This window comes from Aurantiacibacter suaedae (assembly GCF_005434915.1).
GTDB classification, from domain to species: domain Bacteria; phylum Pseudomonadota; class Alphaproteobacteria; order Sphingomonadales; family Sphingomonadaceae; genus Alteraurantiacibacter; species Alteraurantiacibacter suaedae.
In genome coordinates this window covers 746,228-803,084 of the sequence record NZ_SKCG01000002.1, presented here as the reverse complement: position 1 = coordinate 803,084, position 56,857 = coordinate 746,228, and the positions used below count along the sequence as shown (strand labels likewise).

Sequence of the window (56,857 nt, the reverse complement as noted above, 5' to 3'; positions counted from 1 at the left end):
GCGAAGCCCCCGCCGCTTCCGCCGATGGCCTGATCACACGCCCGTCGCAGCTGCTTGAGGCGGTTCTCGCCTCGGGTCGCAAGGGCCTCGCGATCAGCCGCTACAAGGGTCTTGGCGAGATGAACGCCGAACAGCTGTGGGAGACCACGCTCGACCCGGAAAACCGCGAGCTGCTGCAAGTGAAGGTCGAGGACGCGGACGTGACCGACGAGATCTTCACCCGCCTGATGGGCGACGTGGTCGAGCCGCGCCGCGAGTTCATTCAGGACAATGCGCTGAACGTCGCCAATCTCGACGTTTAAGCCTGGCCTTTGCGATCGACTTGGTTTGCAACGGTGCGGTCAGCCGCCCTGTTGCACCTCGCGGATCGGCGGCAGCGGCATGTGGGCAAACCGATAGGCATCCTCGTGCTCCACGCCGAGGCCGCATAGCGCAAAGCCGGCAATGGTTTCTGGATAGTCTTCCGGCAGATTGTCGCGCATCATGGAGCTCAACGCGGCCAGCGTGGTCCCCAGCAGGATGTCCCGCCCAATTTCGCTCGACGGAAGGGAAAACACACCTTCCTTGATACCCCTGCCAATCGTTCCTTGTGCACGCAGATAGGTCTCGGCGCCGAACATCTGGCCAGAGGCACTCATGTTCAGCATCGACCAGCCCCAACGCGGATCACGGCGTGCACGATGCAAGTAAAACCGCACGCCCGCCGCCGCGCGCTGGCGCGAATCGGGTACCCTGTTTAGGGCTTCGGTCACGGCCTTCAGGAAGTCATGCGTGACCTCTTGCGCCAGCGCCTCACGCAGTTCGACCATGCCGGCAAAATGGTTGTAGAAAGTCGCGCGAGTCACGCCCGCCGCCTCGACGATTTCTTCTATGCTGACAAATAGGCCGTTCTCGTCGCCGAATTTATCGAAGGCGGCAGCAATGATCGCCGCACGTGTTTTCGCGCGTCTCTGTTGGCCGACCTTGGCCCGCCCATCGGCCGTCCCGCTAGCGCTTGTGGTCATGCCGGGCACCTATAGGCCAGCGCCGCGTGTTGCCAAGAGGTCCTGGGCAATTTCACTTGGTATTCTGCCAAAACCACCCGCCCGCATCTCTTATCGGCCACGACTTTCAACCGGACTTTCCGACGTATCGACCGGCGATGTCGCCACGCCGGGCCCGGCTTCTACCGCATAGTCCGAACGGCGATACATCCGGGCAGGATCAAGCTCGTCGAACGGGCTGCTTGGCCCTGACAGGCGATAGACCGCACCCGGAGCGATAGAGAAGTAGCCCACGCTGCCTTTGAGGTCCGCAATCGCGATGCGGCTGGCGTCGAGCCTGCGATATTTGCCCGAACTCGACCCATCCGGGCTGACATATTCGTAGGTACCTGCATCCTTGTCGAGCGTAAGTGTGGAGCGTGAGCCATCAAGATCGATGAACGTATAGGTTCCGGAGAAGTTGACACTGTCAACACCCTCTGCACTGGGAGACGGCATTTGCCCGGGAGCGGGCTGTTTGATGGCCAGTTCGCTCAACCCGGCTTTCTGGGGACGGTCTTGCATCGGCTCTTCGCCGCCGCAGGCGCTGACCAGCGCAAGGGAGGCCACCAAGGCGAGAGCGAATCTGTGCATCTGTGTCTCCTTTCGCTGAAGCAACGGGCATTCGCAGCGCCGGGTTCCGAGCGAAGGCAAAAACCATCCCGGCGTTGCGACCGGTTCCCTGTCATCGCAATCTGGCCAGCGCGACCACGAGGCTATTGTGGTAAACACGCGCTTGGCCTGGCGTCGCGCAAAGTCTAGAACGCCACCCGGAACGACCATGAAACCTGAAACCATGCCGCGCGAAGGCAATAGATCCGCCCCCGACGGCGCCCTCACAAACGATACGACGGACGCGGCGCGTCATGCGGTTCTGTCCAGCTTCTCGCTTGACCGGCTTGACGACGATCCCGAGCTGCAAGCGATCACCCGGTTCGCCGCCAGGTTATGCAAGGTGCCGGTGGCCCTCGTCTCGATCGTCGAGGACAGCCGCCAGCGTTTCCTTGCGCGCGAAGGTCTGGAAGAGCGGGAGACGGCGCGCGATGTCTCCTTCTGCGCGCACGCAATGATGGGCGAGGATGTCATGGTGGTGCCCGACGCCACTTGCGATGCGCGCTTTGTCGACAACGCGCTGGTTACCGGCCCGCACCACGTCCGCTTCTACGCCGGCCAGCCGCTGATCTCGCAGGAGGGCACTCCGCTCGGCGCTTTGTGCGTGATCGATGTCGAGGAACGGCCCGAGGGGCTCAACGATCTCCAGCGCGAGGGGCTGGCGGTGCTCGCGCAGTCGGTGATGCGGCTGCTCGAAGCGCGCCGCGACGATCTGCGCGCCCGGCGCAAGATTGCCGACCGCGAAGATCAGCTGCGACGGATGATCGAGGGCGTGCCGCAAATGGCATGGTCGCTCGATTCGAGCGGGCGCTTCGATTATTTCAATGCCCGCTGGAAGCAGGTCACTGGCGCCCCGCCGCCGCAAGTGCCGGAAGATTGGCGTCCCTTCATTCATCCCGAGGATGCTGACGACGCCTTCGGGAAGTGGAATCGCGCGGTTGTCGGGGACGAACCGTTCGAAGCCGAGTTCCGGCTGCGCCGTGCCGACGGATCATGGGGCTGGGTGCTTGGCCAGGCGGCCCCGGTCACCAGAAAAGAGGGTCAGAACCACCGCTGGTTCGGCAGCATTACCGATATCGACGAGACCCATCAGGCGCTCGAGGCGCGCGATCTGCTGGCGGGCGAGCTGTCGCACCGGATCAAGAATATCTTTGCGGTGGTGATCGGGCTCGCGCGGCTCAAGGCCGCCAATGCGCCCGAGCACAAGGCCTTCGCCGAGGATCTGGCCGACACGCTTTATTCGCTCAGCCGCGCACACGACTTTGTGCGGCCCTCGGGCGCCCCGGGGCAGGAGCATTTGCAGGGTCTACTCGCCGCCCTGTTCGGCCCCTATCGCGACCGGCTCGGCCAACCGCGCGTGGCTATCACCGGCACCGACAGCACAATCGGCGCGCGCGCCGCCACTCCGCTGGCGCTGGTGTTCCACGAACTGGCGACAAATTCGGCCAAGTACGGCGCACTGTCCACCGCGGAGGGCACGGTCGAACTGACGATTACCGACAGCGACGACAACCTGCTGCTCGAATGGCGCGAACGGGGCGGCCCACCGCTCTCCGGAACGCCCAGCGACAGCGGGTTCGGATCCCGCCTGATCGAGATGAGCGTGAGCGGCCAGCTGCAGGGAAACTGGGAACGCCGCTTCGACCCCGACGGGTTGGTGGCCGAGCTAACGGTTTCCAGGGCCGCGATTGCCCCCTAGGCTGCGACCGATGGCAGCCACCCCCTTTCTCGCCTTCGACCAAGTGTCGAAACGCTTCGGTCCGACGCTGGCGGTGGATGACATTTCGCTCGACATCGCGCGCGGGGCATTCGTGGCGCTGGTTGGGGCTTCGGGCTCAGGCAAGTCGACACTGCTCAAGACGGTCAACCGGCTGGTCGAGCCCGATGCCGGGCGTGTGCTGATCGACGGTGCTGACGTTGCTTCGGAGCCCGCCCCCTTGGTCCGCAGGCGGATCGGCTACGTGTTTCAGGGCGTAGGCCTGTTCACCCACCGCACCGTTGGCGAAAACATCGCAATGGTGCCGCGGATCTCGGGCGCGGGGCGAATAGCCGAAGAACGCATCGGCGAACTGCTCGATCTGGTCGAACTGCCACGCGACATTGCCACCCGCTACCCCGAGGCGCTGTCGGGCGGCCAGCGTCAGCGCGTTGGCATCGCGCGAGCGCTGGCGGGTGACAGCCACCTGCTGCTGATGGACGAGCCTTTCGGCGCGCTCGATCCGATCACTCGCGCCAGGCTTGGCGAGCGGGTGCGCGCGCTGCACGAGGAGCTGGGCCTCACCACCGTGATGGTCACGCACGACATGGCAGAGGCGCTGCTGCTGGCAAACCGCGTGCTGGTGATGGAAGCGGGCCGGATCGTCGCCGACGAAACACCTGCCGCGCTGCTGGCGGGCGCGGGCGGCGAAGCGGCGCAGGCGTTGGTGGCCGTGCCTCGCGATCAGGCGCGCAGGCTCGGGGCGGCGGTATGAGCGATCTGCTCGCCGCACTGCTTGGCCTCGGGCCGCAGCTGGCCGATCATATCCTTCTCAGCGCGGCTGCCGTGGCGCTCGGCCTTGGGCTTGCCCTGCCGCTGGCGCTGTGGGCGGCCCGCTCGCGCAATGTGGCGGGCGTAGCTCTGGGCTTTGCCAGCCTCGTGCAGACGATCCCGGCGCTTGCCCTGCTGGCGCTGTTCTTCCCGATCCTGCTGGCGGCGCGGGCCGTCTTCGGGGAAGGCCTGCCGACGCTGGGGTTCCTGCCCGCTTGGCTTGCCTTGGGCCTCTACGCGCTACTGCCGATCCTCCGCAATGCGGTGACGGCGCTCACCCATGTCGATGCCGAAGCGCTTGAAGCGGCAGACGGCATTGGCATGACGCGATGGCAACGCCTGCGCCATGTCGAGGCTCCGCTCGCCGCGCCCTATGTGATGGCGGGCATCCGCACGGCCAGCGTCTGGACCATCGGCGCTGCCACGCTCGCCACCACCATCGGCCAGCGCAGCCTGGGTGACCCTATCTTTGCCGGGTTGCAGACGCAGAACTGGGCGTTGGTGCTGGCGGGCTGCATTGCCTCGGCCAGTCTGGCGCTGGTGGCCGATGGGCTGCTCGGGCTGGTCGAGCGCGGGATCGCCAGCCGCCGCCCCATGCTTGCCTGGATCGGTGCGGTGCTGGCGCTGGCAGGGCTTGGCGCCGCCGCTTTCGCTGTGGCACAACCGGGGAGCGCGGCCAGCCGCGAGGTGGTGAAAATCGGGGCCAAGCCGTTTTCCGAACAGTACATCCTCGCTCATGCCATTGGCATAATGCTTGAAGACGCCGGCTACCGGGTCGAATACCGCGACGGGCTAGGCTCGGCGGTGGTGCATGAGGCGGTGACAAGTTCTGCCATCGACATCAGCGTCGACTATACCGGTACCTTATGGACCAATGAGCTGGGCGAGAGCGGCAATCCCGGCCGGGAGGCCATGTTCGACGAGATCGTCAATTGGGAGCAGCGCACCAGCGGCACGAAGGTGCTGGGAAGGCTGGGGTTCGAAAATGCCTATGGCCTCGCGATGGAACGCGAAAAGGCGACCTTTGGCCTGTTCAACTCGATCGCCGATGTTGCCGAACGCGGCCAAAGCATGACTATCGGCGGCGATCCCGAATGGTTCGAACGCCCCGAATGGCAAGCCGTGCGCGAAGCCTATGGCTTGCGCTTCGCGAACCAGCGCACCTTTGCCCCCACTTTCATGTACAATGCGCTCAAGTCCGGCGAAGCCGATGTGATCAGCGCTTATACGTCAGACGGGCGGATCGCTGCAGACGACCTCGTCTTTCTGGCCGACCCGCTGGAAGCGCTGCCCAGCTACGATGCGATCCTTCTCGTGAGTCCGCGCCTTGCGGACGATCCCGAGCTGGCCGCGGCGCTAAAGCCGCTGATCGGCGCCATCGACGTGCAAACGATGCGCGAGGCCAACCTGATGGTCGACCGAGACGAGGACAAGCGCAGCGTGGACGAAGCGGCGCGCTGGTTGCTGGACGAAATCGGGGCGCAACCAGCCAGTACCCGCTAGAACCCCGCGCCGTCGGGCCAGTCGGGTGCGGTCAGCGCCAGCACCTTGAACAGGCTGCCCATTTCGGATGGCGAAGTAAGCCGGTCGCGCGCGGCCATCAGGGCTTCCCGATGTTGAGGCGCTGTGCTTGCCAAAGTTTCTGCGCGTGCATCGATGCCCAGCGCTTTCAGGAATGCCCCCTGCTCCGAGGTGCCCAGCCAGCGCGCCCCGCGCGACTGCGCCACAGCCGCGCATTGCGCGAAATCGACATGCGCGGAGATGTCGGCCACACCCGGCTCGGCCAGCCAATCGACCTTGCGATGGGCGCGCACCGCCTGCACGCTGGAACCGTTGCGGCTGGTGGCATAGCCATAGTCGATGAACAGCGCCGCGCCGCCCTGCTTCACAAGCCTCCCGGCCACCTCGAACAGCGTCGCCGCCGCGCCGGGGCAGGTCTCGATCACGGTGCCTGGCGGCGCATCGCGGCGCGCTTCGGGCACGGCGGAATCCATCGGCACCTGTCCCGGCACCTCGATGAAGCGGTCTTCCCCATCCAGCCCGATCATCACCTCGCGCCAGCCGTGATCGGTCATCACAAGCTGACGCACTGGCAGCGCATCGAGAAACTCATTCGCCACCAGCAGCACCGGCCCTTCCATCGGCACGCTCGACAGATCGTCATGAAACTGCGCCTCGGGCACCTGCTTGAGCTGTTCGCTCCGCAAGGCGACAGAGCCTTCGACCAGATGCCGGCGCGGTTCGAAGCCATAGCGTTTCATCGCCCGCGTGGCATCGCGTGCCAGCGTGCCGCGGCCCGGCCCCAGCTCGACATAGTGTGCAGGCTCGGTGCGTCCCGCGCGGATCCACATATCGGCCAGCCACAGGCCGATCAGCTCGCCGAACATCTGGCTGATCTCGGGCGCGGTAATGAAATCGCCCGCCTCGCCAAACGGCTCGCGACGTGAATAGTAGTGGGCGTTGGATTCGCCCATGAACTGCATCAGGCTGATCGGCCCGTGCGCCCGGATGAGGCGGCGAAAGCTGTCGGCCAGCGCCGCAGGTGGCTCACCGGACGTGGTCAATCGTGGCGCTCTTCCGGCGGCGTGAGCGGAGCCGGACGGCTAAGCGACCACACAACCAGCCCGATAGCCGCCACGATCAACGGGATCGTCAGCCACTGGCCCATGCTAAGGCCCGTGCGGGCGGCGAATTCAGCGAGCTGCGCGTCGGGTTCACGGAAGAACTCGACCGTGAAGCGCGCCACCGAAATCACCGCCGCGAAGGTGCCCACCATCACGCCGGGGCGATAGCGCGCACGAGTGAGCCAGAACAGGCACAGCATCACCACGATCACCATGAAGCCTTCGCCAAACGCCTGATAGAGCTGGCTCGGATGGCGCGGCTCCGGCCCGGCGCCAGGAAACACCATCGCCCAGGGAATGTCCGACTGGACCGCGCGGCCCCACAGCTCGCCATTGATGAAATTGGCGAGGCGGCCGAACATCATCCCGAAGCCGACGTTGACCGAGATATAGTCGCAGACACGGATGAACGAGAGCCCGTTCTTCCACGAGACCCAAGCAATCGCGATCACCACGCCGATCAGCCCGCCGTGGAAGCTCATCCCGCCGTCCCACAGACGCAGAACACCCCATGAAACAAAGGTGTTCGGCACGAAGGTGGTCCACAGCTCCGGCTGGTAGAACGTGGCATAGCCGAGCCTGCCGCCGAGGATCACGCCGAGGGTGCAGTAGAAGAACAGGTCGTCGGCATGGCGCTGCGCCATCGGCGCGCCGGGCTGGCGGATCATCTTCGACAGGTGCCAGTAGGCCAGCAGAATGCCTGCCAGATAGGCCAGCGAATAGTACTTGATGGTGAAGAAGCCGAGGTCGATGCCCTCGCGCAGCCCAAGGTCTGCCCAGTGGAGCGGCGCATTCGCCGCCGCACCCGCTGCACTTGCCGCAATCTCCAGCATATTCGCCCTTTGTCTTGCCTATGCTGCGGCGCTCCAGCCGCGACCGGACTGCGCTTTGGCACAGGCGGGGTACGCTTGGAAGGCCCAGCGGCTTTGCAATTCGCCGATGCCCACTCTATCTCGGCTAATCGTGAGCCTGCCGACCATCCCCAAACAGCGCGCGGTCATCGACCGGCGCGCCCTCGCCCAGAAGATCTCCCGCGTCGTTGAAGACAAGGGAGCCGAGGCCGGACGCGGCGACGTCGTCGATCTGCTGCGCGCCGCTCTTGCCGCTGGCCGCGAAGAGATGGCCCGCCGCCTGAACGAACGCCCCAGCGCCGGACACGAGATCGCGCACGGGCACGCCTTCCTCGCCGATCAGCTGATCCGCGTAGTCCACGATCATGTGATCGACAATGTCTATCCCTCGCACAACCGCAGCACCGGCGAGCGGCTCGCACTGGTCGCGGTGGGCGGCTATGGCCGCTACGAGATGGCGCCGCATTCGGATATCGACATCGCCTTCCTCACCCCCGGCAAGCCGACCGCCTGGTGCGAACAGGCGATCGAGGCAATGCTTTACTTCCTGTGGGACTTGAACCTCACCGTCGGCCATTCCAGCCGCTCGCTCGACGAGATGGTGCGGATGGCGAAGGAAGACCTGACGATCCGCACCGCTCTGCTGGAAGGGCGGTTCCTGTGGGGCGATCAGGCGCTGTATGATGAGGCCACCGCCCGCTTCTTCGCCGAGGTGGTGAGCGGGAGCGAAAAACGCTTCGTCGCCGAGAAGCTGGCCGAGCGCGAGGCCCGCCACAAGCGGATGGGCGATTCGCGCTATGTGGTCGAGCCCAATGTGAAAGACGGCAAGGGTGCGCTGCGCGATCTGCAGACGCTCTACTGGATCGGCAAATACGTTTACCGTGTCCGCAACGCTGCCGAGCTGGTCGACAAGGGCCTGTTCACGCAGCGCGAATATGGCACCTTCCGCCGGGCGGAATCGTTTCTGCTGGCGGTGCGCGCGCATTTGCACACCATTGCCAAGCGCGGCGAAGACCGGCTGACGTTCGACCTCCAGCGCGAGGTTGCGCGGCGAATGAACTATGCCGACCGCCCGGGCAAAAGCGCGGTCGAGCGGTTCATGCAGTTCTTTTTCCTGCAAGTGCAGCATGTGGGCCACCTCACCGGCGTGTTCCTCGCCCACTTCGAGGAAGAGGCCACTGAGAAAGGCCGGGTGGCGGAGTTCTTCTCCTCGTTCCGCAGCAAGAAGGCGGAGAAAGTCTCGGGTTACCTGCTCGATGCCGGCCGGCTGGCGGCGCCGGGCGACGACTGGTTCGCGGACGATCCGGTCCGCCTGATCGAAATTTTCGCCATCGCCGAAGCTGAGGGCGTGGAGATTCATCCTGCCACCTTGCGGATGCTCCGCCGCGATTCCGGCCTGATAAACCGCGCGCTGCGCCGCGATCCGCGCGCGAACGCGCTCTTTCTAGATGTGCTGTGCGGCCACAAGGACCCCGAAACCGTGCTGCGGGCGATGAACGAGGCCGGGATATTCGGCCGCTTCGTACCCGATTTCGGCAAGGTCGGTGGGCAGATGCAGTTCGACATGTATCACCACTATACGGTCGACGAGCACACGATCCGCGCGATCGGCCTGTTGGCCAAGATCGAGCGCGGCGAGTTCGCTGAAGATCACCCGCTCGCCACCGAAATCCTGCCCAGAATCGCCAACCGCCGTGTGCTCTATGTCGCCACGCTGCTGCACGATATCGCCAAGGGGCGGGGCGGAGACCATTCGCTGCTCGGCGCGGAGGTGGCGCTCAAGCTGTGCCCCAGGCTTGGGCTCGACGAGGATGAAGCCGAGCTGGTCAGCTGGCTGGTCGCCAAGCATCTGTTGATGAGCGCGACCTCGTTCAAGCGCGACCTCACCGACTACAAGACGATCACCGATTTTGCCGGCGAGGTCAGCTCGATGGAGCGGCTGCGGCTGCTGACCGTGCTGACCATCGTCGATATCCGCGCCGTCGGCCCCGGCATCTGGAACAGCTGGAAACGCCAGCTGCTGGCCGAGCTTTACGAGCTGACCGAAGAGCGGCTGCGGCTCGGACACAAGGCGCATGGCCGCGAAGTCCGGGTGGCCGACAAGAAGCGGCGCGTGGCCGATATTCTCGACGCTGAGGCAGAACTGATCGAGCAGCTGGAGGACCGGTTCGATGATTCGTACTGGATTGCCGAGCCCGAGGACATCATCGCCATCAACCTGCCGCACTACGCCGCAGCGAAAGAGCTTGATCACAAGCTGTCGATTCACACCGAATCTTATCCCGCGCTCGGCGCCACACTCGTCACCGTGATCGGCGACGACCACCCTGGCCTGTTTTTCCGCATCGCCGGTGCCATCCATCTGGCGGGCGGCAACATTATCGATGCGCGCATCCACACCAACCGCATCGGCAAGGCGGTCGACAATTTCCTCGTGCAGGATCCGCTGGGCAAGCCGTTCGACGAACCGTCGCAGTTGCAACGGCTGAAAACGGCGATCGAAGATGCGCTGGCTAACCGGATCGACATCGTGCCACGGCTGGAAAAGCGCCCGCTCAAGCGCCGCCGGGCAGAGAACTTCCACGTGAAGCCGCTGATCCTGTTCGACAACGAGGCATCGAACCGCTTCACCGTCATCGAGGTGAACGCGACCGACCGGCCCGCGCTGCTGAACCGGCTGACGCGGGCGATGTTCGAAACAAGCCTGCTGATCAACTCCGCCCACATCACCCAATACGGGGAGCGCGCCGTCGATACCTTCTATGTGACCGACCTTCTGGGCGACAAGATCCATAGCAAGGAACGTCTCGATAAGGTCCGGCTGGCCCTGCTCGAAGCGATTGCCGCTGGCGAACCGGAGTACGAAAGCGAAGACGCCGCAGCGTGACGGCACCGTCGCCCGGTCGGCGGCGAAACTCTCGGAAGAGCGAATCCGCTAGCACGGCAACGAGACCCGGTTTTCTTGCTGTGACCTTAATCCGGTAAAGGCTCTGGTTGACCGTGCAATGCGCGTCCACGCGCTCACGGAAAGAGCGTGACAAAGTCAAATGTTTGTTTTAGCGTGATTTTCCTAAGGCCGTCGTGCGGTTGTGGAGATAGACGGCGATTCTCCAATAAGTATATTTACTTATTACGTAGCTTGTGGAAAATTGTGGGGGATATCTAGATAAGTGATCTCACGTAGTTTGGTGACATGAAGGAAAGCAGTAATGGTCGCTCAAGCGCAGGAAATGACCCCGCTCGATCGTATCTACGTTATCGATTCCGACAGCCGTCGGCGCGCGCAGATCGCCAAGATGAGCTACGAGGTTGGCCTCCATGCGGAGCCCTGTCAGGATCTCGATGAATTTGCCAAGCTGGTGCGACGCGATGGCTATGTCCTATCCGCTGACAATGCAGATACCGCTTCGATCGCCGAAGTGATGCGTTCGACCCAGGCGGTCGAATTCAGCCTTCCTGCGTCGGTCTACTCGGAAGACCCGACGCCTCAGCGGATCGTTTCGGCCATGCTGAACGGCGCGCTGAATTATCATGTCTGGCCGCTTACCAAGGAAGATCTCAAGCGCGCGGTCACCATGACGCCCGAGCAGATCTCGCTGGCCCGGCTGCGCTCGAAGCAGTCCGCCGCCAATGCCGCAATTGCCCAGCTTTCTCCGCGCGAGGTCGATGTGCTGCGACAGATGACGCGCGGCCATTGCAACAAGGTGATTGCGATCAACCTCGGCATCAGCCCGCGCACGGTGGAAATCCATCGCGCCAACCTGCTGAAAAAGCTGCCGATGCAGTCCACCTCGGACGCGATCCGCATCGGCATCTATGCCGGACTCGACGAAGACTAAGAATCCGACACTTTCAGGCCGATCTCGCAAATGCCGCGCACAACTGCGCGCGCGAGCGAGCTGCCCTGTGCCGCCACTTCCACATCGGCTTCGCCCAGACGAAGGGTGACGGCCACGCCTTCGCCGTGCCGATCAACGGTGAGGGCAAGGTCGAACGCCTTGCCGATGAGCGAAAGAGCTGCGGTTCGGCACGATTGCAGCAGCACCTGCTCGAACATGTCTTCCGACAGGCTCGGGGCAAACCACTGCCGCAACGGCTCCGGAGTCAACGCCAACAGGTGATATAGCCGGCGCAGGCAGGCCGAATCGTCGATGTCCCGCACGATCGTCAACGCCGTGACAATGGCGTGAAGACGCCTTCGCCAGAGTTTGGGATGCAGCGGTTCCAGCAAGACAGACTGCCTTCGTCCAAGCGACCACGCGGGTTTTCCAACCCGCTTGAGATGTGTTGCTATGGACGAGGGGCCTTGTGAATAGTGCAACGCAGCACTCAGGGAGCACACATAGCCTGCGCCGCAAATGTGCGAACCTTACCCTTCGCGCGCCCCGAACAGCGCACTGCCGACGCGCAGGTGCGTCGCGCCCAGCTTCGTGGCAGTCGCATAGTCGCCGCTCATGCCCATGCTGCGCCCTGGCAGGTCATGATCGTCCGCCAGCTTGGCCAGCAATGCGAAGAATGGCGCAGGCTCTATATCCGCAGGCGGCACGCACATCAGGCCGATCACCGGCAACTCGGCCCGCCGCGCCTCGTCCAGTAAGCCGGGCAAATCGGCAATCGCGCAGCCGCCCTTCTGCGGCTCCGACCCGATGTTCACCTGAACGAACAGGTCTGGCCGCTTGTCTTGCTTGTCCATCGCCTTGGCCAGCGCCTTCACCAGCGAGGAACGGTCAAGCGAGTGGATGGAATCGAACAGCGCCACTGCATCCTCGGCCTTGTTCGACTGCAACTGGCCCACGAGGTGAAGCGCGATGTCGCCATGGCGCTCGATCAGGTCGGGCCACTTGACTTGCGCCTCCTGCACCCGGTTTTCACCGAACACACGTTGCCCAGCTTCGATCAGCGAGGTGATCGCGTCTGCCGGATGCGTCTTGCTGATCGCGATCAGGGTGACGTCTTCCGGCTTGCGGCGGGCAATTTTGCAGGCCGTGGTTATCTCGGCGCGGATGTCGGCCAAACGGGAACTCGCATTCTCGGTCATGGCGACGCTATAGCGAGGCCATGCACCAGCGCCAGCCCTTGCCGACCCTGTGGCTCCTTTCGGATGCACGCAACGACGACGTTCTCGAAGCGGCTCTCAAGCGTCTGCCGCGCGGCAGCGGCTTCGTTTACCGGCACTATCACCTGCCCCCGCGAGAGCGCATCGCCCGCTGGTGGACCTTGCGCGACCTATGCCTGGCACGCGGTCATCTGCTGGTGCTCGCCGATAGCGCGCTGACCGCCCGCGAATGGGGCGCTGCGGGAACCTATGGCGCGCCGCTTGCACTCTATCCGCAGCGCAGCGGACTGGTGCAGATCGCCACCGCGCACTCGATGCGCGAGATCGCGCAGGCCAACCGCAAGTGCGCCGACGCCGTGATGCTCTCGCCCGCCTTCGCCACCCGCTCGCATCCGGGCGCGCCACACCTGGGGCCGGTGCGCTGGCGCCTGCTCGCCGCCCATGCACAGATGCCGGTCATCGCGCTGGGCGGAATGACCGCGCAGACGGCGCGCAGGCTCGGCGCTCAGCTTTGGGCGGCGATTGACGGTCTCAGCGCCCTGTAGGGGCAAACCTCCAGCAAGCTTGACCCCGGTCCCCCCGTCTGCGATTCTCGCAGCGGGACGCTTACAAGGAACAGGACATGGCAAGCCGCTCGGCCCCATCGACGGGGACCAGTGACAGCGCGGACTGGCGCGCCGTCTTCCGCTATTCGCTCACCCGCAGCCTGCAGCTGACCGGGGGCGCGCTGCTGTTCGCCTTCACTCTGTTCCTCGCCTTCGCGCTGCTCAGCTACACCCAGACCGATGCCTCGCTCTCCACCGCGGCGGGCGCCACCATCGCAAATTGGATGGGCGCGCCCGGTGCCGTGGTGGCCGATCTTGCCCTGGGCACCTTCGGCTTCGTTTCCGCGCTGCTGCTCCCGCTCACCTTCGTCTTCGGCCGTAAGCTGTGGCGCGACGCCGACGAGGACGAGCATTGGGATGGCCGCTGGTGGCGCACGGTTGGCCAGTTGCTGGTGGCCATGGCGCTGCTGGCGAGCGTGCTGTCGCTGGTCTCGACCCCGCGCGACTGGAGCCTGCCCGCTTCGACCGGCGGCCTCGTCGGCCTGCTGGGCGAGCGGCTGATTACCGCGCTCGCCTCTCTTTTGCCCGCCGGAGTCCAGCCCTGGGCGATTGGTGCTGCGGGCGTTGCCTGCCTTGTCGGCGGGGCCATTCTGGCCGGTCGCGTATTCGCGCTCGACTGGAGCCGTTTCCTCACCCTGCCCGAACTGCTGCGCAATCCGCCCCGCCTCTCGCCGCCCGCCAATCCCTTCCGGGAGGAGGCACGTCAGCGCCAACGCAAAGCCGACACGCAGCCGCAGAGTGATCGCGACGACAACGAGGCGGTGGGCGAGCCTGCCGCCGCCGCCGCCGCCGCGCGCCGCCAGACCACGATTGTCGATCCCGCCGCCGCCCCGCGCCGGGCGACCCCATCGAAGGCGAAGGACCAGACCGATCTTTTCGCCGACTACCAGCTCCCCGCCCTCGACATCCTCGCCGATCCGCCGGAAAATTCGGCTCCCAAGCTCGACAAGCTGGCGCTCGAACGCAATGCGCGCCTGCTCGAAACCGTGCTCGACGATTTCAATGTGAAGGGCGAGATCACCGCGGTGCGCACCGGCCCGGTGGTCACGATGTACGAGCTGGAGCCCGCTCCCGGCATCAAGGCCAGCCGCGTGATCGGCCTTGCCGAAGACATCGCCCGCAACATGAGCGCGATCTCCGCGCGCGTGGCCCCGATCCCCGGCAAGACCGTGATGGGCATCGAACTGCCCAATGCCCAGCGCCAAATGGTCAACTTCAAGGAGATGGTCGCATCGGCTGCCTTTGCCGATCACTCCGGATCACTGCCGATCATCCTCGGCAAGGATATCGCCGGCGAGCCGATCGTGGCCGACCTTGCCGCCATGCCCCACCTGCTGGTGGCGGGCACCACCGGCTCGGGTAAGTCGGTCGGGCTCAACACCATCCTGCTGTCACTGCTTTACCGCTTCGGGCCGGACCAGTGCCGGATGATCCTGATCGATCCCAAAGTGCTCGAACTCAAGAGCTACGAGCATATCCCGCACCTGCTGGCCGAAGTCGTGACCGAGCCGCCCAAGGCCGTGCGCGCACTGAAGTGGGCGGTGGAGGAGATGGAGCGGCGCTACCGGATGATGAGCGATGTCGGCGCGCGCAACCTGGCCGGGTTCAACGAGCGCGTCCGCGCCGCCGCTGCCAAGGGCAAGCCGCTTCAGCGCACGGTGCAGACCGGGTTCGACCCCGAGACCGGCGAACCGCTGATCGAGGAAGAGCTGCTCGAATATTCGGTGATGCCGCAGATCGTGGTCATCGTCGACGAGCTGGCTGACCTCATGCTGGTGGTTGGCAAGGAGATCGAGGGCCTGATCCAGCGCCTGTGCCAGAAGAGCCGCGCGGCAGGCATCCACGTAATCACCGCCACCCAGCGCCCCTCGGTCGACGTTATCACCGGCGTCATCAAGGCCAACCTGCCGACCCGCATCAGCTTTGCCGTCTCCAGCCGCATCGACAGCCGCACGATCATCGGCGAACAGGGCGCGGAGCAGCTGCTGGGCAAGGGCGACATGCTTTATAAACCGCTCTCGGGGGCGATCATGCGCGTGCACGGGCCGTTCGTCTCCGACGAAGAGGTCGAGCGCGTGGCAGAGCACTGGCGCAAGCAGGGCACGCCGCAATATGTCGATTCGGTCACCGAGGAGCCAGCGGATGGCGGGTTCGATTTCGAGGACGAGTTCACCGCCTCCGACAACCCGGACGAACGCAAGTACCGTCAGGCCTGCCAGATCGTGATCGAGAACCAGAAGGCGTCGGGCTCCTGGCTCCAGCGACAGATGGGCGTGGGCTACAACACCGCCGCCAAGTGGATCGAGCGGATGGAGGAAGATGGCCTTGTCGGCCCGGCCAACCATGTCGGCCGCCGCGACATTTATCGCGACAAGGACGGCAATCCGCTCTAACGGGCGCGCCGCCATGCCCAAACGCGCTCCCGCCAAACCTGCCCCTGCTGCCACGAAGGTCGGCTGGCTTGAGCATGTCGATCTGCCCGAACTGGGGCTGTTCGCCGAAAAGGCCAAAATCGACACCGGCGCGCGCACTTCTTCGCTCCATGTCGACCGCATCGCGCCCTATGTCGACGAGAACGGACAGCACCGCGCCAAGATCACCAAATATGTCCGCCACGCCGGCGAACCTCGCAAGACCGTACATTGGGACGTGGAAATCCGCGATTTCCGTAGCGTAAAAAGCAGCAACGGCGCGGTCGAGGAGCGGGTGGTAATCGCGACCATGCTCAAGCTCGGAACCGTTGCCCGCAAGCGCGAGTTTACGCTGACGAATCGCAAGGAAATGCGCTATCAGATTCTCGTCGGTCGCAAGGGGCTGGGTAAGCTGTTCCTTGTCGACCCTTCTGCCAAATTCCTGCTCGACGAACTGCCTGCGAAGGCCAAGGACCCTACCGCATGAAACTGGCGATGCTCGCCCGCAATCCGAACCTTTACACCCACCGCCGGCTGGTTGAGGCGGCGGAGGAACGCGGCCATTCGATCGAAATCCTGAACACACTGCGCTGCTTCATGGACATCACCTCGCACCGGCCCACGGTGCATTATGATGGCCGCGTGATCGGCCCCCAGGATTTCGACGCAGTGATCCCGCGCATCGGGGCCTCGATCACGTTCTACGGCACCGCCGTGCTGCGCCAGTTCGAAATGATGGACGTCTATCCGCTGAACGAGAGCGTCTCGATCGGGCGTAGCCGCGACAAGTTGCGCTCGATGCAGCTGCTGGCGCGGCGCGGGATCGGGCTGCCGGTCACCGCCTTTGCCCACTCCGCCAAGCAGGCCGAACAGGTGCTTGCCATCGCAGGCGGCGCGCCGGTGGTGATCAAGCTGCTCGAAGGCACGCAGGGGATCGGCGTGGTGCTGGCCGACACCCCGCGCTCGGCCAAGTCGGTGTTCGAGGCCTTTCGCAGCGCCAACGTGCATATCCTCGCGCAGGAGTTCATCAAGGAAGCGAACGGCACCGATATCCGCGCGCTGGTGGTGGGCGGCAAAGTGGTCGCCGCGATGCAGCGCACCGGGGCGGCAGACGACTTCCGCAGCAACATTCACCGCGGCGGCCATGCGGAGAAAATCCGCATCACGGCGGAGGAGCGCAGCACCGCCGTGCGCTCGGCCAAGATCATGGGGCTCAACGTGTGCGGCGTGGATATGCTGCGAAGCAACCACGGGCCGGTGGTTATGGAGGTCAATTCCTCGCCCGGCCTCGAAGGGTTGGAAAAGGCCACCAACACCGACGTGGCAGGCAAGATCATCGCCTTCCTCGAAGAGAACGCCGCCAAGGGCCGCACCAAGACGCGCGGCAAAGGCTAGCGCCCTCTCGGCTTACGGCATCCGGCAGGTGTAGCTGCCCGCGCGCAGCGCCTCGCCGCTTTCGTAGTGCGCATAGGAGGGGTGCGGGCACAGCTTCATGCTTTCCGGCCCGCCGTCCGCGCGCAAGGCTTCGACCGCGCCCGGCGCCTCGCCCTGCTCCACCCAGTCGACCATCGGCCCGAGAAGATCGAACTGGTCGAAGCTGTCTCCTCCTGAACAGTGCATCATGCCCGGCACCATGTAGAAACGCGCGGCATTGTCCCATGTCTCGGAGCCGTTGGCCTCGCGCGCGCGCTGGAAATAATCCCAGGTGTCAAAAGCCGAGAACCACGGGTCGGATACACCGTGGAAGTACATCAGCTTCGATCCGCGCCCGAGATAGGTCGAAAGGTTGGTCCAGTAGGGGGTGTCGGTGAGGCGGCCCGCCGCATCCCAGCGCACCGCGTGCAGCCGCGCGTCGACATCCAGCTCGCGCGCGGTGTTGGCCGGGCCGAACACACCGGGCTGGCCCATCGGCACGAAGCCGGGCAGGCCCTGCCCGTCGAACGCAATCCCCGTATCCCACGGATAGGAGATGTAGCTCGGCCGCCCGCTGGCATCGCGCGGGCCTGCAAGCCCGGCGGCCAGCGCATCGGCTTGCGGCTGGCTCAGGCATGTCCCGCTTTCACCCGGTTTGCACACGAGGCCCTGCGGATCGAAGGCACGGCAGGCCTCAACGTTCATCACCATGCCATCGGCCTTGCCATCGAGCGCATCGCACTGGCGCAGGATCTCGCGGCGGATCGATGCGCGCTGTTCGCCGACGATGCCCGCAGGGCCGTCTTCGCCAGCAGCCAAAGTGCGGTTCAGCATCACCTGCGCATATTCGATGCTGAGGTTTGAATGACCGGGGCGCATGGCAGGCGCGCCGATCACGATCCCGTCGAACAGCTCGGGATAGCGCTGGCTCGCCAGCATCCCCTCGCGCCCGCCGGTCGAGCAGCCCGCCATATAGGAGTGGTGCGGCGTCTTGCCGTAATAGAGGGTGGTCAGCGCGCGGGTCGCTTCGGTCACACGCGGCACCGCCGCTTCGGCGAAATCGAGCGCGGCGCGCTGGTCGGCCATGAAGCTCTGGTCGAACACCTCGCCCTTGTGCCCGCTATCGTGGCTGGCGACGGCAAAGCCCCGGCTGAGCGCGTTGACCTGCCCCGCCGCGACCGGGCCGACTGCCGGGCGAACAACGCCGTTCAGACCTCCGCCGCCTTGCAACAGATAGCGTCCGTTCCACTCCAGCGGCAGAGCCAGCTCGAAACCGATCCCATATTCGGCCCCGCCCGCGCCCATGCGGCGGTTGATAACGCCCTCGACAAGGCAATGCGGCGGCTTGGCGATGGCGGGCGAAACGGGCGTGGCCTCGATCGTGGTTGTCTCGGGATGGAAGCTGGCCGAGGTGATTTCGACCCCGTCATCCACCAGGCCTTCGAGCGCTGTGCAAGCGCTGCCGTAATAGTTTGCCGGGCGCTGCTCCGCACTCTGCTGCTGGGCCGGAGCGCCCGCGAGCGGCAGCGCGGTGGCGGCCAGCAGGCTGGCGGTGACGATGGATATGCGCATAGTGGTCTCTCCCGGCCCTGTTTGTCACAATCGTTAGCAAGGCAGCGCCCGCGCGACAATTGCGCCGATTGCCTCTCGCGCGGGCCGAGCTAGTCTGCCCCAAACAGGAGAGGGCAAAGACGATGCGACATACGATGGCAACGGCGGCGCTGGCCGCGATGGTCTTGACCGGCACCGCCCACGCGCAGGAGGGGCTTTGGGTCGGCAGCTGGACCGCCAGCCCCCACGCGCCGCTCGCCAGCGAAGGGCCGTTTGCCGCGCCGAGCTTCGAGGACGTGACCCTCGCGCAGACCATTCGCCTGTCCGAGGGCGGCTCGGCGCTGCGGGTCCGCTTCACCAACCGCTATGGCCCGGCTCCGCTGCACATCAACGAGGCGCGCATCGTACTGCTTGATGGCAATGGCGCCGAAATGCCCGGCACCAGCCGCCCGCTCACCTTCGGCGGTGAGGCGGGGGCGGTGATCCCGCGCGGCGCGCCCTTCGTCAGCGACGTTGTCGAGCTTGCCAGTGAGGACTTCCAGAAGGCCAAGATCGTGATTTACCTGCCCGAGGCGACGGGCGCCTGCACATGTCACCTGACCGGGCTCGACGACCTCTCCGTGTCGGCTCCGGGCAACCACGTGGATGAGGTCTTCCCTCCCGCCACAACCGCGCAATACCGCGCCTTCCTGCAAACGGTCGAGGTGCTTTCGCCCGATGCGCAGGGCACCATCGTGGCCTTTGGCGATTCGATCACCGACGGGGTCGGCTCGACGCCCGGCGCGGACCGGCGCTGGCCCGACGTGCTGGCCGAGCGGCTCGAAGCGGCGGGGATGGAATTTGCCATGGCCAACGCCGCGATCTCAGGCAACCGCGTGCTCAGCCCCGGCATGGGCGAAAGTGCGCTCGCCCGGTTTGACGAGGATGTGCTGGCGCTGCCCAATGTCACGCATATGATCGTGTTTGAAGGGGTGAACGATATCGGCAATCGCTACGGCCCCCAGCAGGGCGGCATCGCCGGGCTCACACTCGACCAGCCGGAAATCGACGTGCCGCAGATGATCGCGGGCTTTCGCCAGCTGATCGCCCGCGCGCATGAGAAAGGCATCAAGGTCATCGGCTCTCCCATCGGTCCGTACAAGGGCGCGGCCTACTGGAGCGAGGAAGGCGAGGCAGCGCGGCAGGCGATAAACGAATGGATTGTCACCTCGGGCGAGTTCGACGGCGTGGTCCGCTTCGACGAAGCCTTTGCCGATTCCGCCGACCCACAGCAGATGCGCGAGGGCTACCATATGGGCGATTACCTCCACGGCACCGACGCTGGCCTGCGCGCAGTTGGCGAGAGCATCGATCTCACCCTGTTCGCTTCAGACTGACCGCGTGGGCGGCAAGCACTGGATAAATGCCCCTCGCGGCCTTTCCGCCCGCAGCCCCATCGCCTAAGTCTGCCGCCGTGCAGGCGCAAATCGAAATAGGTCGGGATTCGGGCGGCGGGGCCGTCCACGTCGATGTCGAGGAATTGCTCGCCACGCGCCTCTTGGTGCAGGGCAACTCGGGCAGCGGCAAGTCGCATCTGCTGCGCAGGCTGCTCGAACAGAGCGCACAATTGGTTCAACAGGTGGTTATCGACCCCGAAGGCGACTTCGTCAGCCTGGCGAAGGAGTTCGGCCATATCGTGATCGAGGGCGGCAGCTACACCAGCCGCGAGATCGAGGCGCTGGCAGGCCGCATTCGCCAGCACCGCGCCTCTGTCGTGCTTAGCCTTGACGATCTGGAGGTCGAACAGCAGATCCGCTGCGCCGCACTGTTTCTCACCGCGCTGTTCGATGCCCCGCGCGAGCACTGGTTTCCCGCGCTGGTGGTGGTCGACGAGGCACAGATGTTCGCGCCTGCCGCCGCTGGCGAAATGGCCGAAGACACCCGCCGGATGACGCTCACCGCCATGACCAACCTGATGTGCCGGGGGCGCAAGCGCGGGCTGGCCGGGATCGTCGCCACCCAGCGGCTGGCCAAGCTCGCCAAGAACGTCGCCGCCGAGGCCTCCAACTTCCTAATGGGCCGCACCTTCCTCGATATCGACATGCAGCGCGCGGCCGACCTGCTCGGCATGGACCGCAAGCAGGCCGAGCGTATCCGCGACCTCGAACGCGGCCACTTTCTCGGCCTCGGCCCGGCGGTGAGTCGCAAACCCGTGGCGGTGAAAATCGGATCGGTGAAGACCGGCGGCAAGAACGCCGCCTCGGGCCTCGTCCCCCTGCCGCAGGTTTCAGGCGAAGGGATGGAGGCGCTTCTTCACGATTCGCTGGCCGAGGAAGCCGCAGCGCCGCAGCCCCAACGCCCCGCCCCGCCGCCAAAGCCGGCGATGGAAGACCTTGCCGAGACGATAGCCCACGCGCAGGATGACGGCGAACCGCCCGCCGCCGGGGACGGCGAAAAGCTCAGCGCCGCTCCTGCCCCGCCGCCGCCGGACGGATCGGTTGAGCAGGTGCTGGCCGAGATGGCGCATGAAGAGGGCGCGACCTACCAGTCGCTCTCCAGCCTGTTCCGCAGCTTCGCGATCCGCTGCCGCGAGCGCCGCGTGCCATCCGCCCATATCGACATGGCGCAATTCCGCCGCCTGTTCGCCCATGCCAGCGCCGGTCTCGAACGGCTCGATCCTGCGCGCCGCGCTGCGGTGGAGCAGCTCGCGCAGAGCGTCGACGACGATGTGCTCGCCCCCTTCCTCACCATTGCCGCAGCCGCCGCCGAAGGCCGCAGCGCGCCTGACGAAGAGGAACTCGCGCGCGTCTATGGCAGCTCGTCACCCGGCCGCATCCGCCGCCTGCTTGACCATCTGGAAAAAACCGGCCTGATCGTGGTGCGTGAGGATTTCGGCGGCGAGCGCACGATCAGCGTGCCGGGACTGGAAGAATACGCGGGCTAGTCGCGCGAAAGATCGCTCCAGCTCACGCGGTCCATATGCAAGGGCGCGGCGTTGCGGACATATTCGCCCGCGCCATAGGTCCGCCCGATCAGCTGCATCGCCGGATTATCGATCCGCAGGCGCCCGTCCTCCTCGCCGAGGAAGCGATCCTCGATATGGGTGACAATCACCTCGGCCAGCACGATCCCGGCATTGGGGCCGGTCTCGATAAACTGCCACAGGCGGCATTCGAACTGCACCGGCGCGCCAACCAGAAGCGGCGCTGCAACGAGGCTGGCCCTGGTGGCCTCCAACCCTGCCAGATCGAACTCGCTCACCTCGGGCGGGGCATCGGTGGCGCTGACATTCATCGCCTCGGCCTGCCCCTCGCTTACCAGCGCCACGGCAAATTCACCCTTGGCGCGGATATTGGCGAGGCTATCCTTCTCCGCCATGCCCTCGCGCTGCCCGTCGGCCGACATCCCTATCGCCACCAGCGGCGGGGTGCCGCCCATCGCGTTGAAGAACGAATAGGGCGCGGCGTTGCGTCGCCCCTCGCCATCCTCGCTCAGCACCCATGCAATCGGGCGCGGGGTAACGGTGTTGACCAGGAGCTTGTAGCGCGTGGCGGGATCGAGTTCATTCATCGTGAATTGCATCTGGTGCAGGTGGGTACAGGCGCGGGCCAATGCAACGTGGCGATTGCAGCGATACGGTTTCACTTGTAACCACCCTCGCCAACCAAGGAGACAGATATGCGCATCGGTAGCCCCCGCGAGATCAAGAACCGCGAATATCGCGTGGGCCTGACGCCCGAAAGCGCAAAGGAGCTGGCCTCGCACGGGCACGAGGTGTGGATCGAGAGCGGCGCCGGCGAAGGCATCGGCGCGCATGATGCCCAATACGAAGCCGCTGGAGCGAAGATCGTTGCCGGGCCGGATCCGATCTTCGCGGACTGCGAGATGGTGGTGAAGGTGAAGGAACCGCAGGCCGAAGAACGCGCCAAGCTGCGCGAGGGCCAGCTGCTTTACACCTACCTTCACCTCGCGCCCGACCCCGAACAGACCGCCGACCTCGTGAAATCGGGCGTCACTGCGATTGCCTACGAAACTGTGACAGGCCCGAACCGCACGCTGCCGCTGCTGAAACCGATGAGCCAGGTGGCCGGGCGCATGTCCATTCAGGCGGGCGCTACCGCGCTGGAGAAGGCGCATGGCGGGCGCGGAGTGCTGCTGGGCGGGGTGCCCGGGGTGATGCCAGGCAAGGTCGTGGTGATCGGCGGCGGCGTGGTCGGCTTCAACGCGGCGCAGATGGCTGCGGGGCTAGGCGCAGACGTGGTGATCATGGACCGCGATCCCGAAGTGCTCGAGCGCGTCGGCACCCATTTCGAGGCGCGGGCCTCCACCCGTTTTTCGAACAAGGCCAATCTGGAAGATGCGGTGAGCGAGGCCGACCTCGTGATCGGCGCGGTGCTGGTGCCCGGAGCCGCCGCGCCCAAGCTGGTGACGCGCGCGATGCTCAAGACGATGAAGCCGGGCGCGGTGCTGGTGGATGTGGCTATCGACCAGGGCGGCTGCTTCGAAACCAGCCACGCGACCACCCATGACGATCCGACCTATGTGGAGGACGGCGTGGTCCACTATTGCGTCGCCAACATGCCCGGCGCGGTGAGCCGCACCTCGACCTATGCGCTGAATAACGTGACCCTGCCCCACGCACTGCGGATTGCGGATATGGGCTGGAAGGAAGCGCTGCGCAGCGATCCGCATCTGGCGCAGGGGCTGAACGTCCACGCAGGCCGGGTGACCTATCCGGCGGTGGCGGAAGAGCTGGGGTATGAGCTGCTGACTGTGGATGAGGTTTTGGTATAAATTTTTTGGACCATCAGGCATTTAAAAGAAGAATGCGAACTAGCAACCAAATGATGCTTGCTCCTTTATCAATTGACGAAAGCGGCTGCATACTTACTTTTCTTCATAAGCAGATAGGATATCGATTAGCTCAATACCCTGCGAACCACCACTCCACGCCTCGAACTCTTTGATCTTTGCAGCCGCCAACAGGATTTTCCAGATCGCCTCGACGTCCGTATGTGCCTTGTCTATAAATGACGGAGTGATAGCCTTTACCCACGCAGGTTCATACTTGCGGAGCACCTTCTTGAACTCACTATCTGTGCCCTCTGCGATCCACTCGCGAGGTTCTGCCTTCTGCGCCTTGGGGTGAGCGAGCATGTTGCGGAGATCGCTCAACTCGGTTGTTGTCGAGTATGGGCGTTTGCTCCAATCAATTTGAATGCCTGTCAGCTTGCGGATTGTCTTGATCTTATCCCGAACGCTGGCCCACTCGAAATTCGCCCATTCGTCTGGTTCGCCATCGAGTAACTTCGCGCCGATGAAATTGACGTAGCCCTCAAGCGAAAACGCGATCATTGTCACACAGGCTATCATGTCGAGGAAGATGCGGTCTGTACGCTCGTCGTTTACGATCGCCTTGTTGACCCGCTCTCGAAACAACCGAGCGGCGTTCGATAAATCGTTGTGCGGGTAGTCAACCCAATTGTTCGTGATTCTAGCGCGAATGCGGGGCTGTTGGACCGTAGGTGGAAGCTTAGTCATCACAACAAATTATGCCAGCCAAGCATCCTTCACCAGCCAAAAGTCGCAATATTCACCTTCACCCCATTTCGGTCATATCCACCGCCGCTCAGCCTGAGCCTGTCGAAGGCTACGTGCACCCCGTGCCTCGCCCTCCTTTCGACTTTACGCATATTCATGTCATCCGTGTAGTTAGTACAGTAGCTCCCATTGCAGCGCGGGATTTTGGCGAAGAAGAGCAGCGCTGCGGGCTATCCTCAGCGCATAGCCTTCGACAGGCTCAGGCTGAGCGAGTGTGATGTGGCAAGGCGTCCGGGTACAAGGCGCGAACGGCTGCTTCCCCGCGTGGTCCCGCTCTAAATCTACCACCCGCTCTCAGGCGCAAACGGCGCAGCCACCTCGGCGGGCACGCGCATCACCCGGAACGTGTCGCGCGCGACCATCGCCCAGCTTGTCTTGGCGCGCACCAGTTCGCGGCCCTCGGTGTCGGTGAAGGTAAAGTAGCGGGTGAAGCGCGCACCCCTCGGCCCCTCGCGGATTTCGGTCAGGCCCGTTACCTCGGCCCCTAGCTGCACGTTGCCGCGATAGTCGATCTCGTGCCGGGTCACGACCCAGGCATAGGCGTCCACATGCTCCGGCAGAGCATCGGCCAGCCAGTGCGCCACCGCCAGCTCCTCCATCCAGCGCACCCACACCGCGTTGTTCACATGCCCGTTGGCATCGATGTGCTGTGGCTGCGCGGTGAAAGTCTGCTGGTAGCGGTTGCTCACTCGGCCACCCCGAGTTGCCACAGGATGAAGGCGACCTCCTCGGCCACTTCCTTCAGCCCCTCGAAGCGCCCGGTCTTGCCCGCGTGGCCTGCGCCCATGTTGGTCTTGAGCAGCAGCGCGTTCTGGTCGGTTTTCAGCTCGCGCAGGCGGGCGACCCACTTGGCGGGCTCCCAGTAAGTGACGCGCGGATCGTTCAGGCCCGCCGTCACCATCAGCGGCGGATAGCCTTGCGTGCGCACCTGATCGTAAGGCGAGTAGCTGGCGATGAGGTCGAAGGCAGCCACGTCCTCGACCGGGTTGCCCCACTCGGGCCACTCGCCCGGCGTCAGCGGCAGACTCTCGTCGAGCATGGTGTTGAGCACGTCGACGAAGGGCACATGCGCCACCACCGCGCCGAACAGCTCGGGCGCCTGGTTGATCACCGCGCCCATCAGCTCGCCGCCAGCCGAGCCGCCGCTCGAACTGATCTTGCCATTCGCGGTGTAGCCCAAATCGATCAACCCGCGTGCCACGTCTTCGAAGTCGTTGAAGGCATTGGTGCGCTGCTCGCGCTTGCCCGCGTTGTACCAGGCGCGACCCAAGTCGTCGCCGCCGCGGATATGGGCGATGGCATAGGCAAAGCCCCGGTCGACGAGGCTCAACCGCGTGGTCGAGAACGAAGGATCGATGGCAATGCCGTATGCGCCGTAGCCATAAAGGTGCAGCGGGCCGCCAGCAGCGCGATCCTTGCGGTAGACCACGCTAACCGGGATTTCGGTCCCGTCGCGCGCGGGGATCATCAGCCGCTCGCTGGTGTAAAGCGAGGCGTCATAGCCGGAGGGGATCTCCTGCACCTTGCGCACCTCCAGCTCGCCGGTGGCGAGGTGATAATCGTAGACCGTGCGCGGCGCGACCATCGAGGAATAGACGAGCCGGATCGTGTCCACGTCCCACTCGGGATTGCCGACAAGGCTCGCCGAATAGGTCGCCTCGGGGAACGCGATCGGCTTGCCTTTAAGCGGCGCGTCGTAGGAATGGATCGCGATCTGGTCGAGCCCGGCCAGCCGTCCCTCGGTGACGAAGAAGCCTTCATAAAGGTCGAAGCCGGTGAGGTAGAACTCGTCCGAACCGGGGATCACCTCTTCCCAGTTAGCCGGATCGCTGAGCGTCGCCTTGGCGAGGCGGAAGTTGATATGGGTGTCGTTAGCCCAGATGTAGATCGTGTCCCCATGCACATCGACGCCGTATTCGACCTCTTCGCGCGCGGGCTTGACGACAATCGCCTCGGCCAGCGGATCGGCCGCGGGCACCAGGCGGACCTCGCTGGTGGCATGGTCGCCGGTGGGCAAGATCAGCCAGTCGCGCTTGCCCGACAGCGCCACGTTCGCGGTAAAGCCGGTGCGGTCCTCGTGGTAAATTTCGGCATCATCTGCCGCATCGGTGCCGAGCCGGTGAACGAGAATCGAATCGACCCGCCACTGCGCATTGGCACGGCCATAGACGAGCATCGTATCGTCCGCCGCCCAGACCAGCGAGGTATTGGTATCGGGAATCTCTTCGTTCAGCATCTCGCCGGTGACGAGGTCGACCACCTTCGCGGTGTAGCGTTCCGAGCCGTTGGTATCGACCGAATAGGCGACCAGGCGCCCGTTCTCGCTCACCGAAACGTCGTTGAGGCTGAAGTAATCGTGGCCCTCGGCCAGCTTCGGCCCGTCGAGGTAGCACTGCGCCTCGCCGCCTTCCGCCGGGCGCCGCCAGTAACGCGGATATTCGCCGCCTTCCTCGTATTCGGTCCAGTAGACCCAGTCGCCATCCTTCTGCGGCACCGAGCTGTCGGCCTCCTTGATCCGCGCGCGCATTTCGGCGAACAGCGCATCGACCAGCGCCTTGCGGCCACCCATCTGCGCCTCGAAGAAAGTGTTCTCGGCCTTCAGATGGTCGAGCACCTGCGGATCGTCGATCTCCGGATATTTCGGATCGCGCAGCCAGGCGTAGGGATCGCTGATCGTGCGGCCATGATGGCTCACCTCGTGCGCCCGCTTCTCGGCGACCGGCGGCAACACTTCGCTATTCATGCTCTCCTTGTTCTCGTTCACTGGCGATCCTTGTTATCTGGCCTTGGTATCTGGCCCGCGAGGTTGCGGGAGGCCTTTCGAGAGCCGCGCTACCGAAATGTCAACATTGCGGCCCTATCGCGCCTCGCGTCATGCACGGCGCAACAGGCAGGGCTGGCTTTGACAAGCTGGGCGAGATAACGCTTCGTCCCGCAGTGCAACACAGCGCGAGGAAAGATCTGACATGAGTGACGGCGAAAAGGTTCCGGTTCTGGTCACTGGTGGCGCGGGATACATCGGCAGCCACGCAGTTCTGGCGCTGAAGCATGCAGGCTGGCCTGTGGCCGTGATCGACAACCTGACCACCGGCTTCCGCTTTGCCGTGCCCGATGGCGTGCCGTTCTACGAAGGCGATATCGAAGACGCCGCCTTGCTGGCCCGCATCTTCGCCGAGCAGGGGACGAAAGCGGTCATGCACTTTGCCGGGTCCATCATCGTGCCCGAATCGGTCGAGAACCCGCTCAAGTATTATCACAACAACACCGCGAAGAGCCGCGTGCTGATCCAGGCGGCGGTGACGGCGGGCGTGCCCCATTTCATCTTTTCGAGCACGGCGGCGACCTATGGCGTGCCGGAAAGATCGCCGGTGCGCGAAGACGATGCGAAAAGCCCGATCAATCCCTACGGATGGTCGAAGCTGATGACCGAGCAGATGCTGGCCGACACCAGCGCGGCCCATCCGATGAACTTCTGCGTGCTGCGCTATTTCAACGTCGCCGGCGCCGATCCGCAAGCGCGGACCGGCCAGTCCACCGCAGGCGCCACCCATCTGATCAAGGTGGCGTGCGAGGCGGCCCTGGGCAAGCGCGATAAGGTCGGCGTGTTCGGCACCGATTACGACACACCCGATGGCACCGGCGTGCGCGACTATATTCATGTCAGCGACCTTGCCGCTGCCCATGTCCATGCGCTCGGGGCACTGGTCGGCGATCCCGCCAGCTCGCTGACCATGAACTGCGGCTACGGCCGCGGATTCTCGGTGCTGGAAGTGCTCGATGCCGTAGACCGGGTGACCGATAGCAAGGTGACCCGCGAGCTGTCGCCGCGCCGCGCGGGCGATCCGGCGGCGCTGGTCTCCGATCCTGCGCGCATAAGAGCGACCTTGCCCTGGGTTCCGCAATACGACGATCTCGACACGATCATCACCCACGCGCTTGCCTGGGAAGAGAAACTGAGCACGATCCGCGCCGAATAGCCGGGCGCACCAGCCGCGCGGTTCGTCATTTCTATGACACGGCGAACCGCGAAGACCTGTCACGGCTTGGGGCAGTTTGACACATGATCTTCCCATTCCCACCCGCGGTCCCTAAGGGTACGCCGCAGTGCACAATTCAACGAGGAATATCCTACGATGCGCGTGACAATGATCGGCTCGGGCTATGTCGGCCTGGTTTCGGGGGCTTGCTTTGCCGACTTTGGCCATGACGTCACTTGCATCGACAAGGACCAGACGAAGATCGACGCGCTGAAGCAGGGCAAGATTCCGATCTACGAGCCTGGCCTTGAGACGCTGGTCGAAAACAACGTGCGCGCGGGCCGCCTGACCTTCACCACCGAGCTGGAAGCGGGCGTGACCGACGCCGATGCCGTGTTCATTGCCGTGGGCACCCCGTCGCGCCGCGGCGACGGCCATGCCGACCTCAGCTATGTCTACGCCGCCGCCGAGGAAATTGCGCGAAACCTCAAGGGCTTCACCGTGATCGTCAACAAGTCGACCGTGCCGGTGGGTACGGGCGATGAGGTGGCCCGGATCATCAAGGAAACCAACCCGGATGCAGAGTTTGCGGTGGTTTCGAACCCCGAATTCCTGCGCGAAGGTGCGGCGATTGACGATTTCAAGCGCCCGGACCGGATCGTGATCGGCGGCGACAATCCGCGCGGCATGGAAGTGATGCGCGAGATTTACCGCCCGCTCTATCTGAACAAGTCGCCCATCGTCGAGATGAGCCGCCGCTCGGCCGAGCTTACCAAGTATGCCGGCAACGCTTTCCTCGCCACCAAGATCTCGTTCATCAACGAAATCGCGGACCTGTGCGAAAAGGTCGGCGGCGATGTGCAGGATGTCGCGCGCGGGATCGGGCTCGACAACCGCATCGGCCCCAAGTTCCTCAACGCCGGCCCCGGCTACGGCGGCAGCTGCTTCCCCAAGGATACGCTGGCCCTGCTCAAGACCAGCCAGGACTACGACGCGCCGCAGCGCATCGTGGAAGCGGTGGTGTCGGTGAACGACAACCGCAAGCGGGCCATGGGTCGCAAGATCATCCAGGCGCTCGACGGCGATGTTCGCGGCAAGACCGTTGCCCTGCTCGGCCTCACCTTCAAGCCCAACACCGACGACATGCGCGACAGCCCCGCAATCGCCATCGTGCAGACGCTGCAGGATGCCGGTGCGAATGTGAAGGTTTACGATCCGCAGGGCGAGGAACAGGCCCGCCTCGTGATTCAGAATGTCGAATATTGCGCCTCGCCCTATGAGGCGATCGAGGGTGCCGATGCGCTGTCGATCGTCACCGAGTGGGACGAGTTCCGCGCGCTCGATCTGCGGCGGGTGCTGACCATGCTGAAGCAGCCGGTGCTGGTCGACCTGCGCAACATCTACGACCGCGATCAGGCCGAAAGCCTGGGCTACACCTATGTGGGGATCGGCCGCTAAGCCTCCCCGCGCCTGATCGATTGCGGCAAACCTGCGGGAAGGGCCTTCTGGCTGCCCGCAGGTTCAGCGCCGCCCGGAAAACCAGACGCGCCTTAGGCAGACCCTTGCCTGGCTTCTTCGTAGTGGCGGCGCATGTCGCCCAGCCGGACCAGGCAGAACTCGCGGGCGAAACGGTATGGCCGCGCGATATCCCCGTCAGTCCACTTCCATAGCAAATGCGATCGCTTGCCGAGCCGCTCTTGCGGCGCTTTCGTATGCAGCAAAGTATCCGCCCAGCGCGACTGGTCATCGCTATTTGGATTCGCTCCCTTCTTTGCGATGAGGAAGGTCGCGTTCGCAAGGCCGGTTGCGAACTGCCACAGGCGCGAAACTCCGATTTCGCGCGCATAGGCGTCGTAGGACGCGCGCTGATCGTCATCCAGCGCCGCCGTGACGACGAGAAGCTCATGCGCATAGTGTAGCCACACCTCACCGCTTCTCAGCGCCTTGCCCAGGCTGCTGGCGGTGAGCATTGCCGCATCCATATCGCTCATCACCGGGATCGCGCGGCCACCGACCTTGGCCATCCTGGCCGAGGCGAGAATCCGCTCGATATCCGTTGGCGCCGGCGTTCCGGGCTGCCTGACCTTGTGATGAAGGTCGACAGTGGTTCCACCGTTCACCGGCAAATGCGGCGATTCGCCAAGATATTCATGCCACCAGGCGTTCTGGGCCGAAATCGGCGAAAAGAATCCGTTAGCCCCAAGCACATCGATGGCAGAGCGGTAGTCGGCACTGCGCACGAGAATATCGGTATCCTGCGCTGGCCGGACATCCCAGCGGCCATAGAGCGCATGCGCCCTGAGCACGCCTTTCATCGACACCACTTTGATGCCGTGCGTGCGCAAGATGCTGCAAATCGTTGCCGTAACCCCCAGGTTGGCCATGCTGCGAAGGAGACAGGCCTCGCGCTTGGCCTTCACCTTGTCCTCGCGACTCGGCGGAATCGCGATTCGCGCCCTGCTCATCCCCTCCGCCACAAGCAGCAGACACTTGTTCTCTTCGGCCAGGTCCAGCACCGCAGTCCAGTCGGTATCACGCTGCCGCCACGGCGCATCCTCGCCCGGATAGACCCATTGGCGCAAGGCCCCGAGCAAGGGCTCCAATATTTTTATACGAGCGTTATCAGTCATTTGTTCCACAAGGCCTCACCTTGTTCACGGTCTTACCGATTCGTAGCCAAGACCGATACGGCCTCATCAGCATAGCAGCCTTATGGCACAATTATGTCCCACTATAGGACCGTTGCTGCAACGCATCAAAATATGGTTGCCAAGCCGTTAACTCTATGTGATCGAGGCCCTCACAAGATTCTGGCAGCTCGCGCTCAGGGCCGGGAGACTCATTTGAGGTCGCAACACACTGGCGCGGTAAGATGAATGTTTTCAATTGCGTAGATAATGGAGGCTAATTATGGCCAAGAAGACTTACGAAGCTCCCAAGTTCGAAAAGCTCGGCTCGTTCGAAGCGATGACCAAGGGTTCATCGACCGGTAACACCCTCGACCAAGCGTTCCCGGTTGGTACACCGGAGGAGAATCTGACCTTCTCGTAAGGGCAGCTCACCAAGAAAAACGGCCGCTTCGGCGGCCGTTTTTTTGGTCGACGCCGCGCAGCCGAGCACTTGTGCCATCCCTGCGTTCGGGATACAGCACAAGTTGATGAATTCAGGGGATTCAAGCGCTATGTATCGTCGCTGCGAGGATCTTGTGGTGTGCGATCTGGATGGCGGAAGCGCATTGCTCGATCTCAATACGAGCACCTATTTTAAGCTGAACAGCACCGCCAGCTTCATCTGGGAAAAACTAGGCGATCGGCCTATGGATGCCGATATGATCGCCGAAGAGATGATCCAGGTCTATGATGTCGACAAGGCCGTGTGCCTGCCTGACATTCAGAACGTTCTTAAAGACTTGGCAATGGCGAAGCTGATCACGGATCAACCCTAGATGAACGTGCGGCGTGCATTCGTCTTGGGCTCCAGACATTTTGGATTGCTTTGCAAGGCACTGGCCGTGGTCGTCACGATGCGGCTTGCCCTGCTGGTGACAAAGCAACGGCGCATCGCGCGGCATATCAAGGTTATGCCCGCTCCTTCTAGCCCGGTTCGTTCTCCATACACGCTTGCTTGGGCGGTTCGGAACACCGCCCGCGTCGTCCCCTATGCCCATTGCCTTACAAAAGCGCTGAGCCTGCAATATCTGCTTGGCCGCAATGGCATGACCTCGACCATCCGCGTCGGCGTACAGATGGGCAGAAACGGCAGGCTGGAGTCGCACGCTTGGCTTCTGCACGATGGTATCGTCTTGTTGGGAGGCAGCGAAGATGAACTTGCCGCCTTCACCAAGATGGTCGACCTGAACCCGTCATAGGATGGCTGGGTTCGCCCTCGCCTGGTCCCGCTCGCAAAGCTCGCTGTCCTTTGCGTGCCTGAACAATAGCGCATCGTGCGGCGAAACGGTCCAAAGCGCGGTCTTCGCCGCCATTGATCGCCCACGACGGCTGGAACTGGCCGGCAGTTGGCGTGCAGATAACGCCGCAGACCTCATTCATGAGCTGGGTCTCACGGCTGCCGCGACGCCTCAGGAAATTCTCGCTGCGGGATGGAGCAAGTGGAACACGCAGCTGGCTGATCGGCTGCGTGGTCCGTTCGCCATCGCAATCCTTCAAATCGGCAGCAACAAACTCTACGTGGCGCGCGATTTCATGGGCGTCGAACCGCTGTTCTTCGCGCGAACGGCCGACGGGCTGGCGATGTCGTCTTCTCCCGGCGTGGCCCGTGCGCTGGCCGATGGTCCCGATACGGTCAGCCTGCCCGCCGTTTCGAGCTTCCTCGATGGCTTTCCCGCCAACAAGACCGGCACCTTCTACAATCACGTTTCCCGGCTGGCCCCCGGCCACTGGATGACGATCTCGCCATCGCAAGAGCGGATCGAACCCTACTGGACAGTTCATGCCATCGAAAATCGGCCCGCGCCCGCCGATACGGCAGAGCGCTTTCGCGACTTGCTTGACCGATCGGTGGCCAACTGCGCCAAGGATGCGGGAAAGATCGGTGTGTTGCTGAGTGGCGGGCTGGATTCCTCCGCCATCGCCGGTTCTCTCATGCAGCGTCCTGTCGATCGGTCTAAGATCCAGTCATTATCGCTCACCTATCGTGGCAACGATGGCTGGGCGGACGGCAAATATATCGACGCGCTGCGCGCCTATTTTCCGATGGATCACCACAGTTTAGCAAGCGAGGAACACGATCCGCTGGCGACGCTGGAGACATACTTCCCTGTGCTGGACGGACCGAGCTTCGGCTATGGCCTGTCGGTTTCCAACCGCCTGCTGCCAATGGCGGCCGACTTGGGGTGCACCTCGTTGTTTCATGGTCACGGCGGCGACGAAGTCGTTAGTTATGGCACCGGGCGGCTGAACGAACTGGCGCTGCGTGGGCAGTGGTGGCAGTTGTGGAGAGAGGCCGAGGGCGCAGCGTGCCTCTGGGCGAGGCCGCGCTGGCGTGTCTTCGACCGCTATCTTTTTCACCGCCGCGAACGGCGCTGGCTGGATCGCAAGATGAAGCGCTTGCACGGTCGCTCGTCAGCGGATGCTGCGGCAGAAACCGAAGTGCGCAGCGACGAGCTGCTCGCCCATCAACCCGCTGACGAACATCCCGTGTCGCAGCTCTCGCACGCCAGCCATACCGAGCGCGATATACAGGAAAGCGCCATTGCCTCGCCGCTCCAGCCGCATGCGCTGGAGACTCTCGAGCTGAGCGGGCGGCATCACGGCCTGCAGATCCGCCTGCCGTTCTTCGACCGCGACCTGCTCGAATTTTCGGTCAGTCTGCCATCGGACTGGAAGCTGCGAGATGGATATACCCGCTACGTGCTGCGCAAGGCGATGGAAGGCCGTGTGCCCGATAGCGTGACCTGGCGCCGCGACAAGAACGACTTCACGAGCGACTTCAAAATCGGGCTGATCGAGCGCAGTCCGAACCTGCGCGAACTCGCGTCAGCGTCCAACAGCGATTTGCAGGGCCTTGTAAACCCGCAATGGTTCGAAAAAATCTGGTCCAAAGTAGCACACGGCGGATCATCGATAACCACTCCCGATGCACGCGCGCTATGGCGCGTTGCAGTGCTGGCGATGTGGCTCGGCAGCGACCGGCGCCCGCAAGCGCCGCCAAAGTTGCAGCCGATTGGAGTTGAGGACAATGTCTGACCAAAGCAGGGGGCTTTACGACGCATTCGGCCTCACGATCGAAAGCGACATCCCCCTCAAGGAACTTCGCCACGCCTCTCCGGGCGCGGTTCCCGATATACGCTTCATCAATCATCCGATCGGGCGCGACCTGCCCGGACGCGAAGATGGCATTGTGATGGACTATGCCGATCCGGCCGGCACGGTGATGGCCTGGCCCGACGTCGCGGCCTTCCGGCTGGTCGACAAGAGCACGGTCTGGGTCGAAAAATACCCCGAGGTGCCCGAATCCTATGTCGCCTTTCCGATTCTCGGCCCGATCATGGCCTGGATGCTGAACTGGCGCGAATTCTTCGTCATCCATGCCAGCGCCATCGACATCAATGGCAAGACCATCGCCCTGATGGGCGACAAGATGGCCGGCAAGTCCACGACGGCGGCCGCTTTCGTTCGGGCAGGCTATCCGCTCATCACCGACGATCTGCTGGCGATCACCTTCGATGAAAGTGGCAAGCCGGTGTGTCACCCGGCCTTCCCCCAGCTCAAGCTGGCCGACGACGCGGCGGCGAGCATTCAGGTCGAAGGCGCCGAGGCTTTGCCGCTCGTCTACGAAGGCTTTTCCAAGCGCCAGCACAAACTGGCCGCCATGCGCACCGAGAAGGCCAGCCTCGACTGCCTGGCAACGCTTGACCGCGGCGGCAGCGAACCGGCGCTGCATACCTTCGACACCCCTGCCGCGATCGCCGCCATCAACCGTTTCAGCTACATGCCCAGGTTCGCCGACGCCCCCTGGACGCCAGCCGACAAGGCGCGACACTTCAAGGCCTGCGCAACGCTGGCCGACAAGGCCAGGGTCGCAAGGCTGCAAATCCCGGACGCCCTTTCCCGTCTGCATGAAACCGTGGAGCTTGTCGCCAAGGCGCTCGATCGGATCGAGGCATGATCGCCAGCCTCAAGCGATTTGTCGCCTTCCTCTGGCGGCTTACCAACGGGCGCATCGGTGTCGCGCTGGCACTTAACGTGCTGGCGAGCTTTACCGAAGGCGTCTCGCTGTTCCTGCTCATCCCGCTGATCGCCACGATTGACGCCGGGCGTTCGGGCCAAACGATCGACGTTCCGATCATCGGCGAACTGATGCAGCGCTTTCAGCCCAGCCTTGGGCTGCTGCTGGTGGGTTTTGTCGTACTCATCTTCATGCAGGGCGCGCTGATCCGGGCGAAGACATTGTATCTCGCCACCGTCATGCATCACGCCATCGACCGGGTGCGGCAGGCCTTCTTCGTGCGCGCGGGCAATGCGCAGTGGGAGGTGCTCCAGCAATCGCGCGTGTCGGACCTGAACAACATGCTCACGGTCGAAACCGGGCGTGTGCAGATCGCGGCATCGAACCTGATGGGCTTGCTTCAAGCGCTGATCCTGCTGGCGACCTATTTGGCGATGGCCTTGCTGGTCTCTTGGCAGATGGCGCTGTTCGCCGTCTTCATCGGCCTTGTGATGTTTGCTGCGCTATATCCGATCCGCCGCCAGGCGACGCGGTTCGGGCAGGATGTCGGCCAGATGTTCCGCGAGCAGAACCGCACCCTGCTCGAATTCCTCACCGGCATACGGGTGGCCAAGTCGTTCCTGATCGAAGACGCCTATGCCAAACGTTTCTGGCAAAGGCTGAGCCTGATCCGCAAGTCCACGCTGCGCTATAACCGCATCAGCACGCTGGGAACATTCAGCTTTCAGGTGATGAGCGCGATTGCGGCCGCGTCTTTCATCTGGGTTGCCGTGGAAGTGGCGCAGCTCGATTTCGGGCGGCTGATCGTTCTGCTGCTGATCTTCCTACGCCTGGCCCCACGCTTCGGGGCGATCCAGGAATCGATCCAGAACCTGCTGTCCAACCTGCCCGCCTTCGACAGCTTCCGCGAACAGACCACGGTATTCGCGCAGGCCGCCGAGCCGAAGGGCAGGCGCAGCGAAGCCGCCCCGCCGTTTACCGACGAAATCCGGCTTGAAGGCCTGTCGCTGAGCTATCCCGGAACAGCAAAGCCGGCCCTTGAGGATGTTAATCTCTCGATCAAGTTCGGCCGCATCACCGCGCTGATCGGGCCATCAGGCAGCGGGAAGAGCACGATTGCTGATCTCGTCATGGGCTTGCTGCGTCCGACCGAGGGCAGAATCTTGGTCGACGGGGTGGAGGTCACCGACAAAAACCGCCGGGCCTGGCGCGGTTCGGTTGCCTTCGTGCCGCAGGAAGCCTTCCTGCTCCACGATACGATCGCCGCCAACCTGCGGATCGCCCTGCCCGATGCCAGCGACGAACTGCTGTGGTCAGTGCTCGATCAGGCCAAGGCACTGCCTTTCGTCGAACAGCTTTCGGACGGCCTGCAAACCGTTGTCGGCGAGCGTGGCACCCGCCTTTCGGGCGGCGAGCGCCAGCGCATCGCCCTCGCCCGTGCTCTGCTGCGCAATCCCAAGCTGCTTATCCTCGACGAGGCCACCAGCGCGCTCGACTGGGAGAACCAGCAGAAAATTGCCGCCGACATTGCGGCCATGCGCGGCAAGGTCACGATCCTGACCGTTGCCCATCGCCCCTCGATGATCCGCTTCGCCGACGACATGATCGCGATCGAAAACGGGCGTTGTGTAGAAAGCGGAACATTTGCCGCGCTGGCCGCCGATCCGCACAGCCGCCTCGCCGCCATGCTGCGCGGCGAAGGCGCGGATATGTAAGCGGGCGCTTACGGCCTTATATCCTCAAAGGCCGAAGATCAGCCGCAGCTCTGCCGGTTTGCAAAATCCTCCGAAAAAGAGATGCAATCGACCGTCATTACCGCGGGCAATGTCGCCGGGTCGAACGGTCCGACCCAGGAGGTCAACTGCTGCGAGCCCCACAGCGATGCCATGATTTTCTGCTTCTTGATCGGCAGCGGCAGCCCTTCGCCAGTGGCCTCATGAGCCAGCTCGCCGTCGACATACCAGCGGATATACCCCGGTTGCCAGTCGAACCCGTAAACATGGTCTTCCGCCGTGGCATCGTAGCCCAGTTGGTGGATGTGCGAGACCTTCTCGCCGTCGCGGAAATAGGTGAACATCACCTCGCGCGGCTTCGATCCAAGGATTTCCACATCGATCTCGTCCCAGGGATCTCCGAACGATGGTCCGGTATATGTGAAGAACCCGGATACCGTGCCGCTGGCAGGAGCGGCGCGCATCTTCACCTCGTAATAGCCATGGCCATACTTGCGCCGGGTCTGCACTTCCCCGCCCGAAAACTCGGCCTTATCCGTTTTCTTGCGGGCAAGTGTCAGCCGCAACTTATCATCGAAGCGCACTTGCGAGCGACGCCAGTCGTTAACGGCCCAGTCTCCGTTCCGCCAGCCGTGGGAAACGAACCACAGTCGTTCGTTCTCACTGTCGAAGCTATCGACAAAAGGAGGGCCGCCCACGAGGCGCTCTTGCGTGGCCGTGTTCGTCGGCCGGGGCACCGCCGGCTGATCGACCGTGCGACCTCCCGCAACAGCAACGAGCGAGACAAGCGCAGCGGCGCCCAGGGCAAAGGTAGCCAGGATCCCGGATGTTTTCATGCCGGAAAGATTGAAGCTTTGCCGGCCGATGTCAAATGGATCGCGCTGTCAAGCGACCGGACGCCCGCGCTTCACGTCCAGACGCGAAGGACGCGGCTTCGACGAAATAAGTCGCCGGGCCACAGCGCCATCCCTGCGCAGACCGACAGCGAACAGCGCGTACATCGTCACGGTCGTGAAATGCATGGGATCGTAACCGATCACCTCGAACGGCATTTTCACCGAGAAATAGAGGCAGAGGGTAAAGGCAAGAATACTCGAAAGTTCGGGTGTTCTGAGCGTCTTGGACAACAGCATGGAAACACCCGCAGCCGCCATGACCGCGGCGACGCCGAGGCCGACGTAGCCCAGGTGGATAACGATCTCCATAACGGTATTATGGAAATTGAAGCCCTGCTGACTCTTGATCCCCATCATGGCCCATAAGTAACGCGCATCAATATTATCATGCAGCCAGAAGGCGTTATATCCCAGGCCCAGCCAGGGGCGTTCGGCAATGAGATTGCTGCCAAACGCCCAAAGGTCTGATCGTCCGGTTAGCCCTGCATCCTTTCCGCTCGCGTTGAGCACGAGGTCGAAGATCGGTCCCAGCCACCATTGCTGGGTGATCAGGGCAAGCACGGCGGCCGAGGTCGCGCCGATAAAAATCCCGCCCCTCACCTGCCGCTCGAAGCGTTCGGAAACGAGCCAGGCGATCAGGCATCCCGATGCCAGGATCGTGGCGATCAGCGCGCCGGTCGCCCGGCTCGATACGAGTAGCCAGCCCAGAATCGGCAACAGCGCGATGCTTGCAAACCCTGCTGCCCGGCGGTTGCTCTTGAACATCGAGCGGATGAAAACGATCGTAACGAGCGTTGCCACCCCTGCCATGTCCCCGGAGGCGTTTTTCGATCCGACCAGGCCCGCATAGGCGTCGCCCGCCCCCTCGCCCCAGCCGACCCATCGTCCGAACAGGATGCTTGCGACCGAGTAGACTGCAAATGCCAGGAAATGCCCATTCACATAGGCAGATCGATGCGTCCCGCCGCCAACGATAATTCCGGCGAAGGCGGTGATACAGTAGAGCAGCCCATACCTCAGCGTGGTAAGCGGCACATCTGACCAAAGCGCCGACAGCATCACCATCGCCGGAAACAAAAGCAGCGGCCAGCATTCCATCACCATGGCGGGAAGCCGCTCCCACCTCAGCACGCAGAAGGCGCCCACGGCGCCGAATACCACAAGAACCGTAAGCGGCCCGATCAACAGGTTGAACAGAATCGACGCGAAGATCCCGGCGACGATCAAAGTGTCGAGCCAGGGGGAGCGGCGGTCCAGTTCGAACTCGGGGCGGCGGGCGCGAGTCCGCCCCGATGGCATCGGATGCGCGGCCATCAAGCTGCCTGGCGCTTTATCGCATCCATTTGCAACCGGCCTTAGAAGTACCGCTCACCCACGCGGATGGTGTCGCCAGGCTGGATGTAAACAGTCCGGCCGGTGTCCAGGTCGTAGGTAAATTCGCGGTCCTCGCCGACGCGGCGGATAAACACCCGGCTGCGGTCGGCGCGATAGGTATAGCCGCCGGCCACGGCAATGGCCTGCGTCACGGTCAGCTCGGGCTTGAACGTGAACTCTCCCGAATTTCCGACCTCGCCAAGGACGTAGAAAGGCCGGTAGTTCAGCACTTCCACGTTGATCCGCGGATCGTTCAGATAGCCGTTCGAAAGCTCGTCCGTGAGCATCTGCGATAGCTCGCTGGCCGACTTGCCCGCGGCGGGAACATCCCCCAGCAGCGGGAAGGAGATGTCACCCGCCGAAGTGACGACATATTCCTTCGTCAGTGCGCTTTCGCCGAATACGGTGATACGGAGCTGGTCTGCCGGCGCAAGGGCGTAAGTCGGCACGGCATAAGGATTGGGCGCTGCGGGCGGAACGCTCGTCGCACAACCACTCAACAGGGCAATTGTGACCAGGCCGGGAAGGGCCACCGCTCTCAGCCAACTCTTCATGGGAACCTCATTATTTCCGGCCGCGCGTCGACCATCCAGCGCGATGGCAATAGGGAACTCTCCCCTTCCGGGCAAGCTGTCTGCGGACCGCAACCGAGATGAGCCACAAGTCGCACCGGACGCAGCATGGACTACGTTCGCGATCCGTCGAAGGCGGTCGAAATGCGTTTGCGCCAACGCACGGCCAGAGCCGACAGCGGCATCGAAAAGTGCCGCGCAGCGGAAGGATTGCGCAGAATCGCTCCTATCGCAGCAACCACGCGCCGCTGTTTCAGCGCCTCTATCGCCTGCGTGAAAGCAACCGCCTCCTCGATCGACCGATACCGCCTGCGATAGGCCGGGGTCAGACGCCCCATGCGCACGATGTCATCGCGCAGATCCCGCTCCGCTGCCAGCATCCGCTGGGCGTTCGCGAGCGAGAGCCGGTGCGAGATCGAATGCGCGTGCTTGCGATATCTGTAGCCCGCGCTTGGCAGCAGTCTGTAATCGGCACCGCCGAGCAGAAGTTGCGCGATCAGCTCGTCATCCTCGCCGATCCGCAAGTCCGGCCGGTAGCGATGTTTTCCGCCCTCAAAAACAGACGCCCGGATTATGGGCTTGAGGAAGCCCAGGCTCGCCTGCTGCCCGAACATCACGGTATGGCGAAAGTAGGTGTCGAGATCGATCACGCCGTCATCGGGCAGACTGGAACCATCAAGAAACCGCGCGGTCGGGATATCTTCGCCGAATATGGTCAGATCGTCGGCCACAAGATCGGCCCGATGGCGTTCGCCAAGCGCGATCATCGCAGCAAACCGGTCGGGCTCGATCACATCGTCGCTGTCCAGCACCGCGTACCAGCGACCGCGCATGTTTTCGATGGCGATATTCCGCGCCCCGCCCGGTCCCTGGTTTTCAGGCGTCTGAAACACGCGAATTCGCGAATCGGAGGCGGCGCGTTCCCTTGCATAGGCAAGGCTCTTGTCGGAGCCGTGATCGTCGACAATGAGGACTTCGATCGTGACCCCGCGCTGCTGCAAGGCGCTGTCGATCGCCTCGGGCAGATAGGGCATGGCGTTAAAGCAGGCGATGGCAACAGATACGTCTGGCTGCGCTGCGTTTTGGCGGATAGGGGTCACGAGCTGCGTATCTGCCAGAAAGATGCTACAATTTTGGCCTGACAACCCCTCGTCGAACCGACATACGGGCGCCCATGACCATGCTCAACCCGTTCCGCACAAGGCTGCCGCGCACCGCCGAGGGCGAGCGGATCTATGCCGTTGGCGACGTTCATGGGCGTGTCGACCTCCTCGTCAAGCTGTTGAACCTTATCGTAGACCATTACCCGGCCATGCAGCCGGCCCCGCGCAGCGTCACACTCGTGTTCCTGGGCGATATCATCGATCGCGGGCCGAGCAGCGCCGCTTGCGTGCGTGCCGTCCATAATCTGTGCAAGGGCCCCGGCGCAACAATGCTTCTGGGCAATCACGAGGACATGATGCTCGCCTCGATCGATGGCAATCCGGAAGCGCAGGCCGCCTGGTTGCAGAACGGTGGGCTCGCCACCTTGCAAAGCTACGGCATCGCTCCTCCCAGCGCCGACGAGGACTCGTTCGACTTCGGCGAACGTCTGGCGCGAGGGATTCCCGATGATCACGTGACTTTTCTGAGGTCGCTTGAAACATCCTACCGCAGCGGGTCCTATTTCTTCTGCCATGCCGGGGTTCGGCCCGGGGTCTCGCTTAACAAGCAGATGCCGGAAGATCTCTATTCCATCCGGTCGGAATTCACCGATTCCCAAGCGTGGCACGGCGCTGTGGTGGTTCATGGCCATTCGATTGTCGATGGGGTGGAAATTCGCCGCAACCGCATTGGCTGCGACACCGGGGCCTATGCCAGTGGGCGCCTTTCCTGCATCTGCCTGCAGGACGATCTCCAGGCGGTGCTGCAAACGTAAGGCTTCAGAGCGGAACCAGCGCCAGTTTGGCTGCCTGTTCTGAACTTGCCAGGCACCGCGCGGTGCCCGTCTGCTGCCACTTCGCGCAATTCCAATATACCTGCTGCGTCCGGTCTCTGAGCGTCTGAACATAGATCAGATCGGGCGGCATCGAGGTCATCCCTTCACGGTCGAGCTGCCATGGCCGCTCGCTTCCCGGCGCCCAGCCGACCACCCGGCACTCGGCATTCCCCTCACAGGCGGCCACGGCATCGAGCGCCCAGCGCCCCGGCGTTGTTCCCGCCGCAATCGGCTGCACGATCGGGCGGGCATAGGAAACAGTCGGCACCGCCTCGGCGGACGAGCGCCCGTTCGCAACCAGATTATCGAAGACCGAAAGATCAACCGCCAGCGCCTCGTCGTCCGGGGTGACATCGGCAATGGCATGGGCCGGATCGTAAGCCGCAAGCTGGCTGACCAGCGGTTCGACCAGCGATGCGCGCGCGCGGAAGGCAGGCGCCGTTCCCCAAACGCCCTTCCAGCGGAAGAACAGGTGCGTATCCACTGCGGTTAGCTTGTCGAGGTTTTCGCTCCAGTAAGGCACCACCCAGTCGGTGTGATAATGCGTGGCCCAGCCCACCCGCTCATCGACCTGCTTGCCGAGCATCTTTTGAGCAAGCGCCTTGGCCCGCGCCAGCGCCGCCTCCGACGGACGCCAGCGGAGCAGCGAGCCATCGCAGGTAAAACTGAACTGGCATCCCGTTGCCCGCTCTGCCCCCTGAAACACCACGCCGCAAACGGTGTTGGGCCAGGCCGGATGGCGCACGCGGTTGAGCACCACCTGCATCACCGGCCGCTGGTCGTCCGCCGACCCGCCAGCCTCGTAAAGTGCGGCAATCGCGAGACAGGTGGCGGCCCGCTCGCGGTCAGGGCCGGTCAGGCGCGAATCGAATGGTGCGGCCGCCGCGCTGGGGAGCGTGGTGAAAGGCCGAGCGTCGTTGATTTCCTTAGCCGTCTTCGCCTCGATCGGCATCAGCTTGTCGGCCGAGAAATCCGCCGCATCATGGATGACCTTTTCGAGCGGAGGCGCCTCGTGGTCATCATCAGCCGCGACCTTTGGGGCCGATTCGCCCCACCAGCCGGATGGCGCAAGGTCCACTCCGCGAGCGCCGACCACCGCCAGCGCAAGGGCGATTGCAAGCAGCGCGAAGACGAGCGCCACTAGCGTCAGGACCGAACGGCGATAATTAACCATTGTGGTGAAAAAACTTTCCTACACGAGCCAGGGCTGCCTAGCGTTCCCGCGAATCAACCGCAGGAGTTTATCATGGACCGCTTCAAGAACAGCAGCGACTCGGTTTCGGATCCGGCAAGGTCGCTCGCAACGATCGACGCAACCTCGTCAGCAACTCTCAATAGCACGCCCAAAGCGCTTTTCATCGGCAGTGGCGGCGATGTCTCGATTCGGGCCATCGACGATGACGAAGCCGTGACGCTGCGGAACGTCCCTTCGGGCACGATCCTGCCCGTTCGCGCGATGCAGATCGACCCGGCACGGACCACCGCGCGCGACATTGTGGGGCTCTATTGATGCGCAACGCCCTATCGCTGGACCTGTCATCGATCAGGCGGATTGCGGGCGAAGTCCCGACTGCTCCGCCGCCGCCGCCGCCTCCGCCGTACGCACCCAGCGGCACACGGTGGGACTATCGCGCCCTGTCTTCGGGCGCCGTAGCCTCATGGGCAAGCAATGATGGCTTACAAACGCTGGCTCAGAGCATGGCGGGAAGCCAGCCCAGCAAGAACGCCGACGGTGTTAGCTTCGACGGGACGGATGACATCCTGTTCGACGCCAATCGTCGCCCGGCTTACATAGGCACGCACATACTCGGCGACGACATAACCTGCACCGGCCTTGCCCGCGCACCCGACAAAACGTGGTGGATCATAGGCCATCCGGTCGGCCAGGCCTATGCCAGGATGCGCTTGTATCACTACAGCGCCGATCTCTCGACACGCCTGGGCTATGTCGAGACCACGCTCGGCGGCGTGCAGGGCGCGGCCTACGATACGGACGACGATACCTTGTGGCTGGGGCACTTCGCCAAGGGGGTCATGCATATCGCGCTGGATGGCACGGTTTTGCCCGATGGCATCTCCCCTTCGGACCCCGGGATGACCTGGGACACTGCGGGGGGCATCGCGATAGATCAGGCGAGCGGCCACCTTATCATCTGCGAGGACACATCCGGCAACGCGATCCAGATCATCGACAAGCGCGACAAGTCCGTCATCAAGAGCGGCACATATTCGGAGACCGACAAAGACCACCTGTTCTTCGATCAGGATTCGCGCCTGCTTATTGCCACCGCAGGGGGCAATGGCTCGCCGGGCAACGCGATTTTCTTCGGCATCGACGGCACTAACTTCATGGAAAAGATTGCGCGCATCTCGCTTCCGCAGGTTCTGGCTATCGAGGGCATCGTCTACGACGAGGGCAAGCTGTTCGTCTGCGACGATCAGCACTATCACGCCACTGCCTCGGGCGAAAACGCCATTCAGGAATACGCCTGCGGCCAGATCGCCGGGAGAGTGCTGGACATCTACGGCGTCATTTCCTTCGCCAGCACCACCCCGACCGATGCGCTTTTCGTTTTGGGGGATCCGTTGTCATCGCACGGTGCCGGGCTGTATGTCGCCGGGGAAAATGCGCTGCAACTGCGCGCCAAATCATCCTCCGCCCCAGGCGCTCCGGCCACGAACTTTCATGGCTTGCCCAACATGGCAAACCCGAGGATCGTTTATGCCCGGATCGACACCATCAGCGACGCGTTCACCCTGTGGGTTGATGGCAGCCTCATCACGGATCGTACGGATTACGGCACCCTGTCCAAGTTCTACGGACCGATCTGTGACCGTGTTGGCCTTACCATCGGTGCAGCACACGAGGGTTCAGACACCCGGTTCCTGCCTTTGACAACGCGCAGCCTTGGTTACGCGCTGCGAAACACGGGCTTTACCGATGACCGCGAGAAGATCGAAGGCTGGCTGGCGCACGAGTTCGGCCTGATCGCCAACCTGCCGAGTGGCCACCCCTACAAGGCGACCGCGCCGTGATCACCACATAGCTTCGAGCCGATCGCGCGCGCATTGATCGCATAACGCCGTCGCCTCGCATCGGGCCACATCATAAGGGCACCGATGCACGGGGCGACGGCCAAATCGGTGCAGAAGGTGCCTGACGAAAGCCGAGGTAAGCATGAGGCGGCTGCTCTCGCCTTCTTCAGCCCCGTTTTGCGTCACCATCTCAGCCAACCTCGCTCGCTGCTCCAGGAGCGCGGAAGCTAGATGGTCGCCGTCGCAATCCTAGGTGCAGAATGCTCCATTATGGTGAGGTTTGGCTGAAAGTCGCTCGTAAAATTCTACATGCACCTGATCGGACGCAAATACGGCGTCGAGCGCCGTCAGCAGGCGCGGGTAATCGGCCCATTACCAGACATAGGGCGTGTCGTAGAGGCGTTCGAAGAGGGAATTGTCGTCACCGCGCAGGGCCAGATCGAACCGCTCCGTGTTGATTCGACGAAAATGGCGAATGGCGGAAAAGGCGCGTTGCACCGGGTCGCGCAGGAGCACTACGATCCTTGGCTCGAAGTGCGGCGCCAGCAGATCGCGGACAACCTCGAGATCGGAGGCAGAAAGCGCACCGTAGGCTGGCGTAATCTCGCCCACTACAGCCGCGTGGCGAGCCCGGTCCACAAAATAGTTCAGGTAGTGCTGCGGATCGGCAATCATCTCCAACCGATCACCCGGAGTCAGATTGTATCCCGGCTTGCGCTCCAGACCGATCCGTTCGGCGAGCTTCCTGCGCTATCCCCGCCGCTCGTGCTCGAGCTGAGCCTTGGCATGAAACTCTCCGAAAACGTCCTGTCGCAACATGGCATCGAAGACATGCAGTTCTTTGGGGGACGGCTGGAACACCTCCGGATAAGTGTTATGATGGTTGGAAAGCCATGTCGATCCGGACTTCTGGGTTCTCACGCCGAGGAGAAACCGCAGCATCATGTTATCGTGGTTTTGCAATGCGTTCTCCCTTTGCCGTTTTGCCAGGCCAGCCTAGCATCGCCGGAATTTTCCGGTCGAGCGAACGGATTAGCCGCCGCATCGGCTCTTCATAAAAGCGGAACATCAGCGCTGCGAGGAGTAGCGTGACGCTGACGATAATGGCAAAGCTCAGCCACGTGGGCTCGATCGTCCCTGTATACCGGGCCAGGATGCCCTGCGTAAATCGGTGGAGCAGATAGGTTCCGAAGCTGATCTCTCCCAGCCACACCAGCGGAGAAAGGCTGAGCACCCGAGCAACAGGGCTGACGGGCGCGACCACGCTAAACAGCACCATACACCCCGCCATCAGAATCGCGAACGTATTGGTATAGGCGTTAACCCCGTGGATGGCGGCCGCGGCGAAGGCGAGCATGGCAAGCGGCAGGCCACCCCCCGCCCACTTCTCAAGCAGCCGTGGAGGCGCATCGGCGATGCGCGCCACAATCATCCCAAGCACGAAGATGTGAAGATAGCGCAAAGGATCGATCCGCCCGTCGAAGAAATAGGCCGCAACGGCGAGAGGGACGTACAGCAAGATCAGCACTTGCAGATTCAGTTTTCCGCGCGCGAAAGCGAACCAGAAGACCGGGAACATCGCGTAAAAATGACATTCGACTGCGATGGTCCAAACCGTATATGCGTCACCCAGCAGGACCAGGTGGCGATCCACCTGCCAGCTTTTCATCCAGAAAACATTGATCCCGAAAAAGCGATCCAGCAGCGCTGCCGCAACAATAAGCAGCGCGAACAGCGGATATATGCGGGCAAACCGCGCGATGGCAAAACGCCAAACCTGCACCGCAGTGAACTCGCGAGCCAGATATAGTCGACCCATGAGAAATCCGCTCATTACGAAGAAAAGCGTGACCCCCAGTGCACCGCTAAATTTAACGGGCGCCGTATGGTGAATTACTACAATCATCGCCGCCAGACCGCGAAGGCCATGGAGTGGCTTGATTATTCCCTGGTCACGCCCCCTGACCATATCGACCCCATCTATTTATCCTGCTTTTCTTGACGCTAGCGCCTCCGTCCGGCTTTCACAACAGTCGAAAAATTCCATTTAGCCGCAAGCGAGTGACAAACGACGAAATCTCGGAAATTCTTAATTGGAATGCACCGACCATGCTTCACGAATTGCTCGGCAACTTTCGTCTTTACTTCGGCTTTCTCCTGCCGCGTTCTGAGCACACGATTCCAGGCATCGAAGGCTTCACGATGCGCTTGGTCCACCTGGAGAAGGTCTTTCGCGCCAATTGTTCCGAGCTGCGATCCATGCCAGAATTCATTGATCTGAAGCAGCAAATCATCGTGAACAGAAGTGCCCGTCAGCCTCTCGTACGACCTTGCCGACACCCTGGCCCGGCATTCCTGCTGCCCTGACCAGTTCTTTTTCGAGATGCTGTTGGCCGAAGTTCGGAACCGATAAAGCACCTCGTCGATCTGGCCGAACATCGTGTGGTGGCTCATCCGTTCCCACAGGTCATAGTCCTGGGCAAAACGGAAACTCACATCATATCCGTTGACCCGATCATACAGAGCGCGCGTGTACATGACTTGCCCGTGGCCAGCCATGACATTGAAAAATGGCATGAAGAATGCGACGCAGGCACTGGGAAAGTGTAGCGGCGCAACGTCGAACCGCTTCTTTCCCGCCTCGTCCATGAACTCGATGTTCGCGGTGACCAGCTCTATCTCGGGGTGCGATTCAAGAAAGCGAGCCTGCTTCTCCAGCCGTGTCGGAAAGGAGATGTCGTCGGCATCCATCCTTGCGATCAAGCGGCCTTGCGAGGCATCTACCCCGCGCACGAGCGATTTCGTGAGGCCGATATTCTCTTGGGTGAATACCCGGATGCGGGGATCCTTCGCCGCAAAATCGGCAAGGATCGCAGGCGTCCGATCGGTCGAACCATCATCGATGATGACGAACTCGAAGTCGCGGAAAGTCTGATCGAGAATGCTCGCAATGGCTTCGGCGAGGAACTTTTCGCCGTTGTATACAGCCATAACGACACTGACCGTCGGCTCTTTTGCCGATGATGCCGGACTGGGAAGACTACTGGGGGTCGGCGTCGGCATCGCAAAGATCCATTTTCAAGGCTTGACGGTGGAGCGAGGAATCTGACTCGATTTCGAATTAAGGGTCGTTTCGATGCGCCGTCTGGAAATCGAGCGCACCGCGATAATATCCGTACCTCTGCAAGTGTGGCAGCCAAGCTTGCGGACATGACGAAAACCGGGCCCACTGATAGGCGATCCAGTTTTGTGCCGTGAGGCGCCAAAGCCACAGGGGAGCCCCCATCAGTGTGGGTCCACTCGAAGCGGGAAACGGCTTGCCCATGAATTGGGCGAGCCCATAGTGCGCGAGGGCAGCCCACGTTTCTCCCGCTGATCTGTGGTACGTCAGAATGTAGTCGCACGACTGGCGCTGCTCCACAATGTGATGGTCGACCACCGTATCAGGGACATAATAGGCCTTGCCGCCCTCCGCGCAGATCGCGCGAATTACAGCGGTTTCCTCGCCAAGTCTCTTGAAGCGGGGAGAAACGCCGAGTTCGGGATGAAAGCTGTGGCACTTCTGTTCCTTCATGCGCAGGGCGAAGTTCGCCCCTATCGGCCACTCGCCTGCCTTCGTGTCTAGAGGCTTCGGCTCGTCGCCGAGGTCGCAGCGGGCGAGCAAATCCGTCAACAAATGGCGATTGTCGAGGAACCACGCGGGTGTTTCCCCCTCGAGCACAGGAAGAACCCTTCCAGCAAAAATTGCGCCATCCGGATGCCTAACGAAGGCATCGAGATAGCCCTTCAACCAATTGGAGTGGGGATGTGTATCGTCGTCTGTCCAGCATATGTACTCGCCCGCCGCCTCACCGACGGCCCGATTGCGAGCGTACGAAACCCCGTGCCTTTCCTCTACCAAGAGCCGGATCGGCAAGCGATCAGCAAAGCTCAGGATGACTTGCTGCGTATGGTCGGAGCTTCCGTTATCGACAACAAGGACTTCCCACTCCAGATTTTCTGGCACGATCACTTGGGTCAGCGCTTGGAGACCGCGCCGGAGCTGCTCCGCCCGGTTCTGCGTGCAGATCGCAACCGTAACTGTCGGCAGGTCGCTATTGTTCATGTCCCACTCCTCCACGGCGCTGTGAGCTGGAGCCTTCTGAAACCAGACGATTCATTGCAACTTCCAGCTCTTCCAGCCCCTCGCTTCGCTGCTGGGCTTCGGCGAGTGCCGTTCGCTGCAATTCCCTGAAGAGGTGCTCATCGTTCCACAGCCTGCGCAGCGCCTCGGCCCATGCATCAATGGGAGCATCGGCAGGCAGCACGATCCCGCCGCCACCTATCGCTTCCGGCAATCCGCCCTGGCCCGAGCCCACCACAGGTATGCCGCTGACTTGCGCCTCGGCCGCAACCCGGCCGAACGCCTCTTGCCATTGGCTCGGAGCAAACAGGATGCGGGTCTGCGCATAGATCGCTCGCATGTCCGACACCGGAGCGAGGCAACGCACATTGGGCAAACCAGCAAGCTGATCCGCCCAGGTTCCCAATTCGTCTCCGCCTTCGGGCACATTTCCGACGAAAATAAACGGTATCTCCGCACAGCGCCGGGCAACCGCGATAGCAACCAGCAAACCCTTATGAACATAAGGATTTATGAATGCGACCGATTGCCCCGTTTGCTTAACCAGATAGCGTTCGCGCCGGATGTAAGGGTAGATGACCGAAGGGGCCGCGCCAAAGGTGTCGCGGTAAAAAGATGCCGTGAACTGCGAATTGGCGATCACAGGGAGATCGGCAATCTCGCCGTAATCCCCGTCATGAAACTCGAGTTCGACATCGTGGACCTGCACCAAGACAGGCAAACCCGTACCCTTTGCCGCCTTGGCCGCGGGAACGACCTTGCCGCCCATGACGATGACGATATCGGGCATTTCCGCATCGCAAACCTCGGGGATGGCAGCCACTGGATGCCAACTGCGCCAGACGCGATATCCCGGAACACGATCGAAGGTGAGTTTGGAGCGCCCGGCCAAGGCCCGCAACTTCATGGCAATCGAGGAGCGAAGTCCGAACAGCGCACCTTTGCGAAAGCCCGCCAGAACCGACACCTCGTGGCCACGCTCGATCAAGGCAGAGCACAGCTGATGCAAGGTCACCGACATGCCGCCCACGGACTGCGGCATGTAATAGTGCGTGTTGATGAACAGGATCTTCATTTGGTCCGAATCGCAGAGCTTCGCACGACGACGTTGGCCATTGCAGGAAATGCCTCAGGAACCATGGCGAGCCTTGGCGGTCAGCGCAGTAACACCCCAATGAAAAGTATTACCCAACATCACGAACTTGCGGCCAAAATCCATCGGTGAAGTCTGCTTGATGCGCCCCCGCCACCTTGCAGCTATTTCGCGCCTGACAGCGAACTCGTGATCTTCCAGCTCCGGATTATTCGCGAAAAATATTTTGACCGCGCGCAGCATCACCAATGAGGATTTCATTGTATCCGTGAGAGATACGGATTCTGGCGAAGCTCTCCACCAAAAGAAGCGCAGCGCTAAACCAACTTTATCACTGATTTCACTTCCGACCAGCCTTTTATATTCTCGCCGACTGATACTCGAAGAAACCTTCGCTTGTGGCATCTTGTTGAGAGACGAAATACTCTCGTGACCGGTGCGGTATCTATAGAGAATCTCGTTCACCATGCCGAAGCGGCCGATCCTCAATAACCGCGTCCAAAGGTCATAGTCTTCGGCAAGATTGCACTCAGGATCGTACCCGCCTGCAGCAAGATAGGCTGCCTTGCTGAAGATAACCTGGCCGTGCCCCCCAATGGGATTCCGGAAACAAATATACAGGGGCAACAGATCCATACTTTTCGGCGCTGGCGCCAAATATCCCTTTTTATCAATGTCCTTGAAGTGCTCGATCAGCGTCGTGACCGCGACAAGGTCCGGCTGCGCTTCGAAAAGCGCCATTTGCTTCTCGAAGCGAGTGGGCAGGGAGATATCGTCGGCGTCCATTCGGGCAATAAATTGCCCCCGCGCCTCCTCCACACCGCGGCGCAAGGCCAGCGTCAAACCGGTATTCTTCTGGCTGATCACACGGATGCGCGCGTCACGTCGCGCATAATCAGCCAGAATCGCTGGCGTATCGTCGGTCGATCCGTCGTCGATGATGAGAAATTCGAAGTTCGGATAGGTTTGCGCAAGGATGCTGTCGATAGCCAGAGCGACGTCAGACTGCCCGTTGTAGACAGACATTACGACCGAAAGAGAATGTGCGTTAGTCGAGTTATCGTCGCTCATTTCCGGACCTTTCACTAGTGCCTTTGAAGTAAGAAACAATCGAGCACATCAAAACCAACCTTCGCATGCTAAAAACTGGCGGCCTTCATCCTGCCGAGCGCTTGCGAAAAAATTTGCTTCGCGCCTTTGCTATACCGGACAAGACGATTCTTGCCGTCTCGGTCTCAACTCCGTCACGCCGCCCTGTCAAAACCCAGATCGACAGCAGAGCTGACAAATAGACAATCGCGCCAAGTGGAACCATTACACACAGCCGTAGTACCAATCCCTGGAAATCGGTTCCAAATAGCAACCACGGTCTGACCGCAAGAACTGCCAAGGCCATCATCGCCGCAGCGACTGCGGGCCGCCACAGTGCGATGAGATGATCGGTTACGGTGATTGTCGTAATCTTCTGCACAAGTCTCATGTTCAAAAAATTGTTGAGCACAGCCGAAGCGAGCATCCCGCAAATCGCACCGAGCAGTATGTGGTAGGCATCTCCCCATCCCAGATAGACGCCGGTCAGGATCATCGGCCAACGAACGATCAAAGCGCGTATATCTCTGCCGAACATTTCCTTCGTATGGCCCGTCGCCATAGCCAGAGCGTTCAAATTGACTGTTATCTGCAACAAGCGGAGCATCGCAGTCAGTTGGACGATCGGTATCGCCAGATCCCATTTCGGCCCCAGAGCGACAACCACGAATTCCGGTGCCACAGAAGCAAGCCCCGCAGCTATCGGAAAACAGATCAGGCAGAGAACGCCCTGAGCTCGCAAGTACCCGTGTCGCAACCGGTCCGGCTCGTTCTTGATCCGCGAAAAGGCGGGAAAGAGCACCTGCCGCAGTGGCTCTATAGCCTCGCCAATCGACTTGCTCGTAACCCGGTGGCCCATCGAATACTGTCCGAGCAGTTGCGGCGAGAGAAAATAGCCGAGCAGCAGCGGATCGGCACGCCAATTGATCGCCTGAACCCACTTCCCGAAAGTCAGCCAGATCGAATAGGACAAGAGTTCCCGATACCGGCTGAGCGACGGGCGAGGCATAAAGGGAAACAACAGATAGGACATGGCGACCAGGACGCATTCGGTAATCAGCGGCCCGATCACCAAAGCCCAGTAACTGCGATAAAAGTACGCGATGCCGACTGTTGCAAGAAAGCCGACGACCTTACCCGTCAATGACAGGATGAAACTCTGGTGAAACTGCAGCTCGCGTTCGAACACGGCGAGCATGGGATTGACGAAGCTGCCCACCAAGGTCGTGACCGCCATCAACATCAGGATGTCACTCAGCCGCTCATCACCATAAAACCTGGAGAGAGGCACCGCGAGCAGTGCAATGATGGCCCCAACAATCGCGCCGCGAATGACGTTCATGGTCCAGACTGTGTGGAAGTGCTCCGGCTCCGGATTGTCGCGCTGCACCAGCGCCTTGTAGAGCGAGAACTCCGAGATGACGCCAATGATACCGATGACGGCGGTGGCAATGGCGATCAATCCGAAATCGCCCGGCATCAGCAGCCGGGCAAGCGCGACAGTGCTGATGACGCCAAGCGAATTGACCATTACCCGCGCCGCGCCAATCCACGCCACGCCCTTGATCAGCTTGGACCGATTGTCTCCACTCATCGCAAAAGGCCTCGGATGGCAGCGTTCTTCTTATGACAGAGCATCGGGTTAGCCGAGGACTTCAACATCGCTACGTGCCTTCAGTTGCTCGACGTCGCGATCATATCGCTCCGACATGGCAGCCTTGTCTTGGTCACTCCAGGGCAAGAATCGTTGCGACTTGTCGCTGCGTAGATAACGGTCCTGCAGGGCAAGCATCGTATAGACCCGCTGCTGTGGCGACAGGTCAGGTGCCATCGCGATCATCTCTTCGATCGCTTCGGAAGAAGCGCTTGGCAGGACCACGCTTTGGCTCAACCGATGCATCTGCGCGAACGGAACACCGCTTAGGCGCTCAAGTATCTGCGGCTCCAACGCCGAGAAATCCTCATAGCGCCAGGTCACTATGCGCGCCTCGGGAAAGGTCTTGCGGATCGTGTCGACGAGCGTCACCCAGCTACCAGGCGATAGGCGATTGAACTTAAGGTACTTCTCAAGCGGGATGAAGCCGCCATGCCGCAAAGATTCCGCATACATCGAAGCCAGGTACGACGCATAAGAACGGATCGCGAGAAAGAATTCTAGCGGTCGCTGCGGAAGTGTATCGCGAAGAACCGACAGGCCAATGGCCGCATTGGGGTAGATGCCGCCGCCATAGCTATCCTGCGCCTCCCCGAGAATGTTCTCCTCGGACAGCGTGACGGGCATGTCGATATCGAACCACCATGCGATCTCGTCCATTTTGGCGCGAGCATCAACCGCGCCTTTCGAGAAAAGCCTATAGCCCTTTTGTTTCTGGCGCTTCCGCCGCGCTTGTATCGCGTCGCGCAATGGGGGGCGCACAACGCTCAGCGGCAAGTAAGCCAACCCCGCTGCTGCGCTACGCTCGCTATTGAGCAGCAGCGTCTCCTGCAGGTAGGTGGTCGCCGTCTTGTGCGATCCCAAGTGGATACGGATGATCGGTTCGCTCAATGTGGGTACCCCAGAACTCTCGCTCACCAACGTTCCCGATCAAACCGTTCGCGCGCATAGGCAAGGCTAATTCGCAGGTGCACAATTGGCCGATTTTTTCCGGGCTGACAACCAAGCATGAAGCATTTGCGTGACACCAAGGCCACTTGCCCCGCGACCGGACACTTTTTTACGACGAAGTTAAATCGGCTTCCCGCCTTCGCCCGCAGAAACAAGGCCATAACGCGGAGCGTCGGACCTCGCGGCAAGCCACTGACGCAGGAATCCGCCGCCCCAGCTCGCGTGCATCACCATCGCCGCCACGCCCGAAAGCAGCGCCATACCCCCGCCAGCGCGCAAGCCGACGAGAAGGCCCACCCCAAGCGACGCAATTGCCCACAGCAGCGCGGGGAGCGCGAAAATCCAATGCGCCAGCGCAAGCGGCAGCGCAGCCACGGCCAACGCAATCGCCACCGGAGCGAGCTGACGCGCCTTGATCGCGATACCATGCCGCTTCACGGTGCGCGCGCGGCCCGCGCCGTAGCGCCAGTATTGCCGCCATAGCGCCCCCAGCGAGCGTCGGGGAAAATAGGTCAGCGCCCCGGCAGGCTCCAGCCAGATGCGCAAGCCGCGCGCGGTCTGGCGCACGTCGAGTTCGGCATCCTCGTTGCAGGGCATCGCCTCGCAATAGCCGCCCAGTGCGCGGAACACGCTCACCCGCATCAGCGCATGGTGGCCGTGATCGACAAACCTCCCGCTGCCCAGATGCCGGTGCGGCGAGCCCCCGGTGCCGAGCACGCTGTTCTGCGCTGCCGCGATGGCTTTCTGCCAGCCACGCTCGCCCTTGGTCTCCATCGGCACGACCACCGCGTCGGCACCGTTTGCCTGCACGCTATCGAGAAGGATGCCGACATATCCATCGGGATAGAGGCAATGCGCGTCGATCCGCACCAGCCAGTCCATACCATCGCCATAAAGCGCGACCGCGCGGTTCACCCCGGCGCTCTGGATACGGTCGGGATTGCTGAGCAGGACAAGGCGCGCATCGCTCGCCGCAAGCCGCTCTACAATGGCCGGGCTGGCGTCCGCACTGCCGCCATCGGCAACCACCAGGCGGGTGATCGTTTCGTCGCGCAGCATCTGCACGAGCAAAGCCTCTAGATGCTCGGCCTCGTTAAGGCAGGGAATCACCGCGAGCACACTCATCGCGCAGACAAACTCGTGATGGTGCGCACCAGTTCGCGGCATTCGGCCTCGTCGCAGATCACGTCGCCGCGGTCGATTCGCGCGATCCCTTCGCGCAATGCGCCCAGCTCGGCCGGTTCGAGATCAAGCAGGCGCTGCGCCGCCATCTCGCCATCGGCGACGATCAGGCTAGCGCCGTGCCGTTCGAGCCAGTGGCCCACCTCAACATCGCCCAGCGCAATCGGGATCGCGCCGAAGGCAATCGCCTCGTAAAGCCGGTTGGGCAGCAGCCACTTGCTGTTCAGCCCCTCCTCGAACCAGTCGATCGACCACGCGAAATCGCAGCGGCCATAAAGCTCGGGCAGGTCGGCATAGCTGTAGGGACCGACATAGGTCATCCCCGGTGTCGCGGCGACCTCGCCCTCAAAGTCGGGAAACTCAGCCGGAGAGGGCTTGCCCGCGATCAACACCGCGATGCGGCCCTCGCCGCGTCGGACCAGCTGCTGCAGGAAAGCCAGCGTCCGCTTGCAGCGGAGCATCCCGAACCAGCTGACGACATAGGGCGGGGCCGGAACCCCACGCGCGGCCGATCGAGGCGCTTCGCCGCCATCGGGCAGCAGCTTATTCTCGACCAGCAGCGCCGGAGCCTTGAGCGGGCGGTGGTCGAAGTGGTTGCGCAGAAACGCAGGCGAGGACGTAATCAGCAGATCGCACCGTGGCAGCAGCGCGCCTTCCACAGAGCGCACCAGCCGCGAGCCCATGCCCTGCCCCACCAGCGAGCGGTGGATGTCGAGGCACTCGTAGACAAGCGGACGCTCGCCAACGATGGCGCGGGCAATGCCGAGCTGTTCGAGGTTGCGCGCCACGATCACGTCGCAATCGCGAAAAAAGGCCTTCAGCCGTTGATGAAGGATCGCTTCCTGCAATGTTGCCGTTGCGCGGGCCACCAGCGCTGCATCGCGCGATTGCCCGAGCGACATCGCCCCGCGTGCCACAAGTGCATCGCAAACGGTCTCGTCGCGGCAAAACCCGGCAACACGCATGCTCGCCCCGCCGAGCGCAAACATGCGACAACGCCGCTCGACCGCAGCGTCATTGAGGTTGTGGACCAAATAACCGATACGCAAGGCGGCTGGCTGTGCCATAGGCGACGCGGAATGACACCTTTTGTGCAACGCGGCAAGCGGCTACAAGGCAGTGATACAACGACGAGTCTGCTGCCAACCGACTCGCGACGTGAGTGAGTGACGGGAATAATCGAGAATGGGCGTACCGACTGTCGGGGTCATCATTGCCGCCTACAATGCGGCCCCCACGATCTCACGAGCTGTGGCAAGTTCATTGGCGCAATCGCTCGTCTGCGAAGTGATCGTCATCGATGATTGCTCGTCGGACGATACGGCCGAGCTGGCCGCAAAGGCGGGCCAGCATGACAGCCGCTTCTCGCTCATCCGCCAGCCGTTCAATCAAGGCCCCTCGGCGGCCAGAAACCGCGGACTCGACCATTCCAAGGCGGACTATTTCGCCGTTCTGGACGCCGACGACATGTTCATGCCCGAACGCTTCGCGCACATGTTCGCTCAGGATGGCTGGGACATGTGCGCCGACAACATCTATTTCAGCATGGACCCGGAAAATCAGGACAGGTCGCTCGATACGCACCAGCAGAGCGAACGCTCCTGCGTGATCGACTTCGAAACCTTCGTCGATCGTAACATCGGCGGTCGACGCAGCAACCGGACCGAGCTGGGCTTCCTCAAACCGGTGGTGAAGCGGACTTTCCTCGATGCGCACGACCTTCGCTTCGACGAGACGTGCCGCCTGGGCGAAGACTTCGTGCTCTATGCCCGGATGCTGGCGCTCGGCGCGCGCTTCACCTTGCTCGAGCATTGCGGATACGCCGCCCTCCAGCGCGCCGATTCGCTCAGCTCGGCGCATTCGGTGGCCCATCTCAGAGCGATGCGCGACGCCTCCCTCGCCATCGGCCGCGACTTCGACCTGACCCACGCTGAGCGTGCGGCACTGGAACGGCATGCGCAGCATCTGTCGGAGAAAATCGTCTACCGCGAAATCCTCGAACTGCGGCGCTATGGCAAGCTGCCGAAGGCGCTGTGGCAACTGGGCACACACCCTTCCGCCATCAAGGCGCTGCTGGCCGATCGCTTTCCCGGCCCCCAGGTTCCCGTGCCACGGCATCGCCCTTTAATCACCTCATCCCAATTCGGAGACCTGTGTCGGTGAGCATCTTCGATGCACGGGATTTGCCCGAGACAGACATCGAAACCGATGTGGCGATCCTTGGTTCAGGTCCGGCGGGGCTGACGCTCGCTTCGAAACT

The 56,857-nt window shown here is 62.6% G+C and carries 54 protein-coding genes (2 of these 54 cut by a window edge); 26 read left to right on the top strand and 28 right to left on the bottom strand.

Translation table 11 applies throughout. The features are described from left to right. Window positions 1-302: the end of a DNA topoisomerase (ATP-hydrolyzing) subunit B gene (gene gyrB / locus E0473_RS10225; protein ID WP_137680742.1), read on the top strand. Its footprint begins 2,221 nt before the window's first position; the window shows 302 of its 2,523 coding nt (coding positions 2,222-2,523); the start codon falls outside the window, past its left edge; it ends in the stop codon at window positions 300-302. Window positions 303-341: 39 nt separating this feature from the next. On the opposite strand, the gene E0473_RS10220 is transcribed toward gyrB, so the two are convergent. Together E0473_RS10220 and E0473_RS10215 are read right to left on the bottom strand one after the other, a co-directional pair. Next, a complete protein-coding gene (locus tag E0473_RS10220; RefSeq protein ID WP_137680741.1) occupies window positions 342-1,004 on the bottom strand; it encodes a TetR/AcrR family transcriptional regulator in 663 nt (220 codons plus the stop codon). Window positions 1,005-1,094: 90 nt separating this feature from the next. Continuing rightward, window positions 1,095-1,616, bottom strand: coding sequence for a hypothetical protein (locus E0473_RS10215; RefSeq protein ID WP_137680740.1), 522 nt, complete (start codon window positions 1,614-1,616; stop codon window positions 1,095-1,097). A gap of 187 nt (window positions 1,617-1,803) precedes the next feature. Between E0473_RS10215 and E0473_RS10210 the strand changes: the two genes are divergently transcribed. Genes E0473_RS10210 through E0473_RS10200 form a run of 3 tightly spaced genes read left to right on the top strand, consistent with a single transcriptional unit; the run spans window position 1,804 to window position 5,664 of the window. After that, a complete protein-coding gene (locus E0473_RS10210; protein ID WP_137680739.1) occupies window positions 1,804-3,333 on the top strand; it encodes a sensor histidine kinase in 1,530 nt (509 codons plus the stop codon). A 10-nt stretch (window positions 3,334-3,343) separates the two neighbouring features. Further along, the gene (locus E0473_RS10205) at window positions 3,344-4,105 is read left to right on the top strand and encodes an ATP-binding cassette domain-containing protein (RefSeq protein ID WP_137680738.1); all 762 of its coding nucleotides are present in this window, start codon (window positions 3,344-3,346) and stop codon (window positions 4,103-4,105) included. Continuing rightward, complete coding sequence (locus E0473_RS10200; RefSeq protein WP_137680737.1) at window positions 4,102-5,664, top strand: ABC transporter permease/substrate-binding protein; 1,563 nt, start codon at window positions 4,102-4,104, stop codon at window positions 5,662-5,664. The genes E0473_RS10205 and E0473_RS10200 overlap by 4 nt, the downstream gene beginning before the upstream one ends. Here E0473_RS10200 and E0473_RS10195 read toward each other — a convergent pair. Then, window positions 5,661-6,725, bottom strand: a complete 1,065-nt coding sequence (locus tag E0473_RS10195; protein ID WP_241657439.1) for a class I SAM-dependent methyltransferase — start codon at window positions 6,723-6,725, stop codon at window positions 5,661-5,663. The two genes, E0473_RS10200 and E0473_RS10195, sit on opposite strands and share 4 nt — an antisense overlap. Continuing rightward, window positions 6,722-7,618, bottom strand: coding sequence for a prolipoprotein diacylglyceryl transferase (gene lgt / locus E0473_RS10190; protein WP_137680736.1), 897 nt, complete (start codon window positions 7,616-7,618; stop codon window positions 6,722-6,724). Before lgt ends, E0473_RS10195 begins: the two co-directional genes overlap by 4 nt. 130 nt (window positions 7,619-7,748) lie before the next feature. Between lgt and E0473_RS10185 the strand changes: the two genes are divergently transcribed. Further along, a complete protein-coding gene (locus E0473_RS10185; protein WP_137680735.1) occupies window positions 7,749-10,523 on the top strand; it encodes a [protein-PII] uridylyltransferase in 2,775 nt (924 codons plus the stop codon). Window positions 10,524-10,845: 322 nt separating this feature from the next. Continuing rightward, window positions 10,846-11,475, top strand: a complete 630-nt coding sequence (locus E0473_RS10180) for a response regulator transcription factor (protein ID WP_137680734.1) — start codon at window positions 10,846-10,848, stop codon at window positions 11,473-11,475. Here the strand turns inward: E0473_RS10180 and E0473_RS10175 are convergent. Beyond that, window positions 11,472-11,867: a hypothetical protein gene (locus tag E0473_RS10175; protein WP_137680733.1), complete on the bottom strand. Its 396-nt coding sequence runs from the start codon at window positions 11,865-11,867 to the stop codon at window positions 11,472-11,474. The genes E0473_RS10180 and E0473_RS10175 overlap by 4 nt on opposite strands. A 138-nt stretch (window positions 11,868-12,005) precedes the next feature. Then, a complete protein-coding gene (locus tag E0473_RS10170) occupies window positions 12,006-12,674 on the bottom strand; it encodes a YggS family pyridoxal phosphate-dependent enzyme (RefSeq protein WP_137680732.1) in 669 nt (222 codons plus the stop codon). Window positions 12,675-12,694: 20 nt separating this feature from the next. On the opposite strand from E0473_RS10170, the gene E0473_RS10165 reads away from it, so the two are divergent. The 4 genes from E0473_RS10165 to rimK all read left to right on the top strand — a co-directional run bounded on the left by E0473_RS10165 (window position 12,695) and on the right by rimK (window position 17,103). Continuing rightward, the gene (locus E0473_RS10165; RefSeq protein ID WP_137680731.1) at window positions 12,695-13,237 is read left to right on the top strand and encodes a thiamine phosphate synthase; all 543 of its coding nucleotides are present in this window, start codon (window positions 12,695-12,697) and stop codon (window positions 13,235-13,237) included. A gap of 77 nt (window positions 13,238-13,314) precedes the next feature. After that, window positions 13,315-15,690 carry a DNA translocase FtsK gene (locus E0473_RS10160; RefSeq protein WP_137680730.1) on the top strand — a complete coding sequence of 792 codons (2,376 nt, stop codon included), beginning with the start codon at window positions 13,315-13,317 and terminating at the stop codon, window positions 15,688-15,690. A gap of 13 nt (window positions 15,691-15,703) precedes the next feature. Further along, complete coding sequence (locus tag E0473_RS10155) at window positions 15,704-16,195, top strand: ATP-dependent zinc protease family protein (protein ID WP_161981569.1); 492 nt, start codon at window positions 15,704-15,706, stop codon at window positions 16,193-16,195. Further along, window positions 16,192-17,103, top strand: coding sequence for a 30S ribosomal protein S6--L-glutamate ligase (rimK, locus tag E0473_RS10150; protein ID WP_137680728.1), 912 nt, complete (start codon window positions 16,192-16,194; stop codon window positions 17,101-17,103). The genes E0473_RS10155 and rimK overlap by 4 nt, the downstream gene beginning before the upstream one ends. A gap of 12 nt (window positions 17,104-17,115) precedes the next feature. Here rimK and E0473_RS10145 read toward each other — a convergent pair whose 3' ends face one another. Continuing rightward, window positions 17,116-18,693, bottom strand: coding sequence for a tannase/feruloyl esterase family alpha/beta hydrolase (locus tag E0473_RS10145; protein WP_137680727.1), 1,578 nt, complete (start codon window positions 18,691-18,693; stop codon window positions 17,116-17,118). Window positions 18,694-18,815: 122 nt separating this feature from the next. On the opposite strand from E0473_RS10145, the gene E0473_RS10140 reads away from it, so the two are divergent. Beyond that, window positions 18,816-20,048, top strand: coding sequence for an SGNH/GDSL hydrolase family protein (locus E0473_RS10140; RefSeq protein ID WP_137680726.1), 1,233 nt, complete (start codon window positions 18,816-18,818; stop codon window positions 20,046-20,048). A 77-nt stretch (window positions 20,049-20,125) separates the two neighbouring features. Beyond that, the gene (locus E0473_RS10135) at window positions 20,126-21,595 is read left to right on the top strand and encodes a helicase HerA domain-containing protein (protein ID WP_170308136.1); all 1,470 of its coding nucleotides are present in this window, start codon (window positions 20,126-20,128) and stop codon (window positions 21,593-21,595) included. Here E0473_RS10135 and E0473_RS10130 read toward each other — a convergent pair. Then, complete coding sequence (locus E0473_RS10130) at window positions 21,592-22,233, bottom strand: flavin reductase family protein (protein ID WP_137680724.1); 642 nt, start codon at window positions 22,231-22,233, stop codon at window positions 21,592-21,594. The genes E0473_RS10135 and E0473_RS10130 overlap by 4 nt on opposite strands. A 96-nt stretch (window positions 22,234-22,329) precedes the next feature. Here E0473_RS10130 and ald point away from each other — a divergent pair, with 96 nt between their 5' ends. Continuing rightward, window positions 22,330-23,445, top strand: coding sequence for an alanine dehydrogenase (gene ald, locus E0473_RS10125; RefSeq protein ID WP_137680723.1), 1,116 nt, complete (start codon window positions 22,330-22,332; stop codon window positions 23,443-23,445). Between the two features lie 93 nt (window positions 23,446-23,538). Here the strand turns inward: ald and E0473_RS10120 are convergent, their stop codons facing one another. The 3 genes from E0473_RS10120 to E0473_RS10110 form a co-directional block, all read right to left on the bottom strand. Next, window positions 23,539-24,192, bottom strand: coding sequence for a hypothetical protein (locus E0473_RS10120; RefSeq protein ID WP_137680722.1), 654 nt, complete (start codon window positions 24,190-24,192; stop codon window positions 23,539-23,541). 341 nt (window positions 24,193-24,533) lie between these two features. Next, on the bottom strand, window positions 24,534-24,941 hold the full coding sequence (locus E0473_RS10115; RefSeq protein ID WP_137680721.1) for an acyl-CoA thioesterase: 408 nt from the start codon (window positions 24,939-24,941) through the stop codon (window positions 24,534-24,536). Next, window positions 24,938-26,995: a S9 family peptidase gene (locus E0473_RS10110; protein ID WP_137680928.1), complete on the bottom strand. Its 2,058-nt coding sequence runs from the start codon at window positions 26,993-26,995 to the stop codon at window positions 24,938-24,940. Before E0473_RS10110 ends, E0473_RS10115 begins: the two co-directional genes overlap by 4 nt. A 223-nt stretch (window positions 26,996-27,218) precedes the next feature. Between E0473_RS10110 and galE the strand changes: the two genes are divergently transcribed. Together galE and E0473_RS10100 are read left to right on the top strand one after the other, a co-directional pair. Continuing rightward, the gene (galE, locus tag E0473_RS10105; protein ID WP_137680720.1) at window positions 27,219-28,229 is read left to right on the top strand and encodes a UDP-glucose 4-epimerase GalE; all 1,011 of its coding nucleotides are present in this window, start codon (window positions 27,219-27,221) and stop codon (window positions 28,227-28,229) included. A 156-nt stretch (window positions 28,230-28,385) separates the two neighbouring features. Further along, on the top strand, window positions 28,386-29,687 hold the full coding sequence (locus tag E0473_RS10100) for a UDP-glucose dehydrogenase family protein (protein WP_137680719.1): 1,302 nt from the start codon (window positions 28,386-28,388) through the stop codon (window positions 29,685-29,687). Between the two features lie 92 nt (window positions 29,688-29,779). Here the strand turns inward: E0473_RS10100 and E0473_RS10095 are convergent, their stop codons facing one another. Beyond that, on the bottom strand, window positions 29,780-30,859 hold the full coding sequence (locus E0473_RS10095; RefSeq protein WP_137680718.1) for a nucleotidyltransferase family protein: 1,080 nt from the start codon (window positions 30,857-30,859) through the stop codon (window positions 29,780-29,782). 280 nt (window positions 30,860-31,139) lie between these two features. Here E0473_RS10095 and E0473_RS10090 point away from each other — a divergent pair, with 280 nt between their 5' ends. Genes E0473_RS10090 through E0473_RS10065 form a run of 6 tightly spaced genes read left to right on the top strand, consistent with a single transcriptional unit; the run spans window position 31,140 to window position 36,631 of the window. Further along, window positions 31,140-31,280 carry a lasso RiPP family leader peptide-containing protein gene (locus E0473_RS10090; protein WP_137680717.1) on the top strand — a complete coding sequence of 47 codons (141 nt, stop codon included), beginning with the start codon at window positions 31,140-31,142 and terminating at the stop codon, window positions 31,278-31,280. 43 nt (window positions 31,281-31,323) lie between these two features. Beyond that, window positions 31,324-31,674 carry a PqqD family protein gene (locus tag E0473_RS10085; RefSeq protein ID WP_137680716.1) on the top strand — a complete coding sequence of 117 codons (351 nt, stop codon included), beginning with the start codon at window positions 31,324-31,326 and terminating at the stop codon, window positions 31,672-31,674. Further along, entirely contained in the window at window positions 31,675-32,097 is a 423-nt protein-coding gene (locus E0473_RS10080; protein ID WP_137680715.1) for a lasso peptide biosynthesis B2 protein, read from the top strand. It abuts the gene before it with no gap. 1 nt (window position 32,098) lies between these two features. Continuing rightward, window positions 32,099-33,934: an asparagine synthetase B family protein gene (locus E0473_RS10075; protein ID WP_137680714.1), complete on the top strand. Its 1,836-nt coding sequence runs from the start codon at window positions 32,099-32,101 to the stop codon at window positions 33,932-33,934. Then, entirely contained in the window at window positions 33,927-34,856 is a 930-nt protein-coding gene (locus tag E0473_RS10070) for a phosphoenolpyruvate carboxykinase (ATP) (RefSeq protein WP_137680713.1), read from the top strand. Before E0473_RS10075 ends, E0473_RS10070 begins: the two co-directional genes overlap by 8 nt. Continuing rightward, on the top strand, window positions 34,853-36,631 hold the full coding sequence (locus E0473_RS10065) for an ABC transporter ATP-binding protein (protein WP_137680712.1): 1,779 nt from the start codon (window positions 34,853-34,855) through the stop codon (window positions 36,629-36,631). Before E0473_RS10070 ends, E0473_RS10065 begins: the two co-directional genes overlap by 4 nt. 38 nt (window positions 36,632-36,669) lie before the next feature. Here the strand turns inward: E0473_RS10065 and E0473_RS10060 are convergent, their stop codons facing one another. From E0473_RS10060 to E0473_RS10045, 4 genes are all read right to left on the bottom strand, one after another. After that, the gene (locus E0473_RS10060) at window positions 36,670-37,485 is read right to left on the bottom strand and encodes a family 16 glycosylhydrolase (RefSeq protein ID WP_137680711.1); all 816 of its coding nucleotides are present in this window, start codon (window positions 37,483-37,485) and stop codon (window positions 36,670-36,672) included. A 48-nt stretch (window positions 37,486-37,533) separates the two neighbouring features. Then, window positions 37,534-38,859, bottom strand: coding sequence for an O-antigen ligase family protein (locus E0473_RS10055; protein ID WP_137680710.1), 1,326 nt, complete (start codon window positions 38,857-38,859; stop codon window positions 37,534-37,536). Window positions 38,860-38,900: 41 nt separating this feature from the next. Continuing rightward, window positions 38,901-39,473 carry a polysaccharide biosynthesis/export family protein gene (locus E0473_RS10050; protein ID WP_137680709.1) on the bottom strand — a complete coding sequence of 191 codons (573 nt, stop codon included), beginning with the start codon at window positions 39,471-39,473 and terminating at the stop codon, window positions 38,901-38,903. Window positions 39,474-39,604: 131 nt separating this feature from the next. Next, window positions 39,605-40,591 carry a glycosyltransferase family 2 protein gene (locus E0473_RS10045; RefSeq protein ID WP_137680708.1) on the bottom strand — a complete coding sequence of 329 codons (987 nt, stop codon included), beginning with the start codon at window positions 40,589-40,591 and terminating at the stop codon, window positions 39,605-39,607. 74 nt (window positions 40,592-40,665) lie between these two features. Between E0473_RS10045 and E0473_RS10040 the strand changes: the two genes are divergently transcribed. After that, window positions 40,666-41,409, top strand: coding sequence for a metallophosphoesterase (locus E0473_RS10040; RefSeq protein WP_137680707.1), 744 nt, complete (start codon window positions 40,666-40,668; stop codon window positions 41,407-41,409). Window positions 41,410-41,413: 4 nt separating this feature from the next. Here E0473_RS10040 and E0473_RS10035 read toward each other — a convergent pair whose 3' ends face one another. Continuing rightward, window positions 41,414-42,643 (bottom strand): cell wall hydrolase, encoded by a 1,230-nt coding sequence (locus E0473_RS10035; protein WP_241657438.1) that lies wholly within the window; start codon window positions 42,641-42,643, stop codon window positions 41,414-41,416. A gap of 72 nt (window positions 42,644-42,715) precedes the next feature. On the opposite strand from E0473_RS10035, the gene E0473_RS10030 reads away from it, so the two are divergent. Both E0473_RS10030 and E0473_RS10025 read left to right on the top strand, forming a co-directional pair. Further along, entirely contained in the window at window positions 42,716-42,979 is a 264-nt protein-coding gene (locus E0473_RS10030; protein ID WP_137680706.1) for a spike base protein, RCAP_Rcc01079 family, read from the top strand. Window positions 42,980-43,167: 188 nt separating this feature from the next. Continuing rightward, window positions 43,168-44,505 (top strand): hypothetical protein, encoded by a 1,338-nt coding sequence (locus E0473_RS10025; protein ID WP_137680705.1) that lies wholly within the window; start codon window positions 43,168-43,170, stop codon window positions 44,503-44,505. A 372-nt stretch (window positions 44,506-44,877) separates the two neighbouring features. Here E0473_RS10025 and E0473_RS10020 read toward each other — a convergent pair whose 3' ends face one another. From E0473_RS10020 to E0473_RS09970, 11 genes are all read right to left on the bottom strand, one after another. Further along, window positions 44,878-45,180, bottom strand: a complete 303-nt coding sequence (locus E0473_RS10020) for a hypothetical protein (RefSeq protein ID WP_137680704.1) — start codon at window positions 45,178-45,180, stop codon at window positions 44,878-44,880. Between the two features lie 75 nt (window positions 45,181-45,255). Continuing rightward, complete coding sequence (locus E0473_RS10015) at window positions 45,256-45,450, bottom strand: hypothetical protein (RefSeq protein ID WP_137680703.1); 195 nt, start codon at window positions 45,448-45,450, stop codon at window positions 45,256-45,258. A 1-nt stretch (window position 45,451) separates the two neighbouring features. Then, window positions 45,452-46,474, bottom strand: a complete 1,023-nt coding sequence (locus tag E0473_RS10010; RefSeq protein WP_137680702.1) for an acyltransferase family protein — start codon at window positions 46,472-46,474, stop codon at window positions 45,452-45,454. A 35-nt stretch (window positions 46,475-46,509) separates the two neighbouring features. Next, window positions 46,510-47,568, bottom strand: a complete 1,059-nt coding sequence (locus E0473_RS10005) for a glycosyltransferase family 2 protein (protein WP_137680701.1) — start codon at window positions 47,566-47,568, stop codon at window positions 46,510-46,512. Window positions 47,569-47,626: 58 nt separating this feature from the next. Further along, complete coding sequence (locus tag E0473_RS10000; protein WP_137680700.1) at window positions 47,627-48,610, bottom strand: glycosyltransferase; 984 nt, start codon at window positions 48,608-48,610, stop codon at window positions 47,627-47,629. Next, the gene (locus E0473_RS09995; RefSeq protein WP_137680699.1) at window positions 48,600-49,703 is read right to left on the bottom strand and encodes a glycosyltransferase; all 1,104 of its coding nucleotides are present in this window, start codon (window positions 49,701-49,703) and stop codon (window positions 48,600-48,602) included. The genes E0473_RS10000 and E0473_RS09995 overlap by 11 nt, the downstream gene beginning before the upstream one ends. Before the next feature lie 54 nt (window positions 49,704-49,757). Continuing rightward, complete coding sequence (locus E0473_RS09990; protein WP_206663432.1) at window positions 49,758-50,747, bottom strand: glycosyltransferase family 2 protein; 990 nt, start codon at window positions 50,745-50,747, stop codon at window positions 49,758-49,760. Between the two features lie 130 nt (window positions 50,748-50,877). Further along, window positions 50,878-52,404 carry a lipopolysaccharide biosynthesis protein gene (locus E0473_RS09985; RefSeq protein ID WP_137680697.1) on the bottom strand — a complete coding sequence of 509 codons (1,527 nt, stop codon included), beginning with the start codon at window positions 52,402-52,404 and terminating at the stop codon, window positions 50,878-50,880. A 48-nt stretch (window positions 52,405-52,452) separates the two neighbouring features. Further along, a complete protein-coding gene (locus tag E0473_RS09980) occupies window positions 52,453-53,355 on the bottom strand; it encodes a hypothetical protein (protein WP_137680696.1) in 903 nt (300 codons plus the stop codon). Window positions 53,356-53,535: 180 nt separating this feature from the next. Next, the gene (locus E0473_RS09975; protein WP_137680695.1) at window positions 53,536-54,540 is read right to left on the bottom strand and encodes a glycosyltransferase family 2 protein; all 1,005 of its coding nucleotides are present in this window, start codon (window positions 54,538-54,540) and stop codon (window positions 53,536-53,538) included. Beyond that, the gene (locus E0473_RS09970) at window positions 54,537-55,664 is read right to left on the bottom strand and encodes a glycosyltransferase family protein (protein WP_137680694.1); all 1,128 of its coding nucleotides are present in this window, start codon (window positions 55,662-55,664) and stop codon (window positions 54,537-54,539) included. The genes E0473_RS09975 and E0473_RS09970 overlap by 4 nt, the downstream gene beginning before the upstream one ends. A gap of 118 nt (window positions 55,665-55,782) precedes the next feature. On the opposite strand from E0473_RS09970, the gene E0473_RS09965 reads away from it, so the two are divergent. Beyond that, entirely contained in the window at window positions 55,783-56,760 is a 978-nt protein-coding gene (locus tag E0473_RS09965; RefSeq protein WP_137680693.1) for a glycosyltransferase family 2 protein, read from the top strand. Window positions 56,761-56,807: 47 nt separating this feature from the next. Beyond that, window positions 56,808-56,857, top strand: the start of a protein-coding gene (locus E0473_RS09960) for a GMC oxidoreductase (RefSeq protein ID WP_137680692.1). 1,387 nt of this gene lie beyond the right edge of the window; only the first 50 of its 1,437 coding nucleotides appear in the window; its start codon is at window positions 56,808-56,810; its stop codon lies off the right edge, out of view.

Bases quoted from the DNA above. Each gene is read 5' to 3' on its own strand.
- E0473_RS10220 (WP_137680741.1), bottom strand. From the start codon at position 1,004: ATGACCACAAGCGCTAGCGGGACGGCCGATGGGCGGGCCAAGGTCGGC.
- E0473_RS10215 (WP_137680740.1), bottom strand. From the start codon at position 1,616: ATGCACAGATTCGCTCTCGCCTTGGTGGCCTCCCTTGCGCTGGTCAGC.
- E0473_RS10210 (WP_137680739.1), top strand. From the start codon at position 1,804: ATGAAACCTGAAACCATGCCGCGCGAAGGCAATAGATCCGCCCCCGAC.
- E0473_RS10205 (WP_137680738.1), top strand. From the start codon at position 3,344: ATGGCAGCCACCCCCTTTCTCGCCTTCGACCAAGTGTCGAAACGCTTC.
- E0473_RS10200 (WP_137680737.1), top strand. From the start codon at position 4,102: ATGAGCGATCTGCTCGCCGCACTGCTTGGCCTCGGGCCGCAGCTGGCC.
- lgt (WP_137680736.1), bottom strand. From the start codon at position 7,618: ATGCTGGAGATTGCGGCAAGTGCAGCGGGTGCGGCGGCGAATGCGCCG.
- E0473_RS10180 (WP_137680734.1), top strand. From the start codon at position 10,846: ATGGTCGCTCAAGCGCAGGAAATGACCCCGCTCGATCGTATCTACGTT.
- E0473_RS10170 (WP_137680732.1), bottom strand. From the start codon at position 12,674: ATGACCGAGAATGCGAGTTCCCGTTTGGCCGACATCCGCGCCGAGATA.
- E0473_RS10165 (WP_137680731.1), top strand. From the start codon at position 12,695: ATGCACCAGCGCCAGCCCTTGCCGACCCTGTGGCTCCTTTCGGATGCA.
- E0473_RS10160 (WP_137680730.1), top strand. From the start codon at position 13,315: ATGGCAAGCCGCTCGGCCCCATCGACGGGGACCAGTGACAGCGCGGAC.
- E0473_RS10155 (WP_161981569.1), top strand. From the start codon at position 15,704: ATGCCCAAACGCGCTCCCGCCAAACCTGCCCCTGCTGCCACGAAGGTC.
- rimK (WP_137680728.1), top strand. From the start codon at position 16,192: ATGAAACTGGCGATGCTCGCCCGCAATCCGAACCTTTACACCCACCGC.
- E0473_RS10145 (WP_137680727.1), bottom strand. From the start codon at position 18,693: ATGCGCATATCCATCGTCACCGCCAGCCTGCTGGCCGCCACCGCGCTG.
- E0473_RS10140 (WP_137680726.1), top strand. From the start codon at position 18,816: ATGCGACATACGATGGCAACGGCGGCGCTGGCCGCGATGGTCTTGACC.
- E0473_RS10130 (WP_137680724.1), bottom strand. From the start codon at position 22,233: ATGCAATTCACGATGAATGAACTCGATCCCGCCACGCGCTACAAGCTC.
- ald (WP_137680723.1), top strand. From the start codon at position 22,330: ATGCGCATCGGTAGCCCCCGCGAGATCAAGAACCGCGAATATCGCGTG.
- E0473_RS10120 (WP_137680722.1), bottom strand. From the start codon at position 24,192: ATGACTAAGCTTCCACCTACGGTCCAACAGCCCCGCATTCGCGCTAGA.
- E0473_RS10110 (WP_137680928.1), bottom strand. From the start codon at position 26,995: ATGAATAGCGAAGTGTTGCCGCCGGTCGCCGAGAAGCGGGCGCACGAG.
- galE (WP_137680720.1), top strand. From the start codon at position 27,219: ATGAGTGACGGCGAAAAGGTTCCGGTTCTGGTCACTGGTGGCGCGGGA.
- E0473_RS10100 (WP_137680719.1), top strand. From the start codon at position 28,386: ATGCGCGTGACAATGATCGGCTCGGGCTATGTCGGCCTGGTTTCGGGG.
- E0473_RS10095 (WP_137680718.1), bottom strand. From the start codon at position 30,859: ATGACTGATAACGCTCGTATAAAAATATTGGAGCCCTTGCTCGGGGCC.
- E0473_RS10090 (WP_137680717.1), top strand. From the start codon at position 31,140: ATGGCCAAGAAGACTTACGAAGCTCCCAAGTTCGAAAAGCTCGGCTCG.
- E0473_RS10080 (WP_137680715.1), top strand. From the start codon at position 31,675: ATGAACGTGCGGCGTGCATTCGTCTTGGGCTCCAGACATTTTGGATTG.
- E0473_RS10075 (WP_137680714.1), top strand. From the start codon at position 32,099: ATGGCTGGGTTCGCCCTCGCCTGGTCCCGCTCGCAAAGCTCGCTGTCC.
- E0473_RS10070 (WP_137680713.1), top strand. From the start codon at position 33,927: ATGTCTGACCAAAGCAGGGGGCTTTACGACGCATTCGGCCTCACGATC.
- E0473_RS10065 (WP_137680712.1), top strand. From the start codon at position 34,853: ATGATCGCCAGCCTCAAGCGATTTGTCGCCTTCCTCTGGCGGCTTACC.
- E0473_RS10060 (WP_137680711.1), bottom strand. From the start codon at position 37,485: ATGAAAACATCCGGGATCCTGGCTACCTTTGCCCTGGGCGCCGCTGCG.
- E0473_RS10055 (WP_137680710.1), bottom strand. From the start codon at position 38,859: ATGGCCGCGCATCCGATGCCATCGGGGCGGACTCGCGCCCGCCGCCCC.
- E0473_RS10050 (WP_137680709.1), bottom strand. From the start codon at position 39,473: ATGAAGAGTTGGCTGAGAGCGGTGGCCCTTCCCGGCCTGGTCACAATT.
- E0473_RS10040 (WP_137680707.1), top strand. From the start codon at position 40,666: ATGACCATGCTCAACCCGTTCCGCACAAGGCTGCCGCGCACCGCCGAG.
- E0473_RS10035 (WP_241657438.1), bottom strand. From the start codon at position 42,643: ATGGTTAATTATCGCCGTTCGGTCCTGACGCTAGTGGCGCTCGTCTTC.
- E0473_RS10030 (WP_137680706.1), top strand. From the start codon at position 42,716: ATGGACCGCTTCAAGAACAGCAGCGACTCGGTTTCGGATCCGGCAAGG.
- E0473_RS10025 (WP_137680705.1), top strand. From the start codon at position 43,168: ATGGCGGGAAGCCAGCCCAGCAAGAACGCCGACGGTGTTAGCTTCGAC.
- E0473_RS10020 (WP_137680704.1), bottom strand. From the start codon at position 45,180: ATGATTGCCGATCCGCAGCACTACCTGAACTATTTTGTGGACCGGGCT.
- E0473_RS10015 (WP_137680703.1), bottom strand. From the start codon at position 45,450: ATGATGCTGCGGTTTCTCCTCGGCGTGAGAACCCAGAAGTCCGGATCG.
- E0473_RS10010 (WP_137680702.1), bottom strand. From the start codon at position 46,474: ATGGTCAGGGGGCGTGACCAGGGAATAATCAAGCCACTCCATGGCCTT.
- E0473_RS10005 (WP_137680701.1), bottom strand. From the start codon at position 47,568: ATGCCGACGCCGACCCCCAGTAGTCTTCCCAGTCCGGCATCATCGGCA.
- E0473_RS10000 (WP_137680700.1), bottom strand. From the start codon at position 48,610: ATGAACAATAGCGACCTGCCGACAGTTACGGTTGCGATCTGCACGCAG.
- E0473_RS09995 (WP_137680699.1), bottom strand. From the start codon at position 49,703: ATGAAGATCCTGTTCATCAACACGCACTATTACATGCCGCAGTCCGTG.
- E0473_RS09990 (WP_206663432.1), bottom strand. From the start codon at position 50,747: ATGTCTGTCTACAACGGGCAGTCTGACGTCGCTCTGGCTATCGACAGC.
- E0473_RS09985 (WP_137680697.1), bottom strand. From the start codon at position 52,404: ATGAGTGGAGACAATCGGTCCAAGCTGATCAAGGGCGTGGCGTGGATT.
- E0473_RS09975 (WP_137680695.1), bottom strand. From the start codon at position 54,540: ATGAGTGTGCTCGCGGTGATTCCCTGCCTTAACGAGGCCGAGCATCTA.
- E0473_RS09970 (WP_137680694.1), bottom strand. From the start codon at position 55,664: ATGGCACAGCCAGCCGCCTTGCGTATCGGTTATTTGGTCCACAACCTC.
- E0473_RS09965 (WP_137680693.1), top strand. From the start codon at position 55,783: ATGGGCGTACCGACTGTCGGGGTCATCATTGCCGCCTACAATGCGGCC.